At 37.2% G+C, this 57,671-nt stretch carries 53 protein-coding genes and 1 riboswitch (2 of these 54 cut by a window edge); of the genes, 6 read left to right on the top strand and 47 right to left on the bottom strand.

The window, feature by feature from the left end; genetic code table 11:
• From xerS to I2E70_RS02295, 7 genes are all read right to left on the bottom strand, one after another.
• Window positions 1–581 carry the 5' portion of a tyrosine recombinase XerS gene (gene xerS / locus I2E70_RS02325; RefSeq protein WP_049483475.1) on the bottom strand. It extends 490 nt beyond the left edge of the window, so 581 of the gene's 1,071 nt are visible here — the first part of the coding sequence; its start codon is at window positions 579–581; the stop codon falls past the left edge of the window.
• Window positions 582–844: 263 nt separating this feature from the next.
• Window positions 845–3,121 (bottom strand): zinc-ribbon domain-containing protein, encoded by a 2,277-nt coding sequence (locus tag I2E70_RS02320; protein WP_004252854.1) that lies wholly within the window; start codon window positions 3,119–3,121, stop codon window positions 845–847.
• A gap of 9 nt (window positions 3,122–3,130) precedes the next feature.
• Window positions 3,131–3,856 carry a hypothetical protein gene (locus tag I2E70_RS02315; protein ID WP_003007349.1) on the bottom strand — a complete coding sequence of 242 codons (726 nt, stop codon included), beginning with the start codon at window positions 3,854–3,856 and terminating at the stop codon, window positions 3,131–3,133.
• Complete coding sequence (locus tag I2E70_RS02310; RefSeq protein WP_004252853.1) at window positions 3,849–5,510, bottom strand: hypothetical protein; 1,662 nt, start codon at window positions 5,508–5,510, stop codon at window positions 3,849–3,851. The genes I2E70_RS02315 and I2E70_RS02310 overlap by 8 nt, the downstream gene beginning before the upstream one ends.
• Window positions 5,507–7,360 (bottom strand): hypothetical protein, encoded by a 1,854-nt coding sequence (locus I2E70_RS02305; RefSeq protein ID WP_004252851.1) that lies wholly within the window; start codon window positions 7,358–7,360, stop codon window positions 5,507–5,509. Before I2E70_RS02305 ends, I2E70_RS02310 begins: the two co-directional genes overlap by 4 nt.
• A 12-nt stretch (window positions 7,361–7,372) precedes the next feature.
• On the bottom strand, window positions 7,373–8,632 hold the full coding sequence (locus I2E70_RS02300) for a site-specific integrase (protein ID WP_003007331.1): 1,260 nt from the start codon (window positions 8,630–8,632) through the stop codon (window positions 7,373–7,375).
• A gap of 1,111 nt (window positions 8,633–9,743) precedes the next feature.
• Window positions 9,744–10,946, bottom strand: coding sequence for an Abi family protein (locus I2E70_RS02295; protein WP_003007328.1), 1,203 nt, complete (start codon window positions 10,944–10,946; stop codon window positions 9,744–9,746).
• A 917-nt stretch (window positions 10,947–11,863) separates the two neighbouring features.
• Between I2E70_RS02295 and I2E70_RS02290 the strand changes: the two genes are divergently transcribed.
• The 4 genes from I2E70_RS02290 to I2E70_RS02275 are packed head-to-tail and all read left to right on the top strand — an operon-like array spanning window position 11,864 to window position 13,108.
• Window positions 11,864–12,109 (top strand): hypothetical protein, encoded by a 246-nt coding sequence (locus I2E70_RS02290; RefSeq protein ID WP_001813542.1) that lies wholly within the window; start codon window positions 11,864–11,866, stop codon window positions 12,107–12,109.
• Window positions 12,106–12,441, top strand: a complete 336-nt coding sequence (locus I2E70_RS02285; RefSeq protein WP_000806926.1) for a hypothetical protein — start codon at window positions 12,106–12,108, stop codon at window positions 12,439–12,441. The genes I2E70_RS02290 and I2E70_RS02285 overlap by 4 nt, the downstream gene beginning before the upstream one ends.
• Before the next feature lie 12 nt (window positions 12,442–12,453).
• Window positions 12,454–12,822, top strand: a complete 369-nt coding sequence (locus I2E70_RS02280; RefSeq protein ID WP_000567222.1) for a hypothetical protein — start codon at window positions 12,454–12,456, stop codon at window positions 12,820–12,822.
• Entirely contained in the window at window positions 12,809–13,108 is a 300-nt protein-coding gene (locus tag I2E70_RS02275; protein ID WP_001072467.1) for a DUF5960 family protein, read from the top strand. The genes I2E70_RS02280 and I2E70_RS02275 overlap by 14 nt, the downstream gene beginning before the upstream one ends.
• A gap of 117 nt (window positions 13,109–13,225) precedes the next feature.
• On the opposite strand, the gene msr(D) is transcribed toward I2E70_RS02275, so the two are convergent.
• The 22 genes from msr(D) to I2E70_RS02165 all read right to left on the bottom strand — a co-directional run bounded on the left by msr(D) (window position 13,226) and on the right by I2E70_RS02165 (window position 38,467).
• The gene (msr(D), locus tag I2E70_RS02270; RefSeq protein WP_000420313.1) at window positions 13,226–14,689 is read right to left on the bottom strand and encodes an ABC-F type ribosomal protection protein Msr(D); all 1,464 of its coding nucleotides are present in this window, start codon (window positions 14,687–14,689) and stop codon (window positions 13,226–13,228) included.
• Between the two features lie 119 nt (window positions 14,690–14,808).
• On the bottom strand, window positions 14,809–16,026 hold the full coding sequence (mef(A), locus tag I2E70_RS02265) for a macrolide efflux MFS transporter Mef(A) (RefSeq protein WP_000417519.1): 1,218 nt from the start codon (window positions 16,024–16,026) through the stop codon (window positions 14,809–14,811).
• A gap of 385 nt (window positions 16,027–16,411) precedes the next feature.
• Window positions 16,412–16,582, bottom strand: a complete 171-nt coding sequence (locus tag I2E70_RS02260) for a hypothetical protein (protein ID WP_000873143.1) — start codon at window positions 16,580–16,582, stop codon at window positions 16,412–16,414.
• 762 nt (window positions 16,583–17,344) lie between these two features.
• Window positions 17,345–18,223, bottom strand: coding sequence for an aminoglycoside phosphotransferase family protein (locus I2E70_RS02255; RefSeq protein WP_004252845.1), 879 nt, complete (start codon window positions 18,221–18,223; stop codon window positions 17,345–17,347).
• 526 nt (window positions 18,224–18,749) lie between these two features.
• Window positions 18,750–20,117 (bottom strand): sensor histidine kinase, encoded by a 1,368-nt coding sequence (locus I2E70_RS02250; RefSeq protein ID WP_023918143.1) that lies wholly within the window; start codon window positions 20,115–20,117, stop codon window positions 18,750–18,752.
• Window positions 20,108–20,767 (bottom strand): response regulator transcription factor, encoded by a 660-nt coding sequence (locus I2E70_RS02245; protein ID WP_004252839.1) that lies wholly within the window; start codon window positions 20,765–20,767, stop codon window positions 20,108–20,110. Before I2E70_RS02245 ends, I2E70_RS02250 begins: the two co-directional genes overlap by 10 nt.
• 75 nt (window positions 20,768–20,842) lie before the next feature.
• Complete coding sequence (gene pcfG / locus I2E70_RS02240; RefSeq protein ID WP_049517878.1) at window positions 20,843–21,583, bottom strand: lantibiotic protection ABC transporter permease PcfG; 741 nt, start codon at window positions 21,581–21,583, stop codon at window positions 20,843–20,845.
• Window positions 21,583–22,323, bottom strand: coding sequence for a lantibiotic protection ABC transporter permease PcfE (gene pcfE / locus I2E70_RS02235; protein ID WP_004252835.1), 741 nt, complete (start codon window positions 22,321–22,323; stop codon window positions 21,583–21,585). Before pcfE ends, pcfG begins: the two co-directional genes overlap by 1 nt.
• A 4-nt stretch (window positions 22,324–22,327) precedes the next feature.
• Window positions 22,328–23,029, bottom strand: a complete 702-nt coding sequence (gene pcfF, locus I2E70_RS02230) for a lantibiotic protection ABC transporter ATP-binding protein PcfF (RefSeq protein WP_004252834.1) — start codon at window positions 23,027–23,029, stop codon at window positions 22,328–22,330.
• Between the two features lie 286 nt (window positions 23,030–23,315).
• On the bottom strand, window positions 23,316–23,915 hold the full coding sequence (locus tag I2E70_RS02225; RefSeq protein ID WP_004252832.1) for a hypothetical protein: 600 nt from the start codon (window positions 23,913–23,915) through the stop codon (window positions 23,316–23,318).
• A gap of 652 nt (window positions 23,916–24,567) precedes the next feature.
• The gene (locus I2E70_RS02220) at window positions 24,568–26,049 is read right to left on the bottom strand and encodes an LA2681 family HEPN domain-containing protein (protein ID WP_004252828.1); all 1,482 of its coding nucleotides are present in this window, start codon (window positions 26,047–26,049) and stop codon (window positions 24,568–24,570) included.
• Between the two features lie 128 nt (window positions 26,050–26,177).
• Window positions 26,178–27,935: a DUF4365 domain-containing protein gene (locus I2E70_RS02215; protein ID WP_004252826.1), complete on the bottom strand. Its 1,758-nt coding sequence runs from the start codon at window positions 27,933–27,935 to the stop codon at window positions 26,178–26,180.
• Window positions 27,936–28,345: 410 nt separating this feature from the next.
• Complete coding sequence (locus I2E70_RS02210) at window positions 28,346–29,329, bottom strand: acetylxylan esterase (RefSeq protein WP_155126922.1); 984 nt, start codon at window positions 29,327–29,329, stop codon at window positions 28,346–28,348.
• A gap of 105 nt (window positions 29,330–29,434) precedes the next feature.
• On the bottom strand, window positions 29,435–30,202 hold the full coding sequence (locus tag I2E70_RS02205; protein ID WP_123159197.1) for an alpha/beta hydrolase: 768 nt from the start codon (window positions 30,200–30,202) through the stop codon (window positions 29,435–29,437).
• A gap of 65 nt (window positions 30,203–30,267) precedes the next feature.
• A complete protein-coding gene (gene ffh / locus I2E70_RS02200) occupies window positions 30,268–31,839 on the bottom strand; it encodes a signal recognition particle protein (RefSeq protein WP_009731038.1) in 1,572 nt (523 codons plus the stop codon).
• A gap of 34 nt (window positions 31,840–31,873) precedes the next feature.
• Window positions 31,874–32,206 carry a putative DNA-binding protein gene (locus tag I2E70_RS02195; protein WP_037613861.1) on the bottom strand — a complete coding sequence of 111 codons (333 nt, stop codon included), beginning with the start codon at window positions 32,204–32,206 and terminating at the stop codon, window positions 31,874–31,876.
• An 80-nt stretch (window positions 32,207–32,286) separates the two neighbouring features.
• Window positions 32,287–33,231, bottom strand: coding sequence for a 3-oxoacyl-[acyl-carrier-protein] synthase III C-terminal domain-containing protein (locus tag I2E70_RS02190; protein ID WP_195423234.1), 945 nt, complete (start codon window positions 33,229–33,231; stop codon window positions 32,287–32,289).
• Window positions 33,232–33,243: 12 nt separating this feature from the next.
• Entirely contained in the window at window positions 33,244–34,509 is a 1,266-nt protein-coding gene (locus I2E70_RS02185; RefSeq protein ID WP_195423232.1) for a F390 synthetase-related protein, read from the bottom strand.
• Window positions 34,475–35,302 carry an MBL fold metallo-hydrolase gene (locus I2E70_RS02180; RefSeq protein WP_195423230.1) on the bottom strand — a complete coding sequence of 276 codons (828 nt, stop codon included), beginning with the start codon at window positions 35,300–35,302 and terminating at the stop codon, window positions 34,475–34,477. Before I2E70_RS02180 ends, I2E70_RS02185 begins: the two co-directional genes overlap by 35 nt.
• A complete protein-coding gene (locus tag I2E70_RS02175) occupies window positions 35,277–36,254 on the bottom strand; it encodes an NAD-dependent epimerase/dehydratase family protein (protein WP_195423228.1) in 978 nt (325 codons plus the stop codon). Before I2E70_RS02175 ends, I2E70_RS02180 begins: the two co-directional genes overlap by 26 nt.
• Window positions 36,251–37,528 (bottom strand): glycosyltransferase, encoded by a 1,278-nt coding sequence (locus I2E70_RS02170; protein WP_195423226.1) that lies wholly within the window; start codon window positions 37,526–37,528, stop codon window positions 36,251–36,253. Before I2E70_RS02170 ends, I2E70_RS02175 begins: the two co-directional genes overlap by 4 nt.
• A gap of 240 nt (window positions 37,529–37,768) precedes the next feature.
• A complete protein-coding gene (locus I2E70_RS02165) occupies window positions 37,769–38,467 on the bottom strand; it encodes a GntR family transcriptional regulator (RefSeq protein ID WP_003007291.1) in 699 nt (232 codons plus the stop codon).
• 128 nt (window positions 38,468–38,595) lie between these two features.
• On the opposite strand from I2E70_RS02165, the gene guaA reads away from it, so the two are divergent.
• The gene (gene guaA, locus I2E70_RS02160) at window positions 38,596–40,161 is read left to right on the top strand and encodes a glutamine-hydrolyzing GMP synthase (RefSeq protein ID WP_003001420.1); all 1,566 of its coding nucleotides are present in this window, start codon (window positions 38,596–38,598) and stop codon (window positions 40,159–40,161) included.
• A gap of 191 nt (window positions 40,162–40,352) precedes the next feature.
• Here guaA and I2E70_RS02155 read toward each other — a convergent pair whose 3' ends face one another.
• The 9 genes from I2E70_RS02155 to I2E70_RS02115 form a co-directional block, all read right to left on the bottom strand.
• The gene (locus I2E70_RS02155) at window positions 40,353–41,363 is read right to left on the bottom strand and encodes a DUF1002 domain-containing protein (protein WP_070586199.1); all 1,011 of its coding nucleotides are present in this window, start codon (window positions 41,361–41,363) and stop codon (window positions 40,353–40,355) included.
• A gap of 238 nt (window positions 41,364–41,601) precedes the next feature.
• On the bottom strand, window positions 41,602–42,204 hold the full coding sequence (locus I2E70_RS02150) for a lysozyme family protein (protein WP_003007284.1): 603 nt from the start codon (window positions 42,202–42,204) through the stop codon (window positions 41,602–41,604).
• Window positions 42,204–43,178, bottom strand: a complete 975-nt coding sequence (locus I2E70_RS02145; protein WP_195423224.1) for a nucleoid-associated protein — start codon at window positions 43,176–43,178, stop codon at window positions 42,204–42,206. Before I2E70_RS02145 ends, I2E70_RS02150 begins: the two co-directional genes overlap by 1 nt.
• Before the next feature lie 8 nt (window positions 43,179–43,186).
• Window positions 43,187–44,443, bottom strand: a complete 1,257-nt coding sequence (gene glyA, locus I2E70_RS02140) for a serine hydroxymethyltransferase (RefSeq protein ID WP_021153188.1) — start codon at window positions 44,441–44,443, stop codon at window positions 43,187–43,189.
• Between the two features lie 38 nt (window positions 44,444–44,481).
• The gene (locus tag I2E70_RS02135) at window positions 44,482–45,093 is read right to left on the bottom strand and encodes an L-threonylcarbamoyladenylate synthase (RefSeq protein WP_195423222.1); all 612 of its coding nucleotides are present in this window, start codon (window positions 45,091–45,093) and stop codon (window positions 44,482–44,484) included.
• Complete coding sequence (gene prmC, locus I2E70_RS02130; protein ID WP_195423220.1) at window positions 45,086–45,916, bottom strand: peptide chain release factor N(5)-glutamine methyltransferase; 831 nt, start codon at window positions 45,914–45,916, stop codon at window positions 45,086–45,088. Before prmC ends, I2E70_RS02135 begins: the two co-directional genes overlap by 8 nt.
• Window positions 45,916–46,995 carry a peptide chain release factor 1 gene (gene prfA, locus I2E70_RS02125; protein WP_013903557.1) on the bottom strand — a complete coding sequence of 360 codons (1,080 nt, stop codon included), beginning with the start codon at window positions 46,993–46,995 and terminating at the stop codon, window positions 45,916–45,918. Before prfA ends, prmC begins: the two co-directional genes overlap by 1 nt.
• A 9-nt stretch (window positions 46,996–47,004) precedes the next feature.
• Window positions 47,005–47,484, bottom strand: coding sequence for a GNAT family N-acetyltransferase (locus tag I2E70_RS02120; protein ID WP_003012071.1), 480 nt, complete (start codon window positions 47,482–47,484; stop codon window positions 47,005–47,007).
• A 21-nt stretch (window positions 47,485–47,505) separates the two neighbouring features.
• A complete protein-coding gene (locus I2E70_RS02115; protein WP_195423218.1) occupies window positions 47,506–48,090 on the bottom strand; it encodes a thymidine kinase in 585 nt (194 codons plus the stop codon).
• A 114-nt stretch (window positions 48,091–48,204) separates the two neighbouring features.
• Here I2E70_RS02115 and I2E70_RS02110 point away from each other — a divergent pair, with 114 nt between their 5' ends.
• Window positions 48,205–48,387, top strand: coding sequence for a 4-oxalocrotonate tautomerase (locus I2E70_RS02110; RefSeq protein ID WP_001117401.1), 183 nt, complete (start codon window positions 48,205–48,207; stop codon window positions 48,385–48,387).
• A 59-nt stretch (window positions 48,388–48,446) separates the two neighbouring features.
• Here I2E70_RS02110 and ilvD read toward each other — a convergent pair whose 3' ends face one another.
• The 9 genes from ilvD to I2E70_RS02065 all read right to left on the bottom strand — a co-directional run.
• Complete coding sequence (gene ilvD / locus I2E70_RS02105; RefSeq protein ID WP_195423216.1) at window positions 48,447–50,165, bottom strand: dihydroxy-acid dehydratase; 1,719 nt, start codon at window positions 50,163–50,165, stop codon at window positions 48,447–48,449.
• 126 nt (window positions 50,166–50,291) lie between these two features.
• Window positions 50,292–51,635: an MATE family efflux transporter gene (locus tag I2E70_RS02100; protein ID WP_195423213.1), complete on the bottom strand. Its 1,344-nt coding sequence runs from the start codon at window positions 51,633–51,635 to the stop codon at window positions 50,292–50,294.
• A gap of 110 nt (window positions 51,636–51,745) precedes the next feature.
• Window positions 51,746–53,008 (bottom strand): nucleobase:cation symporter-2 family protein, encoded by a 1,263-nt coding sequence (locus I2E70_RS02095; protein ID WP_195423211.1) that lies wholly within the window; start codon window positions 53,006–53,008, stop codon window positions 51,746–51,748.
• Window positions 53,008–53,589 carry a xanthine phosphoribosyltransferase gene (locus tag I2E70_RS02090; RefSeq protein ID WP_045759435.1) on the bottom strand — a complete coding sequence of 194 codons (582 nt, stop codon included), beginning with the start codon at window positions 53,587–53,589 and terminating at the stop codon, window positions 53,008–53,010. Before I2E70_RS02090 ends, I2E70_RS02095 begins: the two co-directional genes overlap by 1 nt.
• Window positions 53,590–53,679: 90 nt before the next feature.
• Window positions 53,680–53,775, bottom strand: a riboswitch (purine riboswitch).
• Window positions 53,765–54,748, bottom strand: coding sequence for a GMP reductase (guaC, locus tag I2E70_RS02085; protein ID WP_037599307.1), 984 nt, complete (start codon window positions 54,746–54,748; stop codon window positions 53,765–53,767). It overlaps the preceding riboswitch by 11 nt.
• 182 nt (window positions 54,749–54,930) lie before the next feature.
• Window positions 54,931–55,656 carry an alpha/beta fold hydrolase gene (locus I2E70_RS02080; RefSeq protein ID WP_195327141.1) on the bottom strand — a complete coding sequence of 242 codons (726 nt, stop codon included), beginning with the start codon at window positions 55,654–55,656 and terminating at the stop codon, window positions 54,931–54,933.
• A 42-nt stretch (window positions 55,657–55,698) separates the two neighbouring features.
• Complete coding sequence (locus I2E70_RS02075) at window positions 55,699–56,295, bottom strand: hypothetical protein (RefSeq protein ID WP_023918094.1); 597 nt, start codon at window positions 56,293–56,295, stop codon at window positions 55,699–55,701.
• A 150-nt stretch (window positions 56,296–56,445) separates the two neighbouring features.
• A complete protein-coding gene (locus I2E70_RS02070; protein WP_195423209.1) occupies window positions 56,446–56,982 on the bottom strand; it encodes a hypothetical protein in 537 nt (178 codons plus the stop codon).
• 314 nt (window positions 56,983–57,296) lie between these two features.
• On the bottom strand, window positions 57,297–57,671 hold the 3' portion of the coding sequence (locus I2E70_RS02065; protein WP_195423207.1) for an SAP domain-containing protein. It continues 243 nt past the right edge of the window; the window shows 375 of its 618 coding nt (coding positions 244–618); its start codon lies off the right edge, out of view — the gene reads right to left on this strand; the stop codon is at window positions 57,297–57,299.

Raw genomic sequence — 57,671 nt, 5'->3', positions numbered from 1 at the left:
TTATTCTTATTAAAGGAGGATAAGGCGCGATTGGAGAGTGTTTGAGGGTACTCCTGGTCGATATAGTTAAGAAAACCTTCTGTTTCATCGCCTAAAAAGAGCTTTTGTTTGATATTCTCAGCTCGAGCAGCCAAGGTTTCTTTCTTTTTCTTGGTAGCAACCTTCTTCATGACATTACGGTAGAAATAAGGTTCCCCTTGCTCATTTTCAACCTCCTCAGTCAAATACTTATAAAGACTAGACAGTGCAGAAAGGGTACGGTTAATCGTTGTTTGGGAAACCCCGTTTTTCGTTGTATTGGCATTGAGCAGAGGACGTTCACGTAAGTAAAGAATAAAGGATTCCATATCTTTCTTGGTCATATGCTCCAGAACGTCTAAAGGGATCTCGGCTATGGTGTCAGCATCCGATATCCCAGATTCCAAAACCCAGGTGAAAAATCGATCGTATTCCTTTAAGTATTCGTACAAGGTCGTAAAACTGTAGGGAACGGCCAGTTTCGATTGATAATATTCCAATACATACCAGGGCATGACTTGTTTGAGTTTATCAATCCGTTCTAATAAGATCTCGCGTTTCATCTTTTTCTCCAAATCTTTCTATACTAGTAGTATAACATAGCCAGATGTATTTTTCAAGAAAATTATAGTTTTTCGGAAAGATGTTATAGGGTTTATATAGGACTGTTTTGTTTCACTAGCATAACCAAAAAAATTTTTTAAGCCAATTATACTCAATTATGTACTTTATTTAAGTGAAAACTAAAAAATTTTCAAATGTACATTTTGACAATAAAAAAACACTCTAATATCAATTTAATGAAATTTAGAGTGTTTTTATTTATCTATATTTTTTCAAACTGTACAAAGTGTTCTTGCTTTCTTCTGTGGCCTTTGCAAATGGAACACGACCTTTTATTGCGTTTTTTGTATGCCATTCTTTCTTTTACTTGAATTTTGTAACGGTGATTAAGATTTTCTTGACATATCCACCATACAGGCAGAATACTCAACTCTGTAATTTCAGTTGGACTTACTATCAAGGAGTTATTTAGATAATCCCACTCATTCATTAGACTTTGTTGCGTTGTTGCTAAATCGTTAAATCCTTTTAATACTTTTTGATTTCTACAGTATGGACAAGAATTTTCTCTGTAAAATTTTTCTTTAATAACTTTCTGATATTCTCCAGTACATACAGGGCATTTCCACCATGCATTATATGTTGAATTTGCCCTTACTGAAGACATTTCTTGTTTATTTAATGATGACCATTCTTTAATTAACCAAGGATGTGTTGTTTCAAGATCATTATAACCTTTTGCAGTCTTCTTAAAAGAACAATATGGACAACATTGGTCGTTTTTGTGGCGATCAGAAATTTTTGCTTTAAAACTTCTGTGACATTTTCGACAAATCCAATTGGTTAAAGCATTTGAATCATAAAAGAAGGTATCAATATCACCATTCAGTTCTTTTACCCATTCATTGTTTAAGTACGGTTTAACATAGCTTAGTGTTTCATTTGGTTTAGGAATTTTTTTATTACAGTAAGGACATATAGAATTGAGACTATTAGAATTATTGTTTGTAAACACACCTAGAACAATCCCTAATCTCTCCTGAAATTCTAAATCACAACAATCACAAATCCAATTAAATATTTTATTCTCGGTTTCTGACGATTTCGTCACCTCATCAGGTTTTTCTACATTCTTGCTACTCCAAAGGTCACACAACTCAGGATAAGTATCTGCAATTGTATTATAACCTTTTAATGCTTGTTCATCATTACAATATGGACAGCTATCTATTACTTCTTTTCTTATTGGAATTGAACAAAGGTATTCACCTTGACAAACAGAACACTTCCACCAATATTTTTTTGTTTCAATGTGGCTCAATGCTAAATGAACAGGCAATCCATTTTTATCGCTCCATTCTTCCTGTAATTTTGGGAAATTATAGAGTATATCATTGTTAAAAACAAGTGTATCCCAATCACAACGATTAGGACAAGTTTGAAAATTACTATTCTCTAAGTCGGTTCTTAAAATCATTTCAATTGGACTACAATAAAAACTGACTTTGCAGCAAGGGCATTTCCAATTTATGCATTTAGAAGACTTATACCAGTATTCAGAAATAGGTTTATCATTACTTTTATCCCAAAATTTCTCTAAATAAGGATGAGTTTCTTGTAAAGTATTATATCCTTTTAACATCAATTTATTATCACAATAAGGGCAGCCTTCAAGATGCCTTTTGACAACACTACATTCATATTGACCATGACATTTAAAACACTGCCATCTTACTAAGATGTTGGATAAACTATCAATCATATTACTTTTTACATGAGTTGGAATAAATTGCTTAAAAAGATTTCTATCTGTATGTAATAGGGGGTTCGCTTTCACTTTAATTGAGGTATCGAATGTAGCTTTACAGTTAGTACAATAGAAACTATATCTTTTGATTCTTGAAATTAGCTGATCAATAGACAACTTAAAGATATGGTCACATTTGTCGCATTTCCAATTTCTAGGGATTGTAACATTGTCACTTAACTTCAGATCATTAAACTCTACATCGTTTTGCTCCCCTGGAAGATAAATTTTCCGAAGATTAGGGTATGCTTTAGTGTAAGGTACAAAATGTGTACTTTCATTACATCCGACATGAACAAGCTCTTGATTATGTTTATTGATTAATTTAGAAGTGTTTGCTACATCTTTCCAACCAACATGACAGGTAGGACATTTGAAGTGAAATAACCTCTTTGAAGAAAAAGATAAATTATCAATCTCTTCCTGAATGGTTTCTATATTTTCATAATGAAAGTTTATGTACCTTAGAAAGTTAGGAATCCTTGCAGATATAGAGTTTTCCCCTTTTATGAACACTTTTCCAAGCTCACATACAGGACAGATTTTTGAATGATTTTGAATATTCTTATAAGATTTTGATGTACTTGCTTTCCATTCATAAGAACAGGTAGGACATTTCCAGTTAATGTGTTTTTTACTGGTAATTGTTATTTTTTCTACATCTATTTTGATATTCTTGTCAAAGTCCCAATAGTTCAATAAGGCTGGAAAATCAGTGATTAAGTCTGACATTTTCTCCTCCTAATACTTAGTCTTGTTATCCAGTAAGTCTTTTATTTCCAAAATCTTACTTTTGCTTGTTTGCTTTTCAGTATGAGTATGTTTTTCAAAAGATATTTTTGTGTCTGAAGTAATAACATTCTCACTAAGATACTTCTTAGTTACTAGTTGCTGATCAGATTTTAACAAGCCCTCTTCTTTTAACAATTCATTCGCAATATCAGGATACAAACTAGTTTTAAGAAGATTCCTTAACTTTTTGTTTTCCTCTAATAATTCTTTGTTTAACGCTGTCTGCTCCTTTATTTCAGCATTCTTTTCATTAAGTTGTGCTACCTCATTTTTCAACTCTGAAACTCTTGTTTTGAGCTTACTGGCTTCTTCCTTATATTCTATTGCTGCATCAACAACTCTTTTATAATAATTGTTAAGTTCCATCAATGCTGATTTGATTGCTTTAGGGGTTCTATTGGTCATTAAGAAACGTTCTACATCTAGAGTTTTATACGTTATAACTGTTTGATAAGTGTCGTCTTCAAATAGTTCCAATCTATCATTAAGGGCTTGTCTAAATTCTTTGTTTCTTCTAATCGTTGTGTCTGCAACCTGCGGAAATCCGTTGCTTCTAAGGTAATTTCCAAACTGTGGAATTTTGAATAGTCTAGGATTATTCGAACAATGTTCCAGTAAATAATGTTCAAATAATAATAGCAATTCTTGATTATCAATATACTTCTTTCTAGCCATTTGAGAACTCCTGTAAGGATAAATGTTTTTCAGTTAGATATTCTTGATAAGAATGACTAACTGTTTTAAGTTTTAATAATGCCTCACCAATATCTTCTATATTCCCCTTTCCTTGTCGAACTCTTTTTATAGCCTCATCTACAATTAAAGCTTCCTCGTCGATTGATTTCTTAAAGGATTTATCCATAGAGAAATAATCTTTTCCAGCTTTTCTGTAAAATGGACAACTAGTACAAGCACCAAGCTCTGCATGTGAGCTAATGACTTTAAGACAGTCTGAATAATCACCTTCCGCAAATCGAGGTGAATAACATCTGCCCTTATTATCAAGAGGAACATAGTTTTTATTAATGGTGTATTTATGTTGAGTTTTACTTATAGCGTAAGACGTTTGAGAGTTTGTTAATTTACGATAAAGCTGATAGCTCCTACATTCAATAAACTGACTCAGATTTGAAAAATAATGTGAAGATGTTGTGATACTATCATGTCCAGCTAAGAGCATTGCTGTTACTGGACTAGCTCCTTCTGCTATCAAATTGATCATTGCAATGTGTCTAGTATCTCCAATATGAATGAAATTAATCTCATGATCGTCTAATTGATTTGGGGAATTGATATGATGGACAAAATACCCATACTGTTGAGATACAATCTCATTAAAGAAATATTTTAAAATTGTATTTAAGTTACTGTACGTCAAGAAACGGTTTTTAGTACTAGCAATACGTTTCCATTTCCGATAATGAGAGTCTGTCACAAATAGGGTATCTAACTGTGTAGATGATAAGTCTTTGGTTAGCTCTAAATAATTTAAAATCTCACTCGCAAGCTTAAATGGTACTTCGTAAGTTGTTAAATAATAATCCTCTGAAATTTTATGGGATACTCCCTTGTCTTTTCCTTTTAAGTTATTTCGTCTGAGAGTTAAGTAATATTTTCCGTCTTTTTCTGTGAGACAATTTCTCTGAGTGAGCAAAAACTCCCTTGGTCTAAGTGGTACTACTGCTGTTATTTGCCACCATAAGTAAAGAGGGTAGTAAAACAATCTTTCCTCATCTAATAATGATTTAACCCAATAGTCGTTTAAAATATCATTAAATAAAAAATAGGATTGAAATTGGGCTAACTTTCGCTGTTTTTTAGTGTTCAGTTGATAACTAACATTTAAAAGTTCATCTAGTTGCTCAATCAGTTGGGTTAATTCGTTACTCTCTAAACATGGTAGTGTAGAAAGAAAATCTATACATACTGAGGGGTTGGAAATCTTCATATTTGCTAATGAGAAGGCTTCGTTCACTTTTAGTTCTCTGACTAATTTCTTTATATCTCTTAAAAAGGCTTGGAGAGTGATTAAAACATGATGTTCCATAGATAGCACTATAAAACTCTTTAAGTAGGTAACAAAATCATCAAAAGATAATTGAAATACTTGTTCATAAAACCTTTTATATTGGAATTTATTCAAGTTAAAAATGAAGCTAACGTTAGAATATTCATTAGTCGTTTCCCATTTATTTTCTTCAAAATTGGTGGTTAGAATAATCCCTTTTTCAACATAGTCTTGAAAACATTCTTTTGCGCTCTCAATCATATTGTCATCAAACAGGATAATTTCATTTACTTTACGAAATAATTTTGATTGATTATTCAACTGACTAACTCCTTAATAATATCCTCATAATCAGACAATACAGCTTCGCCATACTGTTCTGATAAAGCTTGCAACATTTCTGTAAGACATGGTTTAATCTGCTTCTCAAGAATGGCTCGAACCTTTCCTCGTTCAAGTTCATTCTTTAATTTTTGATATTGTTTATTGAGTCGATTAAACTCACCAATTAACAAAAGCAAGGTAGATTTTGTTTGTAATTCATACTGACAGCCGACGCAATGCTGACGGTCATCATAGGGACATAGTTTCCCTAGTGCAGATAAAAGACACATACTCTCTCCTTGCTTAGAAAAAGCTTCTCCGTTACCAATTCGATGACAGATCGTCAGTAATTGTTCAGGATCAACATTATTTTCAACTAGAGTTTTTAATGCTTGTTGCGAACGTGAATCAGCCCTAATACTCAATTCCAACGTTTTTTCAATTTCAATTGGCGTTAAATCTAAACTTTTAATCATTTGAGTTTGTTGGCTTGGACTTAATTTTTTATACTTTCCTCTAGTTACAATGGTCAAGAGCATAGACGGAATCATGGATAATACGCCTCGTTCAAATAGCTCTTTTGCAACCATTTCAGGTTTTAGTTGTCCGAGTTGGGCATCTTTTAGATACGTTGTTGTGGTTTGTGCAAATTCATTAAAATCCCCTTTATGGCTACGAGCTAATGCTGCTAGAAAATAACCTTTAATATTCAGTTCTGACTTTTCTTCAAGAACATCATCTGCTAACATTGCGACAGATTGTAAGTAGGACTTGTTTGCAGAACGACTACTAAAGTTACGCTCTAAAAATAAATTTCCGATTTCCTCTCCCATATAACTAGTAATCTTTTCATAAGTTTTAATTTGTCTGATCAATGGATTTTCTGCATTGTATGGTATTTGAAGTTGGAAATGTGCCTCACAGATAGCCAATAACGTTCCAATAAGAACCTGACAACTTTCTGGGACATGAAACTTTAACTGAGCAACATTAGAAGCGTTTTTGGTTTTATTAGGTGTTAAGTTTAAATAAGTCAATCTTGTTGTAATACTTAGTAAAGTCCTTCTAGCTTCACTACTACTCCAAGTTCCATCTACTACTGCTTCTAAAACTTCTAATGGTTCTCTTGTTAATTTAGGATGTCCTAATCTTTCTAAGTCTGTTGATCTTAGTGCGCAAATAAAATGTAACCCTAGATACAACCATGTATCTGCATAGTTTTTTGAATTTGCTGCTTTACACAACATATCATTTTTTATGATGTAGTTTTCGTTGAATAGGTAGTACATTAATTCAAGGTATTCATCTAATTCATACGCTCCATTTGCACTCTCAATCGTGTAACGCTTTGTCATTTCAAAACTTACTCGATAACGAGTAACGCCTTTATTGAGTAGCCATTTAATAAATTGAATGAGGATATTGCCTTGTGACTTCGTAAGAACTTCTGTTGCTACTTCTACTAAGGTCTCTACTTCAGCATCACTATATAGAAACAAATCCTTTGTTAAGTAGTATGCTAAAAAATCAAGTAGATAGAAACGATTTGTTTCACTCAGCTTTTCTTCTTCAGCAAATTGTACGAATAATTCACTTGTAGAAGGAAATTTTTTTGAAAAGATTCCTTCCATACTCTTAATTCCAGGAGGTGTTGTTAGATAGTCTTTGATGTGATTTTTAAGAACTTCAGCATCTTTTTCAGAAATAGTATAATCATCAAGATTTATAGACACACCAAACCATTCATTGTCTAGTAAGAATCCACTGACTTTCTCACGGTGTTTTATTGTAGCAGCACCTAACTCGACTAATATTCTTTCAAGATAATTTTTTAAATCTACTACCAATAGCTACTCCTTTTAATCTTCTCCAAACAATTTTTCTGCTTGCCAGTTCATATATTCAAAAACACCATTATTAACCTGACCATATTGTTTTGCAATTTCTCCTTTATTTTGTAAATAAACCCAAGCACTTTCTGGTGAATTGTCTCCTCTAGCAGACATCAGTTCACTAACTTCATTAACACCTGACAAAACCAATTGTGTGGTGTACCAGTGCCTAAAGATATGGGGTGAAATATTATTTTCTTGCAAGAGTTGACCAAAAAAGACAACCTCTGGGTCATCAGATTTAAGAAATATTGGAATCATTTCTTCGCGAATAATCTTACGAAATCGTTGATAGTACACATCGTATGACAATGCTTTCCCTTGCTTGTTAAGGCTTAATGGACCATAATCTTTCTCATACCTTTTACCTTCTAGGTAGCTCATATAGTCATTGTAGGTGTCTAAAAAGACCTCTAAGAAGATATAAGGTACAGCTTGAAGTCTTTCCTTTTTAATTCGTCCAGTTGACTTTAAATCGCTTCTAAGGGGCATTTCTTTTCGCAGATCAACCTCAATTTTAAATACTTGATTATCACTTTGGTGAAATATGATACCTGCCCCCAAAGGGCTATCTTCACGTCTTACATTACAAGCTTCTGATGGTCTTAAACCAACAAATGCTCCCAAGGCAACAGCCATAAGTAAATCCTTGTGACATTGAGCAATGTGAGCGAAGAGCATTTCAAAGGCGCTGTTTGGCATATCTCTAAAAATTGACTTCTGTGTGTTGCTATCATCAACAAATATCTCAAAATTCAGCTCTTTTCTTTTGATGACTCTGCCTCGTCTATTGGTAAACGTATTGATAGAATAAAGGTCTTTTGGCTTCAATTTAACCTTTCCTTTTCGTTCATTCAAGTATAGAGTTAAAAAATCAAGAACTGCATTTACACATTTTTCGACTGTACTTTTCTTTCTATTTTTTCTATCTTCTGGAAGTTGTCCTAAACCATAAAGCATAAAAAACTCCTTGACCATTTCTAAAGTTAGTTGATCAAGATTGTTAACCCCAACTGTTCCGTATATAAAATTCAAAAATTTAACAACGTATGAAAATCGTTTGTTTCCATCGTCTGAAATAGATTTAATCTTTGTGGCAGATTTTACATATCTATGAAAATCAGTGAATTGTAATGTGCCATCATCATGTTTGAGTGCAATCAATTGCTTTGTCACGATGTTGTTATCACCTAAAACCAGCGAATGTTTATAAACTACAAATTTCATTAATTCTCCTTGTTTATCATGACTGAAGGTTCTGACTGGCTTTTAGGATGTCAATACGCAAAAAAACGACCAAATCAGTACTGTTCTCCTTTGAGCTCTAAACTGCAAAAAGGAAATATCGATGAGTACTTTCATTGATCGTTATTATTATTTAAATTAATTCAATAATAAAAGTAACTTCATCTAAGTAATAAGAGCAATTAACTAGCTCAGCAACAACGATAACCACAGCAACTCCTTCTAAACGATGAAAGGAATATCCGCCGTGGCTATCTATATACTTTTTTTCTTTTACTTTGGTAAGTTACTTTTGTTATTTTTACTTTTTCTGTATTATATCATATTTTGATTAAATTGTCATCTGAGATAGTGATTTTAAAAAAGCTGGAAATTTTTTCAATTGTATATTTTGACAATAAAAAACACTTTAATATCAATTTAATGATTTTAGAGCGTTTTTAGCTTATTTGATTTTAAAGTTGTCGTCTATTCCTCAGAATTACTTGAAGAACAGGAAAAATTCGACAACAAAGTAAGTCGATCTATTCAGTTATAAAACCTATGAAGGTCTTTCTGCTGGAACTAGCCACTCCTACTTTGGAGATGTAGATTATACTCTTACTTATTCAACTGATAATATCCCTCATGATTTCTCCTCATGATGCGTCTGTGGGACTCAAAAGTTTTGGGAAACCTTTTGAGGATTAATTTCGTTTCACTAACAAACTCACACACTCCACATGTAGTGTTAGCTTTTTTCTATACTAATAGACGAAAGAGAAAAAAAGTGATTTTAGAATTATACTGTAGAAATAAATATTAACTTTGGTAATGACTAACTTTCTAAAATATCTTCAATAAGCGGTTCTATCCTCTGGATAATAAATCAGAAATTCTAAACTGCATGTAAACTCTATACAATTCAAGGTACTTCAGAAATCAAACATCTTCAACACTATTTTCAACTTATCTAAATAAATAAAATAAGGAGGAAAGTTTATTAACCTTCCCCCTTATGACTTTTTGAAAACCTCTTTCAAGGATTTCACGCCGTCGTGGCACTAAAATATAACTATATTATTCTATCATAACCAGCAACTTTTTGCAACACTTACTTGCCAATTCTATTAAAAAAATTTTTATTAATATCAAACTTCAATAGTAACATATTTTTTAAATAATATGATTGAATAGCTCGATCAATCCTTTTAAGAGAGAATCTATTAAAAGAATTTAAAATTTTTAAACCTTGATAAAACTTTAAAACTCTATTATTCCTTTTAGGAGTAAGTAACAAATCAGAGATAAAAAGTCTATTGATTAGAATACTATTTCCCGTCCTATATCTGGTTATGAGACCAAAGTGTGCCAATTGGTTTCTCAACTCACGCAGTATTTCACAAGCGTTAATGAATTTTTCTCGACTCCCACTAATAGAGGAATCAAATCCCATCTCACTCATAATTTTATTTTGTATAGCAATGTCTAATCCTTGGAATAAAACCAGCAAGTCATTCAACATTAGTGTATCAATAATAACCCAAAGCGGAGGATTTTTATAGCTAGAAATATATGGATATTTAATTTTACAGAAGTCTGAATAAGATAATTCAAAAAATCTTCCCTCTATGTTATTAATTTGAATCGTCACATTCATAGAACCGTTTAATGAAGAAATATTACTAGGAGTATTAGAAGCTTTTATTGAAAATCTCCCTCGATATTGATTTATTTTAAGGTCATCAACTATTCCATCAAAATCACCTTCTAGGTTGTAATATACATCTCCGTTACGAGTATGAGAGGTACTAATTTTACCTGTAAACATTACATCTTTAATCTTGGCAGAAATAGTATGCACTCTAAAAAAAGAATGCGTTTTTTTATTATCTCCATGAGTATAAAAATACTCTGTAAAAGAATTTCGATTGTGTGCTATCGGTAGCACATAACAATTGATATCTAAATACTTTAAGTTAGAAGCAATACCATTATTGCAATGAACTTTTGAAAATTCGTATGCAATTCTCGACTTCAGTTCAACCTCAATCTTTTCGATTTCTTGAAATAGGTACTTAGCTATATTTCTATCTAATGTGTATATTCTCTCAAAATCTTTAAAAGAGACTCTTTTCATATATTTTTTAGGGTTAGAGGTCTCCAAAAAAATAGTTTCAAAACCATTTATAGAATTAAAATAATTTTTCTGCTGAATAAAACTTACCATCCCTGGCTCATCGGTAATCTTCAAATTCCTGCCCCGTTGAATCAAAATCTGCTCTTCAATAGTTTTAAACGCTTTTTCTCTAGTCATATTTTATTATCCATCTGCAATATCTTTGATTATATTATATTTTCGAAAATATAACTATCAAATATAAAAGCCTTAATAGTTATTTTTCTTGTTTACTTTCAAAGTCATTCAACAATTTCAGTATACCACAAAAACGCAAATTAGGCTGTAACGAAAATGTTTTCCAGCTGTTATTACAGCCTTTCTTTTTCTATAACTGTACCTCAGTTCCCTCTGTGAAGGGTACTCTAATTTTCCTATCCTCTTAAATGCTGATGTGGTCTAGAAGTTGATTCATCATAACTCATTCAAATTTATCTAAATCTAGTATCTGATACATCTGCTTAGCATAGTCCTTATGAAGAAGATTTGTTGCTTGCTCTAGCAAAATAAAAATTACTTGATACCTCTAATCACGTACCTCTCATCATAGATTTTATAAATTACAAATAATCGTAATCCACCTACTTGTCGTCACGATGCAAACCGCTATATATTATCAGCTACTGATCCTTTTTAAACGTTGGATAGAATTTGTTTATATAGGAGGTGAAAGTTTTGACATCAATGCTACAGCCCCGTTATAATGCATCTGTGGGACTCAAAAGGTTTGGGAGTTCAAAGCTCCACTGGAGCTTTGAAATAAAAAAGCGAGAGATTTAGCTACGTTTCACTAACAAACTTACACACTCAACATGTGCTGAGAGCTTTCTTCTATACTAATAGACGAAAGGGTGTGAAAATGATTTTTAAATGATACTGTGGAACGGAACAGTAGCCCTAGTATTGACTACTGTCGTTTCTATTCATATTGGCTATTCTAGGACTGAGATGAAAAAATCTATAAATGCTCAGAATAAAATTGAACCCGCAAATCTCCCCAAAACAATGGTGAGTCATGTACTTGTATTATTCCGAAAAAATACACCTCTGGTGCAGTGAGACAAATTGGTGTATCTTATAGTGGCTTCGTAGATGAAAGCTATACTCTACTATCACTCTTTGATGATGTAGAACAAATTGAAAAAGATAATAGACTTCAGACAGCTATTGATGTTGTCAGAGAACAGTTTGGTTTTTTAGCCATACAAAAAGGAACCGTCCTAACTGAAGGTTCCAGAAATATTGAACGCAGTAAACTTATCGGTGGTCATTCCGCGGGTGGATTGGAGGGATTAAAATGAAACAAGAAAAAAATACAGTACAATTTTCAGAAATCCGTAGCAAAGGATGTAATGATATTGAAATGCTTGAAAGATTTTTACATGGAATCGTTGAAACAGCAACTTCAAAACTTCGTCAGAGAAAACTCAAAACAACTGAAATATCGATACGACTAGTACATGCTAAATCTGAAAACCGATTACCATTGGAATTTACATTTAGCATTAAGCCAACAAGCTCATCTGTGATAATCTATACTGAGGTAATCAATCGCTTTAAAGAATGTTACACAGGTGGGGGAATTCAAGGTTTTACGATTCAATTTGATAAAAATACCCTTGCCTCTGCATAGAAAGGATTTGATATGATTGACCGTTCATATTTACCATTTCAATCAGCAAGAGAGTACCAGGATACAAAGATGCAAAAATGGATGGGCTTTTTCCTATCTGAACATGCATCAGCACTCTCTGATGATACAAACAAAGTAACGTACATGTCTGACTTATCACTAGAGAAGAAATTATTACTCCTCAGTCAAGTATACGCCGGGCAGCTACGCACACGCATTCAAGTGATTGAAAAAAACAAGCGTGTTTCCTACACTGGAACAATACCAAGTCTGACCAAAGATTTCATTTTGATAAAAACTACAACAGGTCACATCAATTTGAAATTAAAAGACATTATTAGTATTGAACTTGTCGAGGAGGTGCTCTATGAATCAGCTTGAGTTTCAGCGTAATCACCTACAAATGGACTATTATAGCGAGAGCTACCAAGATTTTGAACGTGACTTCTACCGCTACTCTAACATGAATATTCCATTGACCTTCCTAACTGATGATATCCTAAAAACAATGGCGACTTCACGTAAGAATTACTTTGTCCTCAATAAGGAAAAGTCCAGAGATAACCGCGATCACTTCTTCATATTTGAAGTAAGTACCGTAGATGAGAATCCGCTAATCTATCATTATACATATAAGAAAACTACAATATATTTAGCAGAAAAATAGGAGCAGTTCAATTGACTGTTCCTATTTTTAATATTCATAAAATCTAAAGTCTTTATACTCTTTAACAATGGAGTCGCCAACCAGAACAGACTATACTGACCAGCGACTACCTTAAATTTAATGTTTCAGATTTATTTTCTTATCTCTAATTTCATAAACTACATCTGCTACATTTTCGAGTAATCGTTTATCGTGGGTGATAAACACGATAGTTCCGGTGTACTCCTTCATTAGTATTTCCAAAGCCTCTAAACTTGGTATGTCAAGGAAGTTACTGGGTTCATCCATTATTAGGATGTTATATCTACCCATGAGCATTTTAGCAAGCAACAATTTTATAATTTCTCCACCGCTTAAAACAGATAAACTTTTTCCAATATCGTTCTGTTTGAACCCCATAGATGCTAGCACTGAACGAATTTCTGATATATTGTAGTCACAATCCTTCTGCATAAACTCCATAACATTCTGATTACTGTTGTACTTGTAACCATTCTGTGCAAAGTAACCTATTTTTGCCTTAGGCGAAATAGAAATTCCTTCTTCATGGTTTAAGATCATTTGGATTAAAGTTGTTTTTCCGATTCCATTACCACCAGTTAACGCCACTTTTGCTCCTAACGGAATTTGAAAAGATGCATTTTCAAACAGAGCCTTATCCCCAAATACTTTATTAATTTCTGCACCGACTATAGGGTATGGATTATGGAGCTCCAATGCTTTACTTTGCCTGAAACGAATTCTGCGAATGCCTTCCGGAGCTTCTACTTTTCCTAAGGCCGCAATCCTGTGCTCTAGGGTTTTAGCAGCATTATACATCTTTTTTTCCTTACTTCCTATTGATTTTTGATGAGCTAAACGCCCTCCGTCTTCAGTACTTTTTTTCTTTGAAGAACCTTTTGCCTTCTGTTCTATTTTACGAGCCTGTTTTCGCTTTTCCTCCGCAGCCCTTTCCAATCGGGCACGTTCCGCAATAAATTGTTCGTATTCTGCAGCTTGGCTCTTACGTTCTTCCTCTTTCTGACGAAGATAATCAGAATAGTTTCCCCAATACTCAGTGATTTTGCCATCTTTCAGTTCCCATATTTTATCTACTATTTCATCAAGAAAATAGCGGTCATGGCTAATAACTAACAGTGCACCTGTAAAATATTTTAGCTGTCCTATTAGAAAATCAATTCCTTCACGGTCTAAATGGCTCGTAGGTTCATCCGCTAAAATACCATGAACCTGTGCCGATAAGGCCTGTGCTATTTTAAGCCTTGTTTCTTCACCACCGCTCATAGTCTGTATATTTAATTGCTCAACACCTAGCTTGCCTACAAGTGCAAAATCTTTTTCCTCCTGCAGAGTTACTTCGTCCAACTGGGGAATATAGGCAAGTTCACCCAGACGATTCATTTTACATCCTGGGGGAGTTAATTCTCCTAAAAGTACCCTGAGTAAAGTGCTTTTTCCAGCACCATTTGCTCCTACTAAACCAATACGGTCATAATCATATACTTCTAATTCATTTATATCTAAAACATCGCGTCCTTTGAATTCCACACGAATGTCTTTTGCTTTTAATATTAATTCCATAACATTTCCTCCTGTCTATAATCGCATGCTTTCATTTGCTTGTATGCAGGGAAAACCCTGCGATTTTAGCAGGAAGAGTTACATGAAAATAAGATACATAAATATTCCTCCAATATTGTTTATTTTAAATCTAATTTTCTAACCTCAGTTATCATTTGGCAAACTATAGCAATGCCAATAATTAAAATACCTGATAGTAAAAACCAATGATTTACACCGATTTTATCAGCAAAGAATCCAGAAAGAATTAACCCAATTGGCATAGCAAGTGACATGATACTTCCGATCAAAGAAAATACACGTCCTAAATATTCAGGCTTAATTTTCTCCTGAAAAAGAGCTGTTTGCACACCGCTATAAAATGGCACCGAAAGCCCCATTATTGCACAGCAAACTACGAATATTACAAATCCATTTGGAGGAAGTATTCCCGAAACGGCTAAACTGGTCCCCATTATAAAAAATGAACTTGTTATTAGTAATACATGCTTTTCGAAGCCCCCTAATCTTCCTAATAATAAGCCTCCTGCTAGCATCCCAAATGCAAAGGAAATTTCCGTAATAGAAATATGCACAGGCGTTCCATTAAAGTGTTCCATGCTTATTAAAGGAAATAGTGCATTGATTGGCATATAAACAAAAGTATATAGTGTTCCTAAGAGTAATAAGGCAAACAATCCTTTGTTTTGTCTCAGAACCACAACTCCTTCTTTCATCTCCCTTATGAAATTTGGTTCTAAACTTTGCACTTGATTACCCAGCTTAGGTATACGTACAATTGCTACCGTAATAGATGCAATCACAGCACCCAATACGTCGATGGCAATAATAGCATTTAAATCCCAAACGGAGTATAAGAGTGCTGCAACTGCCGGACTAACAATATAGCTTATAGACTGCAAAGACTGACTATAGCCTGCGCATTTCGTTAGCTGTTCTTCTGGTACTAAAAGTGGTGTAACCGCATTGAGTGCTGGGGTATGAAAAGCTGTTCCAATGCTACGGATAAACAATACTATCATAATCATCCAGACAGGTAGCTCCATACAGAATGCAACAATAGCAAGCACTGCACCAGCTGCTGCGATAATTAAATCGGCACCAATCATTATCTTCTTCCTATCATGACGATCCACTAGCACACCAATGGCAGGTCCCAAAATCGCATAGGGTAAAAAACCTACTAATGAAGCCATAGACAAGACCATCGCAGATCCTGTTTTTTCTGTAAGGTAAAAAATAATCGCCATTTGCAGGATGGCACTAGTGATTAATGATACTGCTTGCCCTGCCCATATTGCATAAAATTTTCGTTTCCAATTGTTGTATTTTTCCATTTATATTATCTCCTGCATATTATTTTGCTTGAATTTCTATTTTTAATAGCATTCTAGGCAATAAAAAATGCAGGCCAAACCCCACAATGTGGCTTTTGGTCTGCATACATACAATTTGGAAACATTCATATTAAAGACATAGTTAAATAAAGGTATAGTTAAATAACCAATATCCTCACCGTAACTAATGAATGCTCAATATCGTATAAATAAGCACAACAAAAAAGCCTATCATCGGGTATAGATTCTGCTTTTTTTATTGCCAGCTTATCTTAAACGCATTGAGGCTGTCATAGTTTCGGTTCCTCCTACATCTTTGTTTATATCAATTTATAGTATAACACAACAAGATGATATGTTCAATATAAAAGTTATGGAATGAGACTCATACTTCCAATTCGATGCCAGATTTAAAGGATATGACGAAGTTTTCTTCATAGACTGTAACGCTCTGGATTATCTTCCTTAGTAGCAAGCGATTAGCTTTCACAAAATCTTCTGTTTGTAGTTTTAAAAATTCATCAGGATTTTCTAACTCAACCTCAAAATATTTCATTTTACATTCCCTCATTTCATTTATTGATAAATTGAGTTTGCAAAAAAGAGTGGACAATTTTTGTCTACTCTTAACCTTTAAAATAGTTTTTTTTAATCGATTTGAAGTTGCCTAAATTATTACTTATTCGGTAAAATGAAGTATTGCTTTCAACAGATTTCCTTCAACTACACTTCACTTGATTCAAACAAGGTGGGTACATTTCTATTCCCACAAACTCCTTGTCAATGGAAACAAACACGTACCCACAGGGTAAATGGAAATAGAAACTGATAATTTCTAGCTATCACTTCTACTCATTCCAAAAATTTTCTCACTCTGATACTTACCCACCATAAAGCAAAAAGCCTTGCAATCAAGGCTTTCATTATCCCTTTCGTTCAAAGGTTTCTAAGCTTTTACGAGCAGAGCGACACACTCAGCGGTTCGCTATCTCCGTTCTGTCTGCGTGCTAGCACTTGTCAATCACGGACAGCTATCGCATGGGCGGAAGTAAATGCTAATCTTCGTCGTTTTACTCCTTGACTAGCAAACTTACCGCCTCAACATGTGGTGCTAGTATACTCCTATATTAAAGAACGAAAGTAACTGAGTTGTTGTTTAAAATTAAAATGTAGAATGAAACTATTTTATAGTTACCATTTTTCAACTTTATAGCTGATAATTGTCACTTAAAAAATTTACTTGCTAACTTGTAAACTTGTTGAGTCTCTTTACTTTTAACGTCCCAACTACCAAATTCTTCTTTAATCAACTCTTTTATTATTCAGCTTTTTTCTCAATCAAATACCAACTAGGAATGATTTGCTTCATATCATCATACCATTCTAAAATTTCCTTAGCTTGATTTTGCATTACTGATATTTCTTCAACTCCGTAAGGAACAGACCATGGAAGAGCACCAACTATGTTATTTAGAATATAGATAGCAAGAAGTTTCCAAAATAAATCTGGAACCTTATGATCAAAATATCCATCTATCATACCAGAGGCAAAAGAAGGTGAAACTTGAGCAGACCATACAATACGATTGAATTCCTCCCAAGGATCTCCAAGGTCAAATCGATCAAAGTCAATGACATAAATATTACGATCTTCACCAATCATGAAATTCCCGATATGATAATCTCCATGTTGGAAAACCTGAGGTCTATCTTTTAATAATTCTCTATTTGCATTTAAAAAATCAATAAAAATCTGACCATTCTCGTATTGAACGGGGCATTCTTTGTATTTTTTGATTTTGTCATCAATTTTACGATTAAAAAAGGGTTCCCAATCTTCACGAACTTCTGTAACAGGAAGTGAATGAATTTTTCGAAGTATACTTCCTGCTTCTACTCCGTAAGTGTATTGTTGTTCTTTCGAAACAGTTAAAATGGTTTCTCTTGCATCTTTCCCGTCTATCCATTCGTGTAAAGAATGCACTTCATCATCACAGAGTTCTATACTAATCGGTTTACACATCGGAATTCCAAGAGAAGCTACTTTCTCCATCATATCATATTCAGATTTTTTAGAATCTAACTTCTCCTTATCAGAAACACGCAAGAAATATTTTTGCTGATTTTGATCTGTCACACAATATTTTTTATCATCTGACCAGCCTTTATTTATGGCTATCTTACTAATAAAATTCATCAAGCACTCTCCGATTCACTTTCCAACACTTCTTGCAGTTTTCACTAGTAACCCATCCAGTTCGTCTACACTTTAGTTTCCAATATGTAAAAATATCTTAATAATACGCTATCTAGTTGCTTTCCCTAATAATAAAGTTAAAATGTGTCTCACCGTATCTGAAAGCTGATAAACTAAATCGATATAAAATTCAGTTGATGATTTAATAATCATATCAATTGTTTTCATACTTTCTACTTCCTAATCAACTTTCAAATATATAGCGTTTTCATTATTTTCTTATCCTATTATATCATTATTCAAAATAAAAAACTGCAACTTACTAGTTGCAGTTAAACACAGATTTTCTTCCGTTCCTACTAGAAATTTATAAGTTAACATTTAGAATTTGTTCAGTTATCAAAGTTCATTTAGCTTTCTACTATGTAAGATTCTTGCTTGATAGCGGAGTAAATTTTCTATTCTACACCAAAAGCAAAAAGGATATATTTTTAATAAATTCCATTTGAAAACAATTCCTGTTCTATTATAGTAATGGTAATTCTAACTTTACACTTGCACCATGTTTATCCGAGTTGTTTTCTAATATGATGCGTCCATTATGTAATAACATTATTTTCCAAGAATTATATAAACCTAAACCATAGTTTGTAGCTGAATGTCTACTCTTATCTCCACGGTAAAATTGCTCCGTTCCTCGTTTTAAATCCTCATTAGAAAATCCTGGGCCTTCGTCTATCACAGATATTGAAAGTATCTTATCTGTAGTCATTATTAGTAATTCAATGTTGGATTTGTCTGGTGAATATTGAATAGCATTACTAAATATATTTTGAATGACTCTTTCAAATAATTGTATATCTATCATTACATCTGAATCTTCACAATTAATAGATTTAGATATAGTACGGTCATGTATTAGTGTAATCTCTCTCGCTATTTCACTAACTCTTTCGATTATTTCTGACACCTTTACTTTTTGTAAATTCAACGAGTTTAATTTAATTGACTGATTCATCTCCATCAGAGCTTTTGTATAATCTGATATACGTGTTGAATTTTTTATAATGTACGCTACATAATCTTTTTGTTCATCAGTTAGATCAGTTACCTTTAACAATTCAGCATTACCTTGGACAATAGAAACCGGAGTTTTTAAGTCATGCATTAATGCCGATATCTGACTTCTCTTATTCTCTTCTTTAATCCAATTCTCTCTTAATGAATCACTTAAGGCTTTTTTCATTATATCAAGGCTATTTAAGACATCATTAAATTCTTTGATATTTGAACTTCCTATTTCAAAGTCTAATTCATGGTTGGCGATTTTATCTGATGCATCTAGCATTGGAGATAATTGCCTTGTTATTCGTTTTGCCCAGATTAGAGTAGCCACAAATGCACTCATTAAAAAGAAAATGATTAATAAAAATATTAATAGTAAATCTATGCTAGGGAAATATTTTTCCATCCAATCATTATTGTAGCGTGGCTCTAGTGAATAATGGATTAATACATATCCATCATTCCTTTTAAATTCTATAAATGAAGAAGATGGAGTTGAAAATCCCTCATGATTGTGAAAATTCTTAGCTTTCAGTTGAATAGCTTCATCCATATTAGTTTTTATCACTTCACCATCTGGCGATAAAAACATATAGCTAGCTCCTTTAGGTATCAATGCTTCATCAAAGTCAATTTTATTTAAAATTTTATATTTATCTTTTTGTAATAAATTTTCTGTATGGTTAGCCGGAACAATCAAACCAACACTATAAAACGCTGTAAAAGTTAATAAAGCTAGTACGATGGCACATCCTAAACCAACTCCAACAGTCATTAAGTATTTAAGAAATACTATTTTGAGCGACTGTCCTTTTCTAATTAATTCCATTTATAACCAATCCCCCAAACTGTAGAAATTGGATTTTCACCAAATTTTAAGAACTTTGCTCTAATATTTTTTACATGTTCTGATATGGCAGAAGAATCACCAATCCCATCAAATCCAAAAATCATTTCATATATTTGTTCTCTTGAAAAAACTTGTCCCTTTCTCTTTGCTAAAAGTTTAGAAATTTGATACTCAGACTTTGTCAGATGAATTTCTTCTTCCTTCACAAATACTTGATTGGAGGATAAATCAAATCTTATATTCCCTAGGTTTAAACTCGAATGTTTTTCTCTTTGTTCTCTTCTCAGATGAGCTTCTACCCTTGCTAACAATTCACCAACACCAAATGGTTTGGTAATATAGTCATCTCCTCCACTTAATAAGCCATCTACTATATCCGTTTCCATTGCTTTTGCAGTTAAAAAGATAATCGGACAATCCACTTTGCTACGTATATTTTTACAATAGCTGATTCCATCAACCTCTGGCATCATTACATCAAGTAATATTAAGTCATATTTCCCCAAACTATTTTCATCAATATCTACCGTGGTTTGGTAAATATCAACAATATGATCTCCTTTTATTAAAATATTCTTGATTAGAGTCAGCATATCTAATTCATCATCTATAGCAAGAATTCTTGCCATACCAAACCACCTCCATATTTATAAATATTTTATTATTATTATACCATATTCCATTTACAAATACATTTAGAGCTATTATTCACTGATTGACTTTCCACCCCACCTATTGAACCATAATAAAGAGCCAGTAAAAATGACTACTGTAATAGGTATTGCTACATAGCCCCACATGGTAAACTCTTTAATTAAATATGAGCTATCAGCCAATTCACTTCCAACAATATATGTTGCAGATAATCTCGATGCCCAAGTACAAGGTAAATAATACCAGATATTTTCACCTAAATTGGTTATTGAAAGTAAAGCAATCAACGTTTCCACAAATCCCAATCCAATAGATGCACCACCACCTAACATAAGTGATACGCATAAATGAATCATATATGTAGATAAACATCCTATAAAAACTAATAATAATTCAATTAACCAAGCCATAGTCGCTTGATTACCAAATAGCATTGCAAATATAAAAACTGCTAAACTTATAGAAAATAGAAAACTCAATAAGAGCATTATAAGTTTTCCGCCATAAGCCTTGCTTCTGGATTTTGTAGTTGATAGAATCACTTGAAATCGTCCAGCACTTGCTTCCATGTCAACAACCTTAGATGTGATAGCACCAAATATTATTGGTAAGATAGCACCTAAAAGCACAAAATAATTCAGTATGATATCCATATCAGAAAAATTTTTTAGACTTGTAAATGTTGCTGCTCCATAAAATATTAGTGCATATAAAACAGGTAAGATAAAGTGAGCCCAGGGAATCCATGTATGCTTCAATTTATAAAACTCTGATTTTAATATTTTCATCATTACTTCACCTCTTGCTTAGAAAACCATTTTGCAGTAATGAAAGTCAATAATGTAAACAAACATATTGATAAAATACAAGGAACAAGTAAGGATGTGTTTAAAATCATTGGATCTGATACTTCTGTTGGGATACCGTTCGGTAAAATACGCATAACGGGTACCATCAATCTAATCCCCCAAGAATAAGGGCAATAAATCCACATAGAACCGTCAGCTAACAAAATTCCTAACACAAGACCTAATACAGCGTTTACTACAATGCTTGCTATAAACCCAAACTTTTTAGCCAGGAAAAAACAAAATGGAACTTGCCATATGTTAGTTATAACCAATAATACACTTGCGAATAATAATGTCGTGAATGCATAGTTTCCTGTTAATTGTTCTCCAATGAAAAATTGAAAAACAAATACTCCTAGCATATGCAAAATAGCAGTTATACTTAGATAAATTGAAGCTGTTAATATTTTTGAAATCCATATCGTTTTTAAATCAATATTGAGTGGAAAAATTGCTCGGTAGTTTAATTTTCTCTCTTCTTTTCTATGCATCATTGCTGGTATTAAAGCGAAAGTTGCTGGCATAATCATCACATACCACCAATTATATGCATTTACACTAAAATATAATGGCATTAATACAAACGCAACAAGTAAAGATATAATTGGTGCAATAAATAATATCTTCAACAAAAAACTGTGTTTGTGTTTCAAAGTTTCTGCAAAAATATAATTTTTCATTAATCTATACTCTCTTTCCATTCTTTACAACATCCATAAAAAGTTCTTCTAAATTTTCATTATGATCAATGATGTTTTGATATTTTAATTCTCCATCATGAATAATTCCTATGTGATCTGCAGTATGTTCTACTTCTGCCAGAATATGGCTTGATAAAATCACTGTTATCCCTTTTTCAGGAAAACTACGTATCAAATCACGTAATTCTTGAATTCCTAATGGATCTAATCCGTTTGTCGGTTCATCTAGTATCAATAGTTTAGGATTATTTAATAAAGCAATTGCAATACCTAATCTTTGTTTCATCCCCAAAGAAAATTGACCGCTTTTCTTTTTTCCGGTATTTTTTAAATCTACAATTTCTAAAACTTCATCAATTCTTGCTTCAGGCAATCCAAGTAATAATGTTCTAACTTTAAGATTTTCTCTTGCACTTAAATTTTCGTATAAGGGTGGCATCTCGATTAAAGCACCAATATCTGATAAATCATTTCTACTCCATTCATGTCCTTCAAACATAATTTCACCTGACGTCTTGTGTAACATACCTGTAATCATCTTTAATGTCGTAGATTTACCTGCACCATTAGGTCCTAGTAATCCATATACTGAATTTTCCTCAATTTTTAATGACACATTATTTACAGCTTTTTGTTTTCCAAAAACTTTTGTTAGCTCATTTGTTTCTAAAATATATTTGTTCATATTTTATTCCTCCTTTAATCTTGTAAATAGTATAAAAAATAATTTTAAGGATTCTGTAAGGAAAAAATATTTTTAAAAAGTAGCAAGAAAATTCTAATATATTAAATGTTTTGCATTTTTTTCTTTAGTCTTTTATGCCATATTTCATATACTTCATAAATAAAAAAGGCAGAACCAGAGTTCTGCCATAAATAACCATTATTTATCTTACAACTTCAATCTCCACCTTACTCTAAATCAAATTTTAAGGAATTGAAGTATTCTCTTTTTAATCCTATAGATATGCCTATTCTGTTCGAGTTTCAGCTAAATATATTCTCCATTCAGCTAATTCTTCAGGCAAATCATAAACAGTTTTTCCATTACATTCATAGATTTCAGAGATTCCTGGTGAGGTCTTAGAAAAAGTTTTCCAAGCTGTCACTAGTTCTTCTACAAATTGAATATTATGAGGTTCAAAAAAGTCATTAAATTTCGATAGTTCTTTACTATAAATTGTCACAACATTATAGCTATCAAGCATGATCTCATCATGACTTTTATGCCCACCAAATCCAAACTTACTTAGTCCATCATTAACAAGCAAATCACCGTATCTAATCAACAGTTCTAGGCATTCCTCTCTTGAACAACCATCAATATAATAAACATCCTTATGGGATTCCTTGATAATATTCTTTGCTATTACTTTTTCTCTATCAATACTGACAGGCAATTCCAAAATAAAAAACAAGGGCTCGTCATGAATCGCAATAAAGTGTTGAAAAACCTCTAATATTTTTTCTGAGTGTACATTCGCCATCAAATGATGTTCAGTTAACTTTGTAAATGATTCAAACAGGTTTTCTACCAAGGTAACTCGGTGACCTTTTACTAAATTCAACATTATGCGTCCTCCAGAGTATTTAGACAATATCCACATTTATAATTACATTATACCATTAAACCCCTAAAAAGACTGCAACTTCCCAGTCACAGTCTCTTATAAATCTACCTCAGTTCCTTCAAGGAAAGTTATTACAATTTGTCCAGCTTCTGAAATAGATTGATAGCATGTCAGACTATAGTATCCAGAAGCCATACTTGAACTATTACTCTGATTCTTACCCTCTATTCGATTAGAGAAGCTACCTTCACGCTTTTCATTATTTCTTTCGTTCACTTTTAAGAGCAGAGAAACACTCTCAGCGGTTCGCTGTTACCGTATCGTTTCGTCGTAAATTCCTTACTCTAAGACAGCTGTCCCATGGGCAGAACATCTTCTTCTACCTCGCTGATGCTTCAGCTCGTACAAGCAGTGATACCGCCTCAACGTGAGTTTTAGAGGACTAAATGGAGTCTGAATTGCCTGATAGAGATGTAGTATTGATTAAGCAATCAACAAATAATGTACAAAACAAAAATAAAGTACACTGCTTAATGAGTGTACTTTATCCTTCTAATTCAGTTTTATCAATGGTTTAGCTCTAGTTAAGTCGATTAGTTAAATGAATTTAGACTATTGCTTTTTATAACGACCATAAATTGTATGCTTAATGCTATAATTTATCTTCCAAATCTACTTCTTCATAATTTATCGGAATTAAAGCAACTTCACTGCTTAGAGTAGATTGTTTTTCATTTTCACTTATTTGAATGGCATTTTTTAATGAAAAAATAACTTCTCTTACAAGATTTAATAAATCTAATGTACACTCTTGCAATTCAATTTCAGTTAGATATAATCTGCTTTCGTCATTGTCTTTATTTACATCAATAAAATTCAATGTAATATTAGTAAATCTATGCTCTAAATAATTTCTAATAGTTTTTAATAGCTTTGCGTGTGGATTTGCTGTTAAAGAATTATCACCATTATCAAAATCTTTCGATATCCAGAATATAGAAGACAAACCAATATTTTTATCCAACAATTTATTTAAATTACTATTTGTTCTCCAGATTGAATGAAAATTTACTTGTCGAGGCATGATTTTTAGACAATAATATTCATTTATAAGCATTGCTACTTTATCTAATAATGAATATAGTGTTTTAAAAGCTGCTTTTAATCCTTCAATTCTGATAGAGTATTGTACGTAGTCTAGACAATCAATAAGATTAACATACTCGTCAGCATAATGAACCGAATCAATCTCAATGCTATTAAAACAGAGATAACGCGCATAAACATATTCTTGCTTAATTTGATTAAACATAGAAAAATATTTGTTTAAATCTTTATCTGATTGAAATAATAAACTTGGTAGTAAAAGATTATCATCATATCTATTTATATCGTCAGCTTGTAAGTCATTAAGTGGATTAAGATACAGCCCGTTGTTCCAACACCATTCGCGATACTTTTGTGAATTAGGATTATAATCGATGGTTTTACAAGAGCATTCATCTAAGTCTTTATAATTAAGATATTGTTCGTAAAGTTCAATAAATCGCTTTTCTGCATAATCAACTCTGTTTGGATCTGAAACAGTTATACTTGTTTCTATTAAATTTTTAATTTTTTTAATAAAGTGAAGATGTTCGTTATCATTCAAAAAATTACGATAATGATGTAGACAAATAGCCAAGTTACCACTAGCCATTGTGAATCTTGGATTGATTTGTATACATTTACAATACATCTTAATAGCTAACTGTTTTCTACCACAAGCATCTAATAGATTTGCGTAATTGGTGTATAGTGAACATAATAATGGGTGAATAAAGCTATTGTTCTCAGGATCTATATCAATATTATTTGAAATTTCGATAGCTTTTCTAAAGTAATAAATTTGTTGAACTGTACAATCGGTATCTATGTTGAATACTAGGTTATTACTTAGTTCAAATATATCACCATATGCTGTCCCAATAGAATAAAATAATTGAATTTTGGAAATATCATCAATAGTATTTTCCATATTTTTTCCAAATTCTATTAGTCTATAGATTTCCACTATATTTTTATGTTTAAAAGCATTATCGAAATCCTTTGACAATTTAAGTACACTATGATTAATTGGATTATTTGTTAACATCTTCATCCTAAATATTTCGATTTTAAATTTGATTTTCCTTTATTTTCTTGTTCTTCAACTAACATATCAGATAAAAACTCTTTTATCATATTAAGATTAAGAAAAATTCGAGTTGCAATAAATTTAAGTTATAATACCTTATATAAATTATAAATAGGGTAAACCTGATATCTTTCTTGAGTTTCTTTATCTAACTTAGTCCAAAATAAATCAGCTTGTGGTTTTGATTTTAATAACACTGATGCACCAAAACAAATTTCATCATTATCTTTATTATTTAATAAAATATTAGTAAGCTTCTCTATTTCAGTATTATCTAATTCACGATTTCTATATTTAATTTGAAGATCATTTATGATGCTTATGCTATTTTCTTTTATATGGTTCATGTTCCAGTCAGAAAGACGTTGAGCCCAGTTAAGCAACTGTTCTTTTTTTGAAACTTCTTCTGTCATATCGGCTGCAGCAACTATTTTTATTATGGTATCGTCAGCACACACGTTTTCTACACTACAGTCAACTAATCTTTGGTATGAGGCAATAACCGAATCAAAGTTACAGTTATCAATTGTTAACCAATCTTCGGGCCTAAAAACCTCAAATAAAGAAATATCCTCATCCTCGCCTCTCCTGCACCAAGGAGTTTCAGTGAAAATATCTATCATAGTTCCATTATTACCTTCATGAAATGCATATAGAGTACTAATATGTATGTTAGCAATCTTAAGATTAAACAATTTCGATTCCTCGTAATTTAACGCCACCTTGTTTTTTAATACTAGACCTGAATTAAGGATATTTAAATTTCTTTGAGATTGTTCATTAAAGAGGGATAAATCAAGCTCTTTTTTTATCCCCATTTTCTTTATGAAATTTGATATTTTCGACAATTCTTTTATATGGCTATCTAAATCAAGCGAATTAATATCCGATAAAGACCGTTCATCTAGTTCTATACTAATACCATTGAGTGTGAAAAATCCTACTTTTCCTAGTTCTTTAAGTGCCTGAGTACACTTTATAGCATCTGACAGCATATTAGGTCTTGAATAATTAAATTTAGGTTGAGCTTTCCCATTGTTAAAGGATATTTTAAAACCTTCCCCAAAATGAAGCTGTACCTCTCCGTCAGGAAAATAATGTCTCTCTATATCTTCAAAAATATAATCTCCTATCTCAATAATTAAATCTGTTGCTTCGAAAGTTTCAACAATCTCTATTGAATTTTCAAGTGGAATTTCGATGGCAGTTTCAGGATCCCTAAGATAAAGAAAGAGGTCGTGTTCCTTCTGGTAATTAAATATTCCTTCATGCCCCTGACCATAAAAGTAAAGCTTGATCTCTTTATTATTGGGTATATTTTCAATTGACATCCCATCGATATTTATAAAACTATGCTGTTTCTGACTATTAGTAACAAAATCAACTAACATCGAATAAATTTTTTGTTCATCTAGTTTATGAATCTGTACCGAAAGTGTTTTATAATTTGCAGACTTATTTTTTAATTTACTTCTTTTAATTATTTTCTTTATAGAAAAAGGTGGCAGTGATTTATAATAAATATCTTTTAAATTGCTATTCTCATCTAACCAAACTACGAATAAAACTACCCCACCGTTTTTTGAATACAATTCTAAATCACGCATATCTACTGGGAAAGATTTCATTGAATTGTTCTTACGTTTAGTTGCTTTAATTTGGACAGGTACTCTCCCAAATATTTCGCTCTTTTTCTCACTAGCATTTTTAAGAACATGAATTTCCCCATCCCACGCTGGAGTTTTATCATTGTTATCGAAATAAGTCTGAAGCAACTTATTTCTGTTAATAAATGTTGCCAGATATGAAACGCCTAACGTTTCAATTTGTCTATTATTTGCCAAATTATCACCTCATAACATAACACTATGTATTATTTATTATACCATCAACAAAATAAAAATCTATATCTTGTGTTCAATTGAAACTTAAATAAGCTTCAAAAAATGTACAATTGAACCACCACTTCTTCTACACCTATTAGAGTCGAAAATGTACAAATCAATTTCTTCGATTAGATGATATTATGTACTAGAAAACATACAAAATAACACTCCAGAATAATGTACAAAATAAAAATAAAGTACACTATTTAAAGAATGTACTTTATGCTTCTAATTCATTTGTATCAATGGTTTAAGTCTTGTTTGGTCAATTGTACATAAATTTTTAGTTTTTATATCTATACAGATCCCTTTTAAACACAAAACAATCAGCAAATCACATGGATCTACTGATTATTTTCTTTTCTAACTTATTTTTCTACATATTGAAATGAAATCTTGCTACCACAGAGCCAATTATAGACTCGATCATTGACTTGAACGTTCATGGCTTCGTGGGCATATTCTGGCATGATTAAATGCTCTTTTGGACATTCTAATCGATTATAAATGGCAAACTGTGTCACAGGATAACAGACATCATCATCTAGCCCGGTAATCATGTGAACCTGTCCTTTGATACGATGGGCAAAGTTTTTCACATCAATATAGGCCAAAGTCTGCATCAAACGATCTTCTGTTTCATGGAATGGATCATGGAACTTGAAATAACGGAAAAGCTCGTCATAGGCCTCGCTGGTGTTCCCAATCTCCAATACTCGTCTGAAATCTGATAAGAATGGATAAATGGCTACCGTTCGTTGTATACGAGGATTCAATCCAGCAGCAACCAGGGCCAAGGCACCACCTTGTGAGGCTCCATAGCTGGCAAGTTTGCTGTCGTCAACTTGAGGAAGGCTGGCTACAATTTCAATTAACTGGTAAAGATCTAAGTAGATATCCTTATAAAAGAGCTCATCTGGACCTTCCACGGCGCCACGGATAATCTGTCCTTTTACCGTATTTCCAAGTGGTGAACGATCTCCGTCGGTTGAAAAGCCCGACTGACCTCTTACATCCATAGACACAACACCATAGCCGGCTACTGTATAAGCCAGCATATCAGCCCAATCCCAACAACGACCCATATAGCCATGAAAATGGAAAATGACGGGAACCTTTTTATCCGTTTTTGGAAAAACAACCCGCGCATAAACTAGTCCATCTCGTGTTCCTTTAAAGGTTAATTCATAACAAATCACATTTGGAATGCTGAAATCTCGTTCTTCGAGCTTATATTCAGGCAGTTCAGTCATCTTTGCTAGGGCTTGATCCCAAAAGGCATCAAAATCTGCGGGAAGCTCATCCCGTCCCATGTAATCTTTCATTGTTTCTAATAATTTGGGATCTTTCATAAAATCCTCCTTAAGTATGTGTAATCGCTACCAAAAATGTACCATATTTACTTAAGGATTGCAAGAGACAAATAAAAATTACATAACCGAAATTATGTAATTTACTTATAGATTCAAAAATAGACTTAATTGTTTCACTAGATCTGGATTAGTGGGTAAAGCTGAATGATGAGCCTTGCGTCCTTTTAAATTTACTTCTGTATAGGCTTGTTTCTCAAAAATAGATTGTGCTGCTTGGGCACTAGAGAGGGGAACGATCCCATCTGATTTCCCAGCAAAGCTACCGACAAAGTTAAGGACCTCTACTTCTTTTTCTAAGCGATGCTTCCATTTTTGAAAATCGTCAAACATTTCTTGATTGAATTGGTAAGGACTACCAATAATAGCGAGCTTGCTTACGGTCAGCTTTTTCTTTTCTAAAAAGCCACTTTCCAATAAACCAGTCAAAACTAGTCCACCATTGGAGTGCCCAACTGCCTTGAACTCTGTAAAATAATAGTGATCAAGAAGATAGGTTAAAGCAATCTTAAGGGATTCGATTTGCTGCTTGATATTGCTGTAGCCATCTCGATTGTTCTCGAAGCCAATTACAATCATCGGATTCGGCTCTTTCGTATTCAGTCTTCCCTCCATTTCTATAGAATCATCTTTATTGACTTTTATTTTTAAAAGACTCTGTTTTTTTCTAGAAAAGCGATGGAGCATGCGGATGGTTCCGTTGAATCGCTGGATACTGGCTGAACTCCCAGGTACAAAGATAATCGGTCTGATTGGTGGTTTCTTTGAGCCTTTAGGAAATTCAAAGGGCTTTCTGTGCGAAGAAAACAATCTTGTAAAGAAACGAATGACTTGTTGAAATAGTTTTTTTAACATCTTTCCTCTAGTAGTAGTTTCTAAAAGAACCCAGAACAGTGTGTTCCAGGCCCTCTTAGAAACGATTATTTCCGTTTTTTCTTATTTTTGCGCATTTGTTTGGCCATCTTATTCATCGCCCGTTTCATCATAAATTCACCGGCTTTTCCTTTGAGACCACCACCGAACATTTGGCTCATATCAGGCATTCCAGCGCCTCCACCAAGAGCTGACAAGTCAGGCATGCCACCTTGTCCCATCATGCCTTCGAGGGCAGACATATCAGGCATTCCACCAGGCATATTCTTCGGCATGTTATTTGGATTGAGCCCCATTTGTTTCATCATCTTGTTCATATCGCCGGAGAGGACGCCTTGCATCATCTGTTTGGCTTGGTTAAAGTCCTTGATGAATTTATTGACTTCGACAAAGCTGTTTCCTGATCCAGCCGCAATCCGACGACGACGGCTTGGATTTAACAAATCTGGATTTTCCCGTTCAGCTGGTGTCATGGATGATACAATCGCGCGTTTGCGAGCAATTTCTCGTTCATCGACCTTGAGGTTCTTCATGGCAGGGTTATTGGCCATACCTGGAAGCATCTTGAGCAGGTCTTCCATTGGTCCCATGTTTTGAACTTGGTCTAATTGATCGATGAAGTCGTTGAAGTCGAAGGTATTTTCCCGCATCTTTTCAGCGAGTTCAAGAGACCGTTTCTCATCGTATTCTTGAGACGCCTTCTCGATCAGCGTCAGCATATCCCCCATACCGAGGATCCGACCAGACATGCGGTCTGGGTGGAAGGTTTCGATATCAGTGATTTTTTCACCAGTACCAGTGAACTTGATTGGCTTCCCAGTAATCTGACGGACAGAAAGGGCCGCACCACCACGGGTATCCCCATCGATCTTGGTCAAGATCACCCCGGTTACTTCGAGTTGCTCGTTAAACTCACGCGCTACATTGGCCGCTTCTTGACCAATCATGGCATCGACAACCAAGAGGATTTCATTTGGCTCAGCAAGGGCTTTGACGTCGCGTAATTCGCCCATGAGTTTTTCATCGATTTGCAGACGACCAGCCGTATCGATCAAGACATAGTCATTGTGGTTAGCTCTTGCCTGCTCCAAACCTTGACGTACGATCTCAACTGCAGGGACTTCTGTACCGAGTGAGAAGACAGGGACATTGATCTGTTGACCAAGAGTCTTCAACTGGTCGATGGCAGCTGGACGATAGATATCGGCCGCAATCATCAAAGGACGTGCATTTTCTTCCTTGACTAATTTGTTAGCCAATTTCCCAGCAAAGGTTGTTTTACCAGCCCCTTGAAGACCGACCATCATGATAATGGTTGGGATCTTAGGCGACTTGATAATGTCTGCTGTCTCAGAACCCAAAATCGCTGTCAATTCTTCATCGACAATCTTCACGATTTGTTGGGCAGGGTTCAGGGTTTCAATGACTTCATGCCCTACGGCCCGTTCGCGGACACGTTTGATAAAGTCTTTTACAACAGGAAGGGCAACGTCGGCCTCTAAGAGGGCTAGACGAATTTCTTTGGTTGCCTCTTGGACATCCGCTTCAGATATTTTCCCTTTCTTACGAAGATTTTTAAAGACGTTCTGTAAACGTTCGGTTAAACTTTCAAATGCCATACTACTTCTCCTATTACAGGTATTTTAATCTTGTTTATTCTCGGTTATCAATGCTAGATAAAACAGCGATTTGCTCTTGTAGATAAGCGTCATCAGGATACTTGTCAGAGATCTGGTCGAAAATCTGGCTGCGTACAATGTAGTCCGAGTACATGTGCAACTTCATCTCATAATCTTCTAAGATTTTCTCCGTCCGCTTGATATTATCATAAACTGCTTGACGGCTCACTCCAAACTCTTCCGCAATCTCAGCCAAGCTGTAATCATCGGCGTAATAAAGCTCGATGTAGTTCATTTGCTTGTCCGTCAAGAGCGCTGCATAAAACTCAAAGAGCGCATTCATTCGGTTGGTTTTCTCAATTTCCATACCTTTCATTATATCAAAAAAGCCCGCTAAAGACTAGCGGGACTTGATGCTTTTTGAGCTTGAAATAAGAGGATCTATCATTAGAGTTTCAGTGCCAACATATTGACCGTCATCCCTGCTGCAGTTCCCATCAAAAAGATGGTATCTCCTTCCTTCACATAGCCATGATCCAGTGCATAGGCTAGGCCGAAAGGCACGGCTACCGAAACCATATTTCCATAATCACTGACAATATTGAGGTACTTGTCTTTGCCAACGCCCAATTTGTCCATGACAAGTGGTAAGGCACGGCTTGCTTGGTGAGGAATAATATAGTCTACAGCATCTTTAGAAATGCCTGATTTCTCTTGGAATTCTTGGAACATTTCTGGAATAACACGGGCAGAAAGCAAAAGAATCTTCTTCCCTTTCATATCAAACATGAAATCAGTCTTGGTTGCTTCAGAGTACAATTTCGGATGATACGCTGTCAAACCACCACGAATTTCAGTATCATGGGCTCCCTCAGACCAGGTACGTTGCATACTGGCAATGATTCCTTTATCTTCCTTTGTTGCTTCAAAAATAAAGGCTGCAGCTCCATCACTAAACAACTCAAAGCTTTCTTTTTGTTTGGGATTAAGCCCTAGGCTTCCTACTTCACTAGATACAATCAGAACCCGACGGTATTCTCCACCTTCAATCAGATAAGAAACAGTGCTTAAAGCTGATACAAAACTGGTACAGGTGGTGTTGATATCCATAGCAGGAATCGTCAGTCCCTTGGCCACGCGCTCATGGATCAGAGCTGCTGTACAAGGGATGGGCTGAACGCCAACCGCACTAGCCGAAACCAGGCAGTCGATGTCTGTCATCTTAAGGCCCGCATGATTTAAAGCTGCTTCAATCGCACGCGCTGCAAGATCAATCTGTGTTTCTTCTCCTTCTTTCACGCGGTAACGAGTCTGGTCTTTGAAAGTTACGGTATGAGCTGGAAGCGTTGTTCCATAGCCTTTAATTTTCAAATGTCTTTTTACAGTAGTCATAGGATTCTCCTTTTATTGAAGTCGTTGAACACGTTTTAATTTACGTGTTGGGTCCCATTGGTAATCGATAAATTGAATACTTGGGAGAATGAATTGTTTTTGCTGAGCTAAGAGTTCAAATTGAGCAAAAATCGCTTGCTCCATAGACTCTGTCCAGTGACTCAAGGCAATGGTAATGGATCCATCTGCCAACTGAGTTACTTGATAGTCCTGAATATTTTCGACAAAGAGAATGCACCGTCGAATAAAATCCGGATAGATCATCTGGCTACTGCCATCTTCTTTTTTGAAATAAAAGATATCATCTGATCGTCCTTCGATCTTTGCGATTCGAGTAAAGATCGAACCACAAGGGCAAGGAGACTTTTCTTCCACCAAAATATCATTGAGTCGGTAGCGATAGATCGGTTGACTGGTCCGTTTGAAATCCGTAATAATCGGATAAAAGCGGCTATCATCAAGATACTCTTTTTCGACATACAAAATATCTTCGTTGAGATGTAGATTGCCTTCTGAACAGGTACAAGCTAAAAATCCCTCTGTCGCTTGGTAGACCTGATCAACCTTGTCTAGTTGAAAAGCTTTGGCGATAGTCTGTGCATCTCGATCTTCTAGAATCTCTGCGACAGAAACAACCTTGACAGGTTGGATCGCAAGTTGCTGATTGCTGACATAGTTGGCTAACTCAATCAAGGTCGAAGCTGGTGCGACCACAATGGTTGGTTGATAGTCTTTGAGACGCTCTAAATGCTCCTTGCTATCCTTGAAAATATCAAAATATTCCAAGCGAATCAGGCCTGAATTAATGGTTTGATAGAGTTCATTGTCCGCTCGTAAGAAAAAGGCAATGCGATGACCAAACAGTTTTCCTTTTGGCATCATCTTGGCTAGAATCGCTGCAGCCCACATACTTCTTTCTTTTTCTGTGGTGACAAAAACTCCTCGGTGACCGGAAGTCCCAGAAGACAAGCCTACTGCTACTTCTCCATTCATCTCAGTAAAATCTCGCGTCTGTTCTCCGCGAATCGCCATCTCTAAAGCCTGATCGCGATCCACTCCCAGGGTATTGAGCTCATTGAAATGTGCCATCATGAAGGTCTTATCCATGGTCCCAAAGGATTCGGGAGAATGGGTTTGAAAATAGGGGGACTGAGAAGTGATAAAAGCATGGTAGCGTGCCAATTGCTTATCTTGGTATCGCTTCAAGGCCTCTTTTGAACGGAATCGGTGACACCATCTGGTTTCAATAAAGGTTTTCAGAAAGACTGTTTTTTTCATTTAAAATCCTTTCAATCCGTTCTTGCGGGTCGTGGCTGACCACAACTTGAATGCCATCCTGCAAGAGTGTTTCCAGCAACTCAGTTCCTTTAAGATAAGCCTTCTTATCATCCTGAACCAAGGAAGGAATGAGACGCATTTGCCGTGTGTAAGGCAAGAGGTCTACTCCCCAAGAAAGATCTGCTCCGATGAAGAGTTTGAACTCATCCAGATAAAGACAACCTTGCCCTCTCGCATGTCCATCGATGGACGAAACAAGGATGCTCCCACCTCCAAAAAGATCCGCGGTCGGGCGATAGGGGAAAGCAGGATGCCTTTGATCTGCTTTGAGACAAGTCACCCGATCTTTGAAATCAGCTGGCAAAAACTCTTTAAAAATCAGATCTTTAAATTTCGGTTTTTGGTACACCTCATAGACTTCCTGGGTGACAAAGAAATGAGCATTTGGAAAAAGGGATGCTCCGCCGAGATGGTCAGGGTGCAAATGCGAAAGAATGACATAAGTAATCTCTGCAGGATCAATCCCCCGCACTTGCAATAAATAATCGATCTGGTCTTCCCTTTTCATCTGCATTGGTGTGGCTAGACGGTACCAGAAATACCGAGCTCTTTTCTTAATCTCGTAGTGATAGCCGGTATCGTACAAAATATAGCCTTTTTCACGATGATGAATCAAAAAGACACCTGCTGGGAATTGCATTTTTTCATTCGGAATCCCTTTAAATAAGAGACCAGAATGACTGCTACAATAGCCTGCTGGAAAATAATCAATACGCTTGATCATGTTGGACATAGTTGTCAATCCCTTCTTCAATGGTCATTTTTGGATAGTAGCCAAGTTCGGTTTGGGCCTTTTGAATATCGAGGGTTTGGCTATATCGAAGGAGATAATAGGTATAGCGAGTCAATGGAGGTTCAGCTTTCAGATGGAATAATCGATACACTCCTTCAAGGCTATAGGCCGCACCTGCTACAAGACCTGCTGGAATTTTCCGATAGCGAATCGGTTCTCCCAATCCCTTTAATGTTGTTTCGATCAAATACCTAAAGGTCTTTGGTTCCCCATTTGTAATATTATAAACCTGCCCGTGTGCTTCTTTTGCTTCCAAAGCCAAACGAATGGCCAAGGCAACATTTTCCACACAGGTCATATCCATGAGCTGCTCTCCTCCTCGAATCAAAGGAATTCCAATTTTTCGACTGAGACGTAAGACACGAGGCAAAATACTGGTATCCCCCACACCAAATAATCCTCTAGGACGCAAGATGATACTTGGCACATCTGAATAGTCAGAAAAAAGTTTTTCAGACGCCAATTTGCTTCGGATATAATTGTTGAGGTGATTTTCTTTGGGAGCATCACTTTCCATGATGTTTAATTGGTCTTTTCCAGCTGCGTAAATACTAGGAGAAGAGACATAAACTAGGCGTTTTACCGCATATTCACGGCACAAGTCAAGGACATTTTGAGTGCCAACTACATTCGCCTGATAGAAGGCCTTCCAAGGTCCCCAGGCAGTGGATAAAGCTCCTGCATGAACCACAGCATCAACAGACTGAAAGGCTTGTCTTAATTCCTCAATAGCGCTCAAATCCCCTTTGATAAATTGGACGCGCTCACCTTCCAGAGCCTTCCCAATTTTTTCGTTTCGGCCAAAGGCTACAATGGAATAATCATGAGCCAACAACTCATCGATCACATATTTTCCAAGGAAGCCAGTCGCACCTGTTACAAGAATTTTCATAGTTTCCCATCCGTTCCACGTCTTAATAATCGTTGAATTTCAAACTCCAAGGTATCCAACGGCTTGTAGGTTTTTGAAAGTTTGTTTAGTCTTTCTAACTTTTCCCAAGATTCTTTTTCTAATAGGGCATTGAAACCTGCTTGAATCTCTTCGGTGCGATTGCGATGTGCTTGAAAAGCAATTCCTGCTTCTACTCCTCGAATCGCATAGTCAAATTGGTCATAATCATGCGGCAAGATCAAGGCTGGTTTTTTAAATTCGATACACTGATAAAAGATTCCAGCTCCTCCATGGTGAATGACATAGTCCATCTGCGGAATATATTCTTTGTAGGGCAGATAAGAGACGACCGTCACATTTGGTGCTACTTCTTCTTCAGAGAATTCCTTTGCCCCATCTCCTAAGGTGACGAAAAAGTGACATTCTGGATGATCTTTGGCCAAATGCTTGGTTTGTTCTAGCAAGTTCTCTTTTGCCCAAGGCAACTGGGTTCCACATGTCACGAGTACCTTCGTCTTGTCTTCGTAAGGACTGAGATCTAAAGGATAATCTTCAGCTTTTTCAAGAGAAGTTCCCAAGGGCCCGAGCCAAGCATATTGATGAGGGAAGTGTGTTTTCAACTCTAGCTCCATCATCCCAATTCCAAAGATGGCATAAGGAGAGTAGATGGTCTCCACTCCATTTTGATTGTACAACTTGAAATTGTAACGTTTTAAGCGTTTGCGTAAGAGGAAAGCCCCACAGTATTTTCCAATGCGCGTGAGTTTACGGCATAGTGCTTGTACCTTCTCTTCCTTCTTTGTGCGCGCGACTCCCATCCCTCCGAAGAAGCAAGGAGGACCATAAGGAGTTTCGATTGCAAATTGGGTTGCCATGGTGGTAATCCAAGGAATTTCCAACTCTTCTGCCACAAACCCTGCTGATAGAGTGATAAAGTCAGCAATCACAATATCTGGACGATTGACGCGCCACTCCTCTAACAATTGATCCGATACATGATTAATCAAATCCAGACTCTTGGATAATTGCCGATAAGCTGAAAAAAGATTGAGTTTCTTATCGTTATTCGCCGCGCGTTCAAATTCTTCTACTTTGTCCTCTAGAATTGGAACGACAGTGAAGCCAAGACTTTCTGCAACGGCCTTTTTCTGAGGTCCTGTGAAAACCCGGATCTCCATCGAAGGATCATCTAACAAGGGTTTAACGAGATTTAAAGTTGGGTACAGATGCCCGCTCAAGGGAACAGCTACCACATCTATTTTAATTTTTTTCATTTTTTCCTGCCTTATATCTCTTATTAAGCTTTAAACCTGCTTCTATCTATTAATTCGTAAAAAAAATCAAAAATTGAAGAAAAAATAAAAATTTTTTTAATTTTTTTTAAAATATTTCCATTTTGCCTTTACTATCACTATTTAGAAAGAATGTCTTCAACCTAAAAAAGCTCCCAAATGCCAAAGAGAGAAAGTCTCCCAAACATTTGAAGAGTTTTTTTATTACTGTGAATTGCGAGCTTAGTTATTTTCCAAATAAAATTCGAACCGCTCACCGACATACTGACTTTTTACATACTCAAAAGCCGTCCCATCTTCAAAATAGGAAACCTGTGTCAGACCTAAAATAGCCTGCCCTTTTGAAATCTGTAAGTACTCCGCAATCTTATCCTTGGCCAATCGCGCATAGATGGTCTGGTGCGACTTTCCAATCTTATAGCCATGACGCTCCAAGGTTTGGAAGAAATGGCTGGTAACCTCTTCACGATTGAAATTCTTAATAAATTTCTCTGGAATAGAGGCCACTTCATAAACAACAGGGATCCCATCGGCATACCGGACCCGCTCCATCCGAATGATGGTTTCTGTCTTATCAATGCCCAATTTGTCCACTTCTTGGAGGCTAGGAATGGTTTTCCGGTAAGAAATCACTTGGCTAGAAGGTTCCTTGCCTTGCGATTTCATAATCTCTGTAAAACTGGTTGTGCCCCGCATTTTTTCTTGAACGCGCGTGCTGGTGATAAAGGTACCACTTCCTACACGTCTTTCAAGCACTCCTTCTTCAACCAGAAGGGTAATAGCCTGCCTAAGCGTCATCCGACTCACTTGAAATTTCTCAGCTAGATCGCGTTCGCTGGGAAGACGCTCCCCGATTTTCCATATTTTTTGATCAATCTCAGACTTAATCTGATCATGAATTTGAATATAAGCTGGAATCATAACCTTGCTCTTTCTCTGTGTTATCTCTATTGTAGCGTAAAATTCCTAATTCTTCAATCAGAGATTGGTAAAGACAAGGCTTTTGTGTTAGAATAGAGGAAAGTAAATTTCTTTAAGAAGGGGATAAGATGACAAACCTATCAACTGATTTGCATGATGTTGAAAAAATCATTGTGCTTGACTACGGTAGCCAATACAATCAGCTTATTTCACGGCGTATTCGTGAAATTGGTGTCTTCTCAGAGTTGAAGAGCCACAAGATTTCTGCTGATGAAGTTCGTGCAATCAATCCAGTCGGGATCGTTCTTTCAGGCGGACCAAACTCTGTATACGAGGAAGGCTCTTTTGATATCGATCCTGAAATTTTCGAACTCGGTATTCCAATCCTTGGAATCTGTTACGGGATGCAATTATTGACCCATAAATTGGGCGGGAAGGTCGTTCCTGCAGGTGATGCTGGTAACCGCGAATATGGTCAATCTGAATTGACTTTGACAGAGTCTTCTGCTCTTTTTGCCGGTACACCAGACAAACAATTAGTCTTGATGAGCCATGGAGATGCTGTTACAGAAATTCCGGCTGACTTTATCCGCACTGGTACTTCTGCTGACTGTCCATTTGCATCGATTGAAAATCCAGACAAGAAAATCTACGGAATCCAATTCCACCCTGAGGTTCGTCACTCTGTTCACGGTTATGACATCTTGCGTAACTTTGCCTTGAACATCTGTGGGGCTAAAGGTGACTGGACCATGGACAACTTCATTGACATGCAGATCAAAAAAATCCGTGAAACCGTCGGAGACAAACGTGTCCTTCTTGGTCTTTCAGGTGGTGTTGACTCTTCCGTTGTTGGGGTTCTCCTTCAAAAAGCCATCGGCGATCAATTGATCTGTATCTTTGTAGACCACGGTCTTCTTCGTAAAGGAGAAGCCGATCAAGTGATGGAGATGCTTGGTGGCAAGTTTGGTTTGAACATTGTCAAAGCAGATGCTGCAAAACGTTTCCTTGATAAGTTAGCTGGAGTATCTGATCCTGAGAAAAAACGGAAGATCATTGGTAACGAGTTTGTTTATGTCTTTGATGACGAAGCAAGTAAGCTCAAAGATGTGAAATTCTTGGCACAAGGAACTCTCTACACTGACGTGATCGAGTCTGGTACGGATACTGCTCAAACCATCAAGTCTCACCACAACGTTGGTGGACTTCCAGAAGATATGCAGTTTGAACTGATCGAGCCACTCAACACTCTTTATAAAGATGAAGTTCGTGCGCTTGGTACTGAGCTTGGTATGCCAGACCACATCGTATGGCGCCAACCATTCCCAGGCCCAGGTCTTGCCATCCGTGTTATGGGAGAAATCACTGAAGAAAAACTCGAAACCGTTCGTGAATCAGACGCTATCCTCCGTGAAGAAATCGCCAAAGCTGGTCTTGACCGCGATATCTGGCAATACTTCACTGTCAACACAGGCGTTCGTTCTGTTGGGGTTATGGGTGATGGCCGTACCTACGACTACACTATTGCCATCCGTGCGATCACTTCTATCGATGGAATGACAGCTGACTTTGCGAAGATTCCATGGGAAGTCCTCCAAAAAATCTCAGTCCGTATCGTAAACGAAGTTGACCACGTCAACCGCATCGTCTACGATATCACAAGCAAACCACCTGCAACTGTAGAGTGGGAATAAAAAAAAGGTCCAGGGGACCTTTTTTTCACGAGCCAAAAATTAGCAAAGCGAGTTTTAAGGTCCAGGGGACCTTTTTTTCACTAGCTTAAAATTAGAATTTAGCAACCCTAAAAATGTCTTATAAAATATAAGAATCATTAAACACACAAAAAGCACTCTGACTTATTGTCTGCAGTGCTTTCGTGCTATTTTTAGCCAACTAAACCACTAAAGAATTTGACAATGGCATTCCAGATGGCTCCGAAGAAGCCAGCAATGGCATTCCACGCATTTGTGAAGAAGTTTCCACTGTCTTTTAGAATAGCATTTGTATCAAAATTGAGATTGATATTATTAAAGGTATCGCCTGCCTTGTCTACGATACTATCTTTCAAGTCCGACAAGGTTTTAGTAAAGCTTTTGCTACTGATAACACTACTCTTTGAGAGGTTGACTGCGAAATTCACGATCAAATTAATCTGATCACCTGTCACAGTTGTATCCAGCTTATAATTTTTCAGGATTTCTTCGACGATCTTTCGAATATCATCCTTGCTTAAATCCTGATTGTTCTGTTTGGCATTGGCTACTGCTGTTTTAATGTCGGTCAATGCTACGTTTAACTTATCCGCATCGAAGTTTTTCTTACCCGCGTTTTCTTCATTGATTCCGGATAGAGTCTTTAACTCTTCTTGGGCTAGATCCTTGCTTTCTTGAGAAACTTTGGCACCATTTTTCTCAAGCGAGTAATAGATCCCAGCCAAGGCACTTTCTCCGGTCACTTGGATAGGGGAAGCTACTGTAATTTGAGCATGCTCCAATCCAAGTGTAACGGCTGCATTACGATACATATCTGCAGTGACCTTGGTGATATTTTGAGGTGTCACGATATTGACTTCTAGTGGCTTATTTTTGCCTAATTTTTGAATTTTGACAGAGGAATAAAGTTCCAAACTATCATCGTTGGCAACGTTCATAATCGAAGAATAAACCTCTGGTGTCATGGTCTTCCACTCCTCTTTATCTTTCGAACTATCGTAGTTCAAGAGACTTAAGGTTTGTTCGATTTGACTTTGGTCCAGCGAATAGCCCAAAACATAGTCTGGCTTGACATAGGTTTCATCAATGACTTTCTGCACATTGCTATCTGCGGAAACTCGCGGGATAGCGGTAAACAAGGCCAAAGTCGTCGTTACAAACAATGCAATCTTCTTTAATTTCATCTTTTTCTTCTTTCTAACTCAAATCAACTCTGGGCATCTCATATTACCTTTCTCACCTCACTAGAGATGAAAAAAGAAGTAAATAAAGAGATTACCCACTTCGATTTTCATTATACAGTTGATTTCTTAAAACTAGCTTACAGTTCTTTTAAGAATGCATGACATTTTTATTATCCCTCAAAATCGGAGGCAGAACTGATCAGCTAAAAAAAGAGCCAATCGGCTCTCTGGAAAATGATTAAAACCATGAAAATAACTTCATAATCGTCATATTGGTTTCTACTAAACGGGAATAATAAATGTTACCCCCATTAATGTAGAGTTCCATCCCGTTTAAAAGAGAGATAGGGTGGAGGTAAAGATAAGTTTCACCGGTTACATTGCCAAGACTTGGTGCTACTACATCCCGTGAATAAGCGCGGGCCAACTCTAGGGAATTTGTTCCACCGTGTTTTGCGACGTAATCGATGTAGTCTTTCCCAAAATTATAGGCTTGAACCGCTGTCCAGCTATCAACGCCTTTTTTCTTAGCTTCTTTTAACTCATCTGAAAGAGTTTGAATTCCTTGGCGAATACTGGCCTTATTATCACTAATAGTATTGGTCTCACCACTTGCACTCTCACTCGCCTGCATGACATCGTCTTCTCTGCCTTTGGTCTCAGTATAGATCATAGCAAGAATGAGATTTTCATTGGCCGTGGTGTCCTCTTCAGCAAGGACTTCTCTAACCAGGGAGCGGTACTGCATGACTTGTTTGACGTCATGATGGATCTGAATTCCCTTGTAGATTCCAAATATTAGTAAGATGAATAAGAAGATCTTCACTATACGTTTAATCATTATTTACTCTGTATATCCTCAATATTTTTGATCAAAATAGAATAGGTCCCGTTATCGTTTAGAATAAATTCAACAGATTCTGCATCTTCATAGACATTATTCGGAACGATCAGTTCAATTCCATTTGACAATGACAATTTCTGATTTTCGAACTTCTTCAACTGGCGACTTGCATCAATCTCTTCAAAGGTGACAGGCTCTGGTACAGCTTCTTTAACTTGGTCAATAAAACTAAGGCGAGCTGTTAGATTGTCGTCGAAGAGATCATCCGCTAATTTCTCAGGAGAGAGTTTATTTTCTTCCTCAATATGGTTAAAAATAGCTGATTTAACCTTTGATTGAAATTGAAAATCATCTGTGTTAAAGCTTTCCGCAATTTTCTGAGCTGTTTTTTCTAGTGCCTTGATCGATTTTTTAGGAGAGATCTTGGGTTGGGCCTGCAACAGATTCTCAGAAAAATAATTTAAGAACGTCCCGTTGTACTTGATCCGTTTTTCAATCAAGTGGTATTTGCGGTTTTGAAGATTGATGACCAAAGCTTCATCTGCACCAGTCCCAAAACCAGGTAGATTATTTTGCGTCAGCTTAATCGGATTGTCCACTTCACCGCCAAGATGCGTCAAGGTTTCCCGTAAGGCGATCCGAAGAAAGGCAAAATGGTCCACCCCTTCTTTTGAGAATTGAATGAACACCAAATCGTTGGTCTTTTGATTCTCAGAGACGACAAATTCTTCCTTCCAGCGATTCGCTACTGCGACCGATGTTTCTATCAGATCATCTGAAATCATCTCAAGAAAAGGATTGTCCTCTTCGAAAATACCGGTCCTGGCTTCATCAGAATAAACCCGTTCAATCTTTTTACGCAAGTATTCCTCAATTTTAGGCGTGATATTGAGAAATTTATCTGCCAGATAGAGATCGGTATCGTCGGGGCTAAATTGATGAATGATGGCTTTTTTTACGTAAATATCCATAAGATGGTTTAGTCCTCGTAAAGTGGAAAGGCGTCTGTCAAGGCTTTGACTTGGCTACGCACTTCGTCTAATACTTCTTGATTGTCCGCATTCTTCAGCGCTTTGATCATCAGTTCAGCAACGGTGCGACTTTCTTTTTCACCAAAACCACGAGCAGTGATGGCTGCTGCACCAATCCGAATCCCACTGGTCTTAAATGGAGACAAGGTTTCATAAGGAATAGAGTTCTTGTTGAGGGTGATATTGACTTCATCCAACAAGTTTTGCGCCACTTTTCCGTTTTCAACGACTTTAGTGACGTCGACAAGGAAAAGGTGGTTCTCTGTTCCGCCTGAAATAACGCGGAAATCTGGATCTTGCAAGAAGACATCAGCCATGGCCTGACTGTTCTTAATCACGTTAGCTGCATACTCTTTAAAGGCAGGATCCAGCGCTTCTTTGAAAGCGACAGCTTTGGCTGCAATGACATGTTCCAACGGTCCTCCTTGAATACCAGGGAAAATAGCAGAGTTTATTTTCTTAGCTAATTCCTCGTCATTGGTCAAGATCAGACCTCCACGAGGTCCACGAAGGGTCTTGTGAGTGGTCGTAGTCGTGATATGGGCATAAGGAACTGGACTTGGATGAAGACCCGCTGCCACGAGACCAGCAATATGGGCCATGTCAACCATGAGCTTAGCTCCTACTGCATCTGCAATCTCACGGAATTTAGAGAAATCAATGATATGAGAGTAGGCTGAGGCACCAGCAACGATGAGTTTTGGCTTCACTTCTTGGGCTTGTTTTAGGATGGCATCAAAATCCAAGAGCTCTGTTTCAGGATCTACACTATAGGACACAAAGTTATAGGTTTGACCAGAGAAGCTCACAGAAGCTCCGTGCGTCAAATGCCCACCGGCAGCTAGATCCATCCCCATGACGGTATCACCAGGCTCAATCAAGGCCATATAGGCAGCACAGTTTGCCTGACTTCCTGAATGCGGTTGAACGTTCGCAAATTTAGCGCCAAAGATTTCTTTGGCCCGTTCGATCGCGAGACTTTCGACCACATCGACCACATCTGTCCCGCCATAGTAACGACGACCAGGATAGCCTTCGGCATATTTATTTGTCAGAATAGACCCTTGAGCAGCCATCACTGCCTTAGAGACAACATTTTCAGAAGCAATCAACTCAATATTGTTTTGTTGACGCTCTTCCTCTTTAGCGATCGCATTCCATAGGTCTGCATCATAAGCTTTGTAATCTTCTTTATCAAAAATCATCGGTCTACTCCTTTATAAAAAATTATTTATGTACATTATCACTGAGGAAGTTCATCTTCCTCAAAAGAAAGCTCCGGCACTTGTGCAAGCAAATCAGCTTTTGTAATAGAACCTTGCCGCAAAATCCTGGATTTGGAACTAGAGATATCCAAAATAGTTGAATCTTGGCCTGTCAGAAAGTCATCATCCTCTATACCAGGAACCACTTGATCAAATTCGCTTACAATAGCCCTATATTTTGTTCCACTTGCATGACCTGAAAGATTGGCCGAGGGACCAACCAAAGGGCCGAATTTACGAATTAAATCCAATGTCTTTGGGTGAGCCGGTATACGGAAACCAACTGTATCCAATCCTGAATGAATCCAGTTAGGTACCTTTTCATTCGCTTGAAGAATAATAGTTAGAGGCCCAGGTAAAAATGAATGAATCAGTTTTGTTAAATAGCTGGGTTGATTTTTCGAATAAATTCGAATCGTTTTTTCATCGGCTACATTTAAATTCAGAGCCTTGTCTCTAGGTCTACGTTTTAATTCGTAAATATAATCAACTGCCTCTTGGTCCAAAGCTTTAGCGAAAATACCATAGACTGTTTCAGTTGGCAGAATAACCGCACGGCCTGCTTCTAATTCTTTCTCAATGTTATCCATTGTCTACTACTACCATTCTTTCTTGTCCAAATTGGTCTTTCAGAACTCGAACTCGTTTGTCAGGAAACGCTTCTCGAAAGAGCTCTTTTACTTTGGCTCCTTGCTTATAGCCAATTTCTAGATAGATCTTTCCGTCTGGTGTTAAAACACTTGGTGCTTGCTGGGCAATCTTTTCGTAGATGGCATATCCATCACGGTCTGCAAAGAGAGCTAAGTGGGGTTCAGAGGCTAAAACATTGGCTCCAACCTCTTCTACATCATCCCGGGAGATATAGGGAGGGTTGGACACTATCAGGTCATAAGGACCTTCTAGTTCGTCCAGTACATCTGACGACTTGAATTCAAGGACAGCTTCTAATTGCTTGGCATTTTCTTGAGCTAGGGCTAAAGCCTCTTCTGAGACATCACTAGCTTGAACCTGCCAGGTAGGTCTAGCAAGGGCTAAGCTAATCGCAATGGCCCCACTTCCTGTACCAATATCCAGAACTCGTAAGGCTTTCTCATCGTTTTCTTCGAGAATGAATGCCACCAACTCCTCTGTCTCTGGTCGTGGAATCAGCACGCGCTCATCCACTGTAAAAACATGGCCACAGAATTCTGCACTACCAATAATATACTGGGCAGGGACGTGATGTTTCAACTGTTCAAAAATGGAATCAAGCAAGGCCTGATCCTCTACTTCCACTTCTTTTTGCAAAGCAAGGACAAAGTCTGTAAAGGTCCAGTTTTTTAAAGCACGATATGCGAAGGAGAGGCTTTCTGCTTCCTCTCCGACGGCTATTAATTCTTCTTCATACTGGGCTAATAATGATCCCAACAACATTATTTATTCAACTCTTCTAATTTTTGAGTTTGATCATACAAGACCAAAGCATCGACCACTTCATCTAATTTACCAGATAAGATGGTGTCCAATTTTTGAAGGGTCAAGCCAATCCGGTGATCAGTCACACGGTTTTGAGGGAAGTTGTAAGTCCGGATCCGCTCTGAACGATCACCAGTCCCGATAGTAGACTTCCGCTCAGCATCTTGCTCGTCTTGGGCAATCTGAGCAAAGTGGTCAGCCACACGCGCACGGATGATCTTCATGGCTTTTTCACGGTTCTTCTGTTGCGTCCGTTCTTCCTGCATCTCTACCTTGATATTGGTTGGCAAGTGGACGATTCGAACGGCTGTAGCGACCTTATTGACGTTCTGTCCACCCGCACCAGATGCGTGGTAGATGTCAATCCGAAGGTCTTTTGGATCAATGTCGTACTCGACTTCTTCGATTTCTGGCATGACCAGAACGGTTGCTGTAGAGGTATGGACACGACCTTGGCTTTCTGTCACAGGAACCCGTTGCACCCGGTGGGCACCAGATTCATACTTGAGTTTTGAATAAACTGATTGACCAGAAACCATGGCTACGACTTCTTTGATCCCACCAACGCCATTGTAGGAAGCTTCCATGACTTCAAAGCGCCAGCCTTGGCTTTCCGCGTATTTTTGGTACATTTGTAAGAGGTCGCCAGCAAACAATTGTGCTTCGTCTCCTCCTGCTGCCCCACGGATTTCCAAGATAATGTTCTTGTCATCGTTTGGATCTTTTGGAAGAAGTAAGATCTTCAGTTTTTCTTCGTACTCTTCTTTTTCAGCCTTAGCATCCTTAAGCTCTTGCTTGGCCATTTCTTCCAAGTCCGCATCGTCGCCTGCTTCCTTAATCATTTCTTCAGCGTCAACAATGTTTTGAAGGACTTGCTTGTACTCACGGTATGCTGTCACCGTATCACGAGTGGAAGCCTCTTCTTTTGAAAGCTCCATAAAGCGTTTGGTATCAGAGACCACATCTGGGTCACTCAATAACTCTCCTAACTCTTCGTATCGGTCTTCTACAGCTTGTAGTTGATCATAGATATTCATGTTTGCTCCTTAATTCTTGGTTGTTAGATCATAGATTGCTACAATTTCGTCTTCTATGACTTCGCCAGTTTCTTTAAATCCATAATGGAGATAGCAAGATCTCGCTTGATTATTTTCCGGTTCATAAGATAACCAAAGACTTGTTGCTTTTCCAGCTGGCTCTGTTCGAACAAAGTCAATGACTGCATCCATAGTCGGTTTAAAATAGCCTAAACCTTGAAATCGTTTATCGATCATAAAACGAAATAACAAGTAATTCCCCTTGCTGATCCCAATTTTCTGGTCATAGGCAATCATAACAAAACCAACTAATACTTCCTTATCATAAACTGCTAAGGGAGCTATAAAATCACCATTTTTATCATATACATAGGCTTCAGCTAAACTAATGGAATTGGATGCAATAAAATTCCTTTGGTTTGGATGAACTTCTAGATTTAAAACGTCAAAATAATTCTCTATTGTAATATCTTTTAAACAAATAGACATTATTATCCTCTCTAAAACGTTCTAGACTCTTTCAGTTGGTATATCTGGATTAAAATAATGTTTGCGGCAAACGGAGATATAGGTCTCGTGTCCACCGATCTGGATCTGCTCTCCATCATAGACAGGTTTACCCGCTTGGGTACGCAAGACCATGGTTGCCTTGCGGGAACAGTATTGGCAGATGGTTTTGATCTCCTCGATCTTGTCGGCTAACAAGAGGAGATGTTTGGAACCTTCAAAGAGTTCATTTCGGAAATCATTTTTGAGGCCAAAAGCCATAACCGGCACATCCAGTTCATCCACGACTCTTGCCAAGTCATAGACATGGTGGCGTTTCAAAAACTGAGCTTCATCGATCAAGACACAGTAGGGTTTGATTGCTTGGTTTTTAATAAAGCCAAAGATATCCGTATCGTCTTCAATTGCAATAGCTTCCTGTTTCATACCGATCCGGCTAGAAACCACTCCTACTCCATCTCGTGTATCGATTGCTGAGGTCATGATAACGACGCTCTTGCCTTGCTCTTCATAATTATGGGCCACCTTCAAAATCTCAATGGTTTTCCCCGAGTTCATGGTCCCATATTTATAATATAATTGTGCCATTTTCCTTTTGTTCTCTCTAAAATGTGTTTCATTATCATTTTACCATAATTTTGCTAAGCTTTGTATCCCAAAATGTGATAAAATAGTCCTATAAAAAATTTAGGAGGTGGCCATATGCCATTTGTACGAATTGACCTATTTGAAGGACGCACATTGGAACAAAAGAAAGCCTTGGCCAAGGAAGTAACCGAAGCTGTTGTCCGCAATACTGGCGCTCCTCAGTCAGCTGTTCACGTTATCATTAATGATATGCCTGAAGGAACCTACTTTCCTCAAGGTGAAATGCGCACCAAATAATGGTTCCACTAAAAAAGCCTTTCTTGCTTGTGATATCACATAGCAGGAAAGGTTTTTTCTTATTTTTCTTGGGCTTGACGTTCTGCTTTCCGTTCTTCGAATTCTTCGTCACTCATCAAGGTTCCACCGACATTGGCTGATTTGGCAAAGGCTGTATAGCGACGTAACCAACCGCTGGAAATTTTTGATTTGAAAGGTTTCAAATATTTGCGACGTTCTGCAAGGGTTGCATCATCAACAAGCAAATCAATGGTACGATTTGGAAGATCGATCACGATTTCATCCCCATCTTCAATCAAGGCGATATTTCCACCTTCTGCTGCTTCTGGAGAAACGTGACCAATAGCAATCCCACGAGTAGCTCCTGAGAAACGACCATCCGTAATCAGTGCCACATCCTTACCAAGACCGCGTCCGACAATCTTAGAAGTTGGTGCCAACATCTCTGGCATACCAGGACCACCCTGAGGACCCTCGTAACGAATGACAACGACATGGCCCTTCTTGACTGTTCCATTGTCAATCAACTCAAGGGCTTGATCTTGTGAATCGCAACAAATAGCTTTACCACGGAAAGTGGTCACAGATGGATCGACCCCACCGACCTTGATAACAGCCCCATCCTGAGCGATATTTCCGTAAAGGATCGACAAACCGCCTACAGGTGAAATAGGATGCTCGATTGGATGGATAATTTCTTCATTTTTGATTTCAGCACCAGCTACGTTTTCTTTCAAGGTTTTACCAGTAACTGTGATACGATCACCCTTGATGGCTCCTTTTTTGATCAACTGATTGATAATGGCTGGAACACCACCAGCTTCATGCACGTCATGCATAGTATAAATACTTGAAGGGGCAATTTTAGAAAGATAAGGTGTCTTCTTGGCAATCTCGTTGATATCTTTGAGATCATAGTCAATCCCTGCTTCACGCGCAATAGCCAGTGTATGAAGCACAGTATTGGTAGAACCACCCATGGCCATATCGAGCGCAAATGCATCGTCGATGGCCTCCTTGGTCACGATATCCCGTGGACGAATATCCTTTTTAATATTCTCTACCAATTGTTTGGCCGCTTGGCGAACCAATTCGCGGCGTTCATCTGAAACAGCTAGGATGGTACCATTTCCAGGAAGAGCAAGGCCTAATACTTCCATCAAACAGTTCATGGAATTGGCAGTAAACATACCAGAGCAAGAACCACAAGTTGGACAGGCATTTTTTTCCAAGAAATCCAGCTCATCCATGCTCATATCACCAGCTTGATAAGTACCTACAGCTTCAAACAAACTTGAGAGAGTCGCCTGATGCCCCGTCATGTCAACGCCACCCTTCATGGGTCCACCAGAACAAAATACAGCAGGCACATTGGTCCGCATGGCTGCTAAAATCATTCCTGGTGTAATCTTATCACAGTTAGGAATATAGAAAACACCATCAAACCAGTGGGCATTGATGACCGTTTCAGCAGCATCTGCGATCAACTCACGAGACGGCAAACTATAACGCATCCCGATATGACCCATCGCAATCCCATCATCGACACCGATTGTGTTAAATTCAAAAGGAATCCCACCAGCCTCGCGAATAGCTTCCTTGGCAACATCTGCTAATTCACGCAAGTGAACATGGCCTGGAACGATATCAATATAGGAGTTACAAATGGCAATAAAGGGCTTTTGCATATCCTTTGCTGATTTTACTTGCCCTGTTGCATAGAGGAGACCACGCGCTGGTGCTCGGTCGATCCCCATTTTGATCATATCACTTCTCATCTTGTTCTCCTTCTAGTTCTTCATTTCTACCTCCTAATCTTACCACTTTGACATCAATTGTCAAGAACTTTCAGAAAATTTATAATATTCACGGTACATAAAAAGCCTGGTTTCCCAGACTTTATTTTAGTTTGTTTGTTTTTTTTCGATCTGCCAGAGCCGAAGTTGGTAACAAATTCCACTCACGACAAGGCTAGAAATAAGGCCGATCCAATAAGCATAGGGACCCAAGTTAGTCACATGGTCAAGGAAAATCCCTAGCGGGATAGAGATGCACCAATAACTAAAGACACCTAATAAGAATGGAACGGTTGTATCCTTATAGCCCCGCAAAATCCCTTGTAGAGGTGCTGCAAAAGTATCAGCCACTTGGAAAAAGAGGCTATAGGTCATGAAAATCGCTGTTTGTTGCACAAAGACTGGATCCTTGCCATATAGCCCAGCTAGTTGTAAACGGAATGTATAGAGAAAGACGAGAGTGACAATCGCAAAGCCAAAGGCTGTCAGCCGGCCCAAACGACAATATTGTTTGACCACTTCTGGTCTTCCTGCTCCCAGTTCATAAGAAACGATAATCGCCATGGTACTGGAGATACTAACCGGGAAAGCATACATCAGGGTTGAAAAATTCATGGCTGATTGGTGGCTCGCAATGGTCAGTGATGGGAATTTTGCCATTAACAAACCAACCAGCGAGAAGATGATGACTTCTGCAAAAACAATTCCACCGATTGGAAGCCCAAGGCGCAATACTTCTTTCATCCCTTTAAAATCATAAGGCTGCGGCTTCCACAATTGGAAAGGTGCTACCTTAGGGTGCTTGCACAAGATCAAAACCGCAATAGCCAGCAAGACCCAGTAGGCCAGAGAGGTTCCAAGACCTGCTCCTGCTCCCCCCATTTCAGGAAAACCAAATGCTCCATAGATCAGGATATAGTTAAAACAAGCATTGAGAGGCAAAAGCAAGAGCATCAAGTACATGGATAGACGCGTCATGCCCAAGGTATCGAGGAAGGTCCGCACGATACTAAAGAGCAACAAAGGTAAGATTCCTAGAGAAAGGAAATATAAGTAGCGAATGGCTATTTGAGCAACAACATTTTCTAAGCCGATCTGCTTGAGAATCATGGGTGCAATCCCCCAAACAAAGCCTATTAAGAGAATGGCCATACCAAATGACAGATAGAGGAATTGGTAAAAATCGCCAGCAATCCGTTCTTTATTTCCCTTGCCTAAATGATGCCCAACAATCGGTGTCAGCGCAGAGACAATCCCTGTCAGGAAAGTAAAAAATGGATTCCACAGACTGGTAGCTGTAGAAACACCAGCCAAATCAAGGGTCCGGTACTGACCGGTCATGGCTGTATCGACAAAGCTGGCTGAATAATTGGCCAATTGGTAGATTAAAATCGGCAAAAATAAACTCAAAAACAAGCGCAAGCGCTCTTTAAAGTGATAGGTTAAATACATGATTCTAACTCTCTTCTCATCAAATAAGATTCTCTCCTCTTCCACTCTACTATATGTTTCCTTAAAAGTCAAAAAAACCGAAGATCCAAGGACCTCCGGTTCATGTGAGATTAGTGTTTATTGCGGTTTAAAATAGCATTGAGAACGATCGCTAAGACACTGGCAACGACAATTCCGTTTGCAAAGAACATTTGGAATCCTGTTGGAAGGCCATTGAAGAGGGTGCTGTTGTTCAAACCAACCCCTGCAGCAATCGATACAGCAGCGATCAAGAAATTGTGCTCATTGTGTTCAAAATCAACACGCGCAAGGATCTGCATCCCTTGAATCGATACAAAACCAAACATGACCAGCATCGCTCCCCCAAGAACTGGACTTGGAATGATTTGGGCCAAAGCTCCAAACTTAGGAAGGAGACCAAGAAGAACAAGGAAACCAGCCGCATAATAGATTGGGAGACGAGTCTTGATACCAGACAATTTCACCAAGCCAACGTTTTGTGAGAATCCAGTGTAAGGGAAGGTGTTGAAGATACCACCGAGGAGAACGGCCAACCCTTCAGCGCGGTACCCATTGCGAAGGCGCGTGCTATTAATTGGATCTTTGGTAATATCAGAAAGAGCAAGATAGACACCTGTTGATTCAACCATGGAAACCGTCGCGATAATACACATCATTAAGATGGAGGTGATTTCAAACTTAGGAGCTCCAAAGAAGAAAGGTGTTGGAACGTGAACGACTGGTGCTTGAGCTACAGGTGTGAAGTCTACCAAGCCCATAGAAGCCGCAATGGCAGTACCTGCGATCAAACCAATCAAAATTGAAATGGATTTAATAAAACCAGTCGTATAGATATTAACAACTAAAATGATGAGAATAGTCACCACAGCTAAAATCAAGCTTTGAACGGTTGGTTTTGGCGCATTATTTCCCATATTTCCGATCGCTACTGGAATCAAGGTCAAACCAATGGTTGTAATAACGGATCCCGTTACAATAGATGGAAAGAGGTTGGCAATCTTAGAGAAGAAACCAGAGACAAGGATGACATAAATCCCTGAAATAATCAAGGCACCAAACATAGCCCCACTACCATGGCTAGCTCCGATCATGCTAAGAGGTGCTACCGACTGGAAGGCAACCCCAAGGACTACCGGAAGACCGATCCCAAAGTATTTATTGAGCTGCACTTGAAGGAAAGTTGCGACCCCACACATGAAGATATCTGTAGAGATGAGGTAGGTTAGTTGATGAGCGTTATAGCCCAAAGCTCCTGCGATCATGATCGGCACCAAAATAGATCCCGAATACATGGCCAAAAGATGTTGCAAGCCTAGAATGGCCGCCTGTGATTGGCTTTCTTGTTTTTGCATTAGATGTCTGCCTCCTTGAATACAACCTGACCATTTTCAAAACGGTCCAAACGTGCGAGGGATACAACTGGATATCCCAACTCTTCTAACAATCCCCGTCCATCTTGGAAGGATTTTTCAATCACAATCCCAATCGCTTCGACTTGAGCCCCGGCTTGTTCGATGATTTGAATCAAGCCTTTGGCTGCTTGGCCATTTGCAAGGAAATCGTCAATGATCAAAACCTTATCTGATGGATCCAAGAATTTACCCGCAATCGAAACTGTGCTGGTGACTTGCTTGGTAAAGGAATAAACCTCAGCCGTCAAGATGCCCTCATTCATCGTGATGTTTTTCGCCTTTTTAGCAAAGATCATGGGAACATCCAGTGCTTCAGCTACATAAAGGGCAGGTGCAATCCCAGATGCTTCAATGGTCACGACTTTGGTCACACCAGCATCTTTGAACCGGTCCGCAAAAGTCTGACCAATTTCTTTCATCAATTTGAAATCCACTTGGTGGGTCAAAAAGGAGTCCACCTTGAGGATACTCTCACCTAAAACATTGCCATCTTTTAAGATGCGCTCTTCAAGTAATTTCATACTTCCTCCTACTTTTTTAAAAAATCCTCTACTCATTCACAAAACACAAAAAGGCCTGCTAAGCAAGCCTTGAAATCTCTCTAGAAAGAGAGATAATCCCGACTTACTTATTGTTAGGTGTTCCGGCACCTTGTAGAAACATCACGCCCATTCGTGAAATAAATAAGTAATTCAATTAGTGTGCATCGCCATTCCAGATAGAATTCTTAACGATCACATAGTCAACGTGTTTCAAATCTGCTAATTTTCGGCCTCCTGCATAAGAGATCGAACTTTGCAAATCTTGTTCCATTTCCGTTAAGGTGTCTTGCAAATGACCCTTGGCAGGCAATAAAATCTTCTTACCTTCGACATTCTTATAAGCGCCTTTTTGGTACTCGGAAGCAGATCCATAGTACTCTTTGAAAGACTCTCCATCAATCTCTACTGTTTTACCAGGACTTTCGATATGTCCTGCAAAGAGAGAACCGATCATGACCATAGACGCCCCGAAACGAATCGATTTGGCAATATCACCATGAGTCCGAATACCACCGTCCGCAATGATTGGCTTACGAGCTGCTTTTGAGCACCAGCGAAGAGCAGCCAATTGCCAACCACCTGTACCAAATCCAGTCTTAACTTTGGTGATACAAACCTTACCAGGGCCGATTCCGACCTTAGTCGCATCAGCTCCCGCATTTTCCAATTCACGAACAGCTTCAGGAGTTCCAACATTTCCAGCAATGACAAAGGTATCTGGCAATTCTTTCTTGATGTGTTGAATCATCCGAATGACACTATCCGCATGACCGTGTGCGATATCAATAGTGATGTACTCAGGCGCATCTGCCTTTAATTGACTCACAAAGTCGTATTCGTATTCCTTAACACCAACCGAAATGGAAGCGATCAAACCTTGATCATGCATGCGTTTGACAAAAGGAATCCGACCTGCTTCATCAAACCGGTGCATGATATAGAAATACCCACCACGCGCCAACTGCTCTGCTACACTCTCATCCAAGATCGTCTGCATATTAGCCGGAACGACTGGAAGCTTGAAGGTATGCTTTCCAAATTGGACGGTTGTATCTGCTTCTGACCGGCTATTGATGATACATTTGTTGGGAATCAACTGAATATCTTCATAGTCGAAAATAGGAAATTCATTTAACATAGATTGAAAAATCTCTTTTCTAAAAACTGACCTACCTATGCGCAAGCGCATCGCTACGTCTCTTGACGTTTCCTTGATAGATTATACCAAAGATACGGACCTAATGCAATGGGAATGATTTTATAGGAAATAACGTTCGGAAATTACAAGATAAAAACCTGTTTCAAAAAAGAAAACAGGTTTTATTTATGAACATTTTGGAGCCAATTGTTGACTTCTCTAGCTACAATTTCTGGCGCCTCTGTATACAGTTCGTGCCCCAAAGCATCTAGCAAAACTTGCTTGATCTGGGGATCTAGTTGCTTCAGAGCTTCTTTTCTCCATTCAGGTTCTTCTTGGTATCGAGGTCCAATAAAGAGGACAGGCAGGTCTGCCAGTGGAATTTGGTAAGCCTTGATCTGACGCCGTAGACGAAATAAGGCCATGACCTTTTCGAGATCCAGATTTAATTCATATTGTTCACTTGCTGGATTCCAGCGAAAGCTAGCCTCTACTGCTTTTCGCGCTATAGGAGTAGGATCTTCTCCATCACCAAGTTCTGATAACACGGCTTCTTCTAAAGTTGCAAAGACTTGTTGCTTCATGAAAGACGACGTGCCTTCTAGTTCTTCTTCAAGAGGCAGGATCTTTTCCATATCCAGATACCCCCCATCCAGGAGAATCAAAGCCTGAATCTGAGGAAACTCACTAGCCAGATAACGAGCCAAATCTCCACCTAAGGAATGACCCAATAAACAGATTTCTCCCACCTGGCCAACCCGACCTTGGAACCAATCACGAAGATCGTTTTCTGTCTGAATCATTTCCCTATAGGGATCTAGAAAGGTCACAGGAAAGCCTAGCTCATCCATTAGTGGAGCCAGATGGTAGCTATTACCACCTAGGCCACCGATAAAATAATACTGCATGTGTTTTGTCCTTTCTTTTTCATTCTATTTCATTGGTTAGCGCTACTCTCTCGCGTCTCCTTTATGGAGTTCCGTATTATAAACAATTTCTGCACCAGGGCTTCCTTTATCATCCTTTACGACTCCTATTAACTGACCATCTTCTACTAATAATTCAATATTTTCATCTGTACTACTTGCCTCTGTGAGTATAGCTCTCTTAGGCAAATGCTCCTCATTTGAAACGTCTACAGGTTTGCCATTTGAGTCCAGTAACTCAATGACTTCATTGCCACCTCCATCAAAATCAAGAACAATGTCTGAAATCAATCCATAACTTAATGGAATAAATTTCTTTATTTTATCTCCCAGAGTAGCTTTATTTCCATACTTGTCATAGATCGTCGGACGCACATAGGCATTTGAGAATGTTGACCCTTCTTCAGTAACGTAGATTGGGGAGAACTCAATCTTCTCAATCCCAGTATAGTGTTCTTTGATGTAGGTTCCGATTTGTTCTTCTAGCAAAAGAAAACCATGCTTATAGAGCTTTGTTGTTTTCGGTCCAAGATTCGGCTTCGTTAGTTTATTGTAGACAAAGTAACTACCGGATAGGATGAAAATTAAAATAGCAATGATCTTTACCCACTTTCTGCTCATCAGTCGCTCCTCCTTCTATCTACTTCAGTATAGCATATTTGGTTGGCTTTCCATCGCTATTCCTAACGAAACGGAATATAAAGATTTGAAATGTGGCGAAATTTTAAAGCATTTCACAGTCTCATGAAATACTTTTAAACTGTATTATTTTTATATGAATAGAAGACTAGTTCCTTCAGTTTTCTTGGTCTCTTCAATCCAATATTGCTCCTCTTTGGGGATCAAATGATCAAAACGTCCTGAAAAAAACTTCCATCCGTTTGGCACATATCTTTCGTAGTTTTTCATCCCCAGATTGTTTGAATAAAATTCTTCTTTATCAAAATCGATGAAAAGATCCGGAAGCAAGGCTTTTCCTTCCAGAATAATCTCTGAATTCAAGTTCTCCTCTTCCATTGAACGTTTGATCATTGAGATCAATTCTTCAACCGTCACCTTCAGCCAATCATCTTTATACATTTCTAAGTAGCTCTCAAGATTGCTTTTTGTAATCACATGAAGATTCTGCTGAATTTCAGGTAAATAGGAGAAATCAACATCCAGACCTGCTTCCTGGTATGCCTGAATATATTTATCGATATCCATTGTCCACATTTCGTTTGAACAAATATACCAGTTAAACTGATGATTTGCAATAACCCCAACAATATTTATTTCTGGTTTCTCTATCAATTGGTCTTTATTCACTAGTTTTTTCTCCCCTTCTCCTATCTACTTGTTCCGAACTGACAATAGGACTTACTTACCAAACATTATATATCTATGATACCGAATTATATTTTGACAAGCAAGTTAATGACCGAGTCGCTAACAAAAAAGCCAGCTAAAAGGGTTTAGCTGACTGATGTCATATCTAATAAATCTTTCTCTGCTCGATCATCTAGCAGAGAAAGCAAGTATCCCACATTCTCTTATATTCTATAAAACAAAAAAGCACTCTGCAAAAACAGAGTGCTATCGTCTTTAATACTTTATATTCCGTTCGACAAACTTGAAGTTGTTTATTTACAGTACTCCTCTATTTTGTAGCTATATTCTTTTAGAAGTTCCCGCGAATAAATTTTTTTATTTTTTGAATCTCTAACTTCTTTCCAAAGGATAGCCGCAACTTTTAACTTGTTGGAGTAATGATTGCTAAATTCATCTGCACAAAAGTCTTTTAGAAATTGATTCCATTGGCAAGCTGAATTATCATACTTGGCGTAGTCTGACTCTCCATAGTATATTTTAATCATATCTTGGATTGTAAAATTTATGTTGTTGTCCCGTTTTACTTTTCGCCAAGCTGTTGCCATATCAGCATTAAACTTAAACGGATTAACACCTGTTACAGCTGAAAAATAATCACGAAATTTCTGATTAAAGGAAAACCCACA

The sequence above is a fragment of the Streptococcus parasanguinis genome (assembly GCF_015556095.1).
Lineage (GTDB): Bacteria > Bacillota > Bacilli > Lactobacillales > Streptococcaceae > Streptococcus > Streptococcus parasanguinis_Q.
This window is presented reverse-complemented; position numbering and strand designations above follow the sequence as displayed.

What these genes read in the sequence shown, in the direction of transcription:
- I2E70_RS02095 (WP_195423211.1), bottom strand. Translation starts at nt 53,008, where the DNA reads ATGCAAAAACAAGAAAGCCAATCACAGGCGGCCATTCTAGGCTTGCAA.
- I2E70_RS02220 (WP_004252828.1), bottom strand. Translation starts at nt 26,049, where the DNA reads ATGTTAACAAATAATCCAATTAATCATAGTGTACTTAAATTGTCAAAG.
- I2E70_RS02275 (WP_001072467.1), top strand. Translation starts at nt 12,809, where the DNA reads ATGAATCAGCTTGAGTTTCAGCGTAATCACCTACAAATGGACTATTAT.
- I2E70_RS02180 (WP_195423230.1), bottom strand. Translation starts at nt 35,302, where the DNA reads ATGTCCAACATGATCAAGCGTATTGATTATTTTCCAGCAGGCTATTGT.
- I2E70_RS02195 (WP_037613861.1), bottom strand. Translation starts at nt 32,206, where the DNA reads ATGGAAATTGAGAAAACCAACCGAATGAATGCGCTCTTTGAGTTTTAT.
- I2E70_RS02185 (WP_195423232.1), bottom strand. Translation starts at nt 34,509, where the DNA reads ATGAAAAAAACAGTCTTTCTGAAAACCTTTATTGAAACCAGATGGTGT.
- I2E70_RS02080 (WP_195327141.1), bottom strand. Translation starts at nt 55,656, where the DNA reads ATGCAGTATTATTTTATCGGTGGCCTAGGTGGTAATAGCTACCATCTG.
- I2E70_RS02165 (WP_003007291.1), bottom strand. Translation starts at nt 38,467, where the DNA reads ATGATTCCAGCTTATATTCAAATTCATGATCAGATTAAGTCTGAGATT.
- I2E70_RS02110 (WP_001117401.1), top strand. Translation starts at nt 48,205, where the DNA reads ATGCCATTTGTACGAATTGACCTATTTGAAGGACGCACATTGGAACAA.
- I2E70_RS02075 (WP_023918094.1), bottom strand. Translation starts at nt 56,295, where the DNA reads ATGAGCAGAAAGTGGGTAAAGATCATTGCTATTTTAATTTTCATCCTA.
- I2E70_RS02210 (WP_155126922.1), bottom strand. Translation starts at nt 29,329, where the DNA reads ATGAAAGATCCCAAATTATTAGAAACAATGAAAGATTACATGGGACGG.
- pcfG (WP_049517878.1), bottom strand. Translation starts at nt 21,583, where the DNA reads ATGATGAAAATATTAAAATCAGAGTTTTATAAATTGAAGCATACATGG.
- I2E70_RS02245 (WP_004252839.1), bottom strand. Translation starts at nt 20,767, where the DNA reads ATGGCAAGAATTCTTGCTATAGATGATGAATTAGATATGCTGACTCTA.
- I2E70_RS02155 (WP_070586199.1), bottom strand. Translation starts at nt 41,363, where the DNA reads ATGAAATTAAAGAAGATTGCATTGTTTGTAACGACGACTTTGGCCTTG.
- I2E70_RS02295 (WP_003007328.1), bottom strand. Translation starts at nt 10,946, where the DNA reads ATGACTAGAGAAAAAGCGTTTAAAACTATTGAAGAGCAGATTTTGATT.
- guaC (WP_037599307.1), bottom strand. Translation starts at nt 54,748, where the DNA reads ATGTTAAATGAATTTCCTATTTTCGACTATGAAGATATTCAGTTGATT.
- guaA (WP_003001420.1), top strand. Translation starts at nt 38,596, where the DNA reads ATGACAAACCTATCAACTGATTTGCATGATGTTGAAAAAATCATTGTG.
- I2E70_RS02170 (WP_195423226.1), bottom strand. Translation starts at nt 37,528, where the DNA reads ATGAAAAAAATTAAAATAGATGTGGTAGCTGTTCCCTTGAGCGGGCAT.
- I2E70_RS02315 (WP_003007349.1), bottom strand. Translation starts at nt 3,856, where the DNA reads ATGGCTAGAAAGAAGTATATTGATAATCAAGAATTGCTATTATTATTT.
- I2E70_RS02135 (WP_195423222.1), bottom strand. Translation starts at nt 45,093, where the DNA reads ATGGATAACATTGAGAAAGAATTAGAAGCAGGCCGTGCGGTTATTCTG.
- I2E70_RS02255 (WP_004252845.1), bottom strand. Translation starts at nt 18,223, where the DNA reads ATGAATTTTATTAGTAAGATAGCCATAAATAAAGGCTGGTCAGATGAT.
- ilvD (WP_195423216.1), bottom strand. Translation starts at nt 50,165, where the DNA reads ATGAGAAGTGATATGATCAAAATGGGGATCGACCGAGCACCAGCGCGT.
- prfA (WP_013903557.1), bottom strand. Translation starts at nt 46,995, where the DNA reads ATGAATATCTATGATCAACTACAAGCTGTAGAAGACCGATACGAAGAG.
- glyA (WP_021153188.1), bottom strand. Translation starts at nt 44,443, where the DNA reads ATGATTTTTGATAAAGAAGATTACAAAGCTTATGATGCAGACCTATGG.
- I2E70_RS02250 (WP_023918143.1), bottom strand. Translation starts at nt 20,117, where the DNA reads ATGGAATTAATTAGAAAAGGACAGTCGCTCAAAATAGTATTTCTTAAA.
- I2E70_RS02320 (WP_004252854.1), bottom strand. Translation starts at nt 3,121, where the DNA reads ATGTCAGACTTAATCACTGATTTTCCAGCCTTATTGAACTATTGGGAC.
- I2E70_RS02190 (WP_195423234.1), bottom strand. Translation starts at nt 33,231, where the DNA reads ATGACTACTGTAAAAAGACATTTGAAAATTAAAGGCTATGGAACAACG.
- I2E70_RS02115 (WP_195423218.1), bottom strand. Translation starts at nt 48,090, where the DNA reads ATGGCACAATTATATTATAAATATGGGACCATGAACTCGGGGAAAACC.
- I2E70_RS02100 (WP_195423213.1), bottom strand. Translation starts at nt 51,635, where the DNA reads ATGTATTTAACCTATCACTTTAAAGAGCGCTTGCGCTTGTTTTTGAGT.
- I2E70_RS02300 (WP_003007331.1), bottom strand. Translation starts at nt 8,632, where the DNA reads ATGAAATTTGTAGTTTATAAACATTCGCTGGTTTTAGGTGATAACAAC.
- I2E70_RS02205 (WP_123159197.1), bottom strand. Translation starts at nt 30,202, where the DNA reads ATGTTAAAAAAACTATTTCAACAAGTCATTCGTTTCTTTACAAGATTG.
- I2E70_RS02150 (WP_003007284.1), bottom strand. Translation starts at nt 42,204, where the DNA reads ATGATTAAACGTATAGTGAAGATCTTCTTATTCATCTTACTAATATTT.
- I2E70_RS02145 (WP_195423224.1), bottom strand. Translation starts at nt 43,178, where the DNA reads ATGGATATTTACGTAAAAAAAGCCATCATTCATCAATTTAGCCCCGAC.
- prmC (WP_195423220.1), bottom strand. Translation starts at nt 45,916, where the DNA reads ATGTTGTTGGGATCATTATTAGCCCAGTATGAAGAAGAATTAATAGCC.
- I2E70_RS02120 (WP_003012071.1), bottom strand. Translation starts at nt 47,484, where the DNA reads ATGTCTATTTGTTTAAAAGATATTACAATAGAGAATTATTTTGACGTT.
- I2E70_RS02090 (WP_045759435.1), bottom strand. Translation starts at nt 53,589, where the DNA reads ATGAAATTACTTGAAGAGCGCATCTTAAAAGATGGCAATGTTTTAGGT.
- pcfF (WP_004252834.1), bottom strand. Translation starts at nt 23,029, where the DNA reads ATGAACAAATATATTTTAGAAACAAATGAGCTAACAAAAGTTTTTGGA.
- pcfE (WP_004252835.1), bottom strand. Translation starts at nt 22,323, where the DNA reads ATGAAAAATTATATTTTTGCAGAAACTTTGAAACACAAACACAGTTTT.
- I2E70_RS02175 (WP_195423228.1), bottom strand. Translation starts at nt 36,254, where the DNA reads ATGAAAATTCTTGTAACAGGTGCGACTGGCTTCCTTGGAAAATATGTG.
- I2E70_RS02260 (WP_000873143.1), bottom strand. Translation starts at nt 16,582, where the DNA reads ATGAAATATTTTGAGGTTGAGTTAGAAAATCCTGATGAATTTTTAAAA.
- I2E70_RS02225 (WP_004252832.1), bottom strand. Translation starts at nt 23,915, where the DNA reads ATGTTGAATTTAGTAAAAGGTCACCGAGTTACCTTGGTAGAAAACCTG.
- ffh (WP_009731038.1), bottom strand. Translation starts at nt 31,839, where the DNA reads ATGGCATTTGAAAGTTTAACCGAACGTTTACAGAACGTCTTTAAAAAT.
- I2E70_RS02285 (WP_000806926.1), top strand. Translation starts at nt 12,106, where the DNA reads ATGAAACAAGAAAAAAATACAGTACAATTTTCAGAAATCCGTAGCAAA.
- I2E70_RS02280 (WP_000567222.1), top strand. Translation starts at nt 12,454, where the DNA reads ATGATTGACCGTTCATATTTACCATTTCAATCAGCAAGAGAGTACCAG.